The following is a 57,671-nucleotide window of genomic DNA, read 5'->3' on the forward strand; positions in this document are numbered from 1 at the left end:
TGGCGGCGTCGACGGTGGCGGCGGAATCGACGTCGGCAGCACCGTCGTCCGAGGCGGCATCGGCGTCGGGGGCGGGCCCCGCGTCGTCGCTGGCCGGATCCACCTCCGCGGGGCCGGCGGCGTCCTCGTCCAGATCGGAGGTGTCGGCGACCGCTGTGGTGTCGGCTTCGCCCTCGACCTCCCCGGCGGCGACGTCCGCGGCGGCGACGTCCTCGTCCTCGAGCAGCTCCCCGTCCCCGTCCTCGTCCTCGTCGCGGCGGCGCCCCCCGATGGAGACCACGAGCAGGACCAGGCCGATCACGGCGATGGCGGCTCCCCCGGCATAGGCGAAGGGAACCCATTCGTTCTCCTCGTCCACGGGCCAGGTGATCGAGACGGACTCGGCACCGGGCTCGGTGCCGTCGGTGACGATCAGCACGGAACGGTAGGCCTGCTTGTTCTCCCCGGTCTCGCCGGCGGCGAAGTCGGCGATGTCCAGCGTGTAGGGCGACGGCTTCGTCTCGACGGTGCGCCACAGGTCGGAGGAGGTGGGATCGCTCAGCTCGCTCGACCCGTCGGGGTGGACCTCCTGCGTGCTCAGCGTGGACCAGTCGCTCGCACCGGTGATGCGGGTGTACCGAGCGTCCTCGAGGTAGGCCTCGATGTCGCTGTTGTCGGCGGTGATCAGCGAGACGTCCGAGGCACCCTCGATGGTCACCTCGCCCTCCATCCCGCCGACGTACAGCACGCCGGGGTCGATGACCACGGCGGGGCCGGGATCGTCGAGCTCGACCGTGGCGGTGGTCTCGGTGGCAGGGGCCCAGGTGGTCTCGCCGAGGCGGCCCAGCACCAATCCGATCAGTCCGATCAGGACCAGGAGGACGGCGAGGAGTCGTTTCACGATGGGTTCTTCCTTCGAAGGGGCCCGGTCCGGGCCCGAGCGGATGACCTCCCCACGATAGGGCGGGGCCACATCGCGGAACAGAGGCGCGTGACCATGTGCACCCAGGTGAAGGGATTCTCATCCTCATCTCATGGGCGGACCGAGCCCGCTCGGTGCCGTACCCTGGCCGGGTGCGTCTCGTCGTTGCCCGTTGTTCCGTCGACTACACCGGTCGGCTCACCGCTCATCTCCCCCTGGCTCCGCGCCTGCTGATCGTCAAGGCCGACGGCAGCGTGCTGATCCACTCCGACGGCGGCAGCTACAAGCCGCTGAACTGGATGAGCCCGCCGTGCACCCTGCGCACCACCACCCGCAGCCCCGACGAGGCGGCCGATGATCCCGAGGGCGAGTGGATCGAGCAGTGGGACGTCGTCCACGACAAGTCCGGCGACCGCCTGCGAGTGCGGGTCCACGAGACCTTCGAGGACACCAGCCATGAGCTCGGCGTCGATCCCGGGCTGCAGAAGGACGGCATCGAGGCGCATCTGCAGGCCCTGCTCGCCCAGAACATCGAGACCCTGGGCGACGGCTGGTCGCTGGTGCGCCGCGAGTACGGCACCGCGATCGGCCCCGTGGACATCCTGGCCCGCGACGCCGACGGCGGCTCCGTGGCCATCGAGATCAAGCGGCGCGGCGAGATCGATGGTGTCGAGCAGCTGACCCGCTACCTCGAACTGCTCAATCGCGATCCCCTGCTCGCCCCGGTGCGCGGCATCTTCGCCGCTCAGGCGATCAAGCCGCAGGCCCGCGTGCTCGCCGGCGATCGCGGCATCGACTGCGTGACGCTGGACTACGACGCCCTGCGGGGGATCGACGACGTCGAATCCCGCCTGTTCTGATCCCTCTGCCAGGAGCTCCCATGCCCGCCGCCACGACCCCGGACCACCCCTCCGCCCCACTGCCCGTCGACCTCGCGCTGCGCGGGACCGCGGTGCTCGAGCAGGGGGTGGTGCCCGGGGCCCTGGTGCTCATCGCCGGCGGCCACGTGGTCTGGGCCGGGCCCGCCGCGGCGGCGCCCCCGCATACGGCCGCGCAGGCTCTGACCCACGACGGACTGATCCTGCCCGGGCTGGTGGACCTCCACTGCCACGGCGGCGGCGGAGTCTCCTTCCCGGACTCCCGCACGGCCGAGGAGATGCTGACCGCGGTGCATGAGCATCGCCGTCACGGCACCACCTCGCTGGTCGCCTCCCTGGTCACGGCCGACGCCGAGACGCTGCGGCGGCGCGTCGGCGAGCTCGTCCGGCTCTACGACGCCGACGAGATCGCCGCGATCCATCTCGAGGGTCCCTTCATCTCGCCGGCGCGCCGCGGCGCCCAGAACCCGGAGCACATCGTCGGCGGGGACGGGGATCTGGTCCGCGAGCTCGCCCTGCTCGCGCAGGGAGCGCTGGGGACGATGACGGTCGCCCCCGAGACCGACGACGCCGACGACGTGCTCCAGGCCCTCGCCGAGGCCGGCGCCGTGCCCTCGCTCGGCCACACCGACGCCTCCAGCACCCGGATGACCGAGGCGGTCGACCTGGCGCTGAGCCTGCTGCGACGGGAGCACGGCCGCTCCCCGCGCCCCACCGCCACGCACCTGTTCAACGGGATGCGGCCCATCCATCATCGCGACCCCGGCCCCGCCTTCGCTGCCCTGGACGCGGCCGCCCGCGGACAGCTCGTGGTCGAGGTGATCGCCGACGGGGTGCACCTGGATGCCCGGACCGTGGCACATGTCTTCTCGGTCGCCGCCGAGGACTCCGTGGTGCTGGTGACCGACGCGATGGCCGCCGCCGGGATGCCGGACGGCCAGTACCGGCTGGGGGCGCTGGACGTCACGGTCGACGACGGCGTCGCCACCCTCACCGGCGGCACCTCGATCGCCGGGGGCACGGCCCATCTGCTCGACGTGGTGCGCCATGCCGTGTGCGAAGCCGGCGTCGACCTGGTGCGGGCGGTGCGGGCCGCGTCGGCGGTGCCCGCCGCCGTGCTGGGGATGCAGGACCGGATCGGGGCTCTCGCCCCCGGATGCCGCGGTGACGCGGTGCTCGTGGACGATCGACTGCGCCCGGTCACGGTCCTGCGAGGCGGTCAGGTCCTCGGCAGCTGAGGCTCAGTCGGCGTCGCCCATGACCAGGCCGGTCGGCGCCGCCTCGATCCAGGAGTTCAGTGCTGCCCCGGAGACAAGGTCGACGGTGGCCAGGATGGTGCGGTCGCCCCGCAGGACGAATTCCACCAGATAGGAGTCCTCCTCCCCCACGATGCGGGCGGGGAGTCGACGGCGGGAGACGTCCAGGATCTGGGAGCGGCGGATGACGACCTCGGGACGCAGCCGCAGGGAGAAGGCACGGAACCAGCGCAGCCGGTCGGTGCCGAAGCGCATCTGCCCGTGCTGCCAGCTCGAGCCGCCCACCAGGCCGCGGCGCTGCAGCGAGCACTCGAAGGCGCCTTGCTGACGCGCCAGGACCACCTGACGGCCCACCACCAGCAGCGCCAGCACGAGAACGAGCATCCCGATCCCCAGGACGAGGATCGGGATGTTCAGGTGGGTCATGGACGGACCGTACTCGGCTCAGCGATCCGCGTCGAGCAGCTCGGCGTCGTCGACCCCGATGGTCACGGTGTTCGAGTCGACGGAGACGAAGCCGCCGTGGACGGTCCGCTCGGCGACGGAGCCGTCCTCGGAGATGATCCGCACCGGGCCGTCGCCGAGCACGGCGAGGGTCGGCTGCATCCGGGGCAGGATGCCCATCGAGCCGTCCGCCGCGGGCACGACGACCTGCGCCGCCTGCCCGGTCCAGACGGTGCGGTCGCTGGTGACGAAGGTGACCTCGAGGGTGCTCACGCCCCCAGCTCCTTCTGGATGCGGTGGTGGTTCTCCATCACCATGTCGATCCCGCCGACGTTGAAGAACGCCTGCTCGGTGATGTGGTCGAACTCGCCGTCGCAGATGCCCTTGAAGCCCTCGATCGTGTCGCGCAGCGAGACGTCCGAACCGTCGACGCCGGTGAACTGCTTGGCGAGGTGGGTGTTCTGCGAGAGGAACTGCTGGATGCGGCGCGCGCGGGCGACCGTGACCTTGTCCTCCTCGGAGAGCTCGTCGACGCCCAGCATCGCGATGATGTCCTGCAGCTCCTTGTTGCGCTGCAGGAGCTGCTTCACGCGCACTGCGGTGTCGTAGTGGTCCTGACCCACGTACTGCGGATCCAGGATCCGCGAGGTCGAGGACAGCGGGTCGATCGCCGGGTACAGGCCGCGCGAGGCGATCTCGCGGGAGAGCTCCGTGGTGGCGTCGAGGTGGGCGAAGGTGGTCGCCGGGGCCGGGTCGGTGTAGTCGTCCGCCGGCACGTAGATCGCCTGCATCGAGGTGATCGAGTGACCGCGGGTGGAGGTGATGCGCTCCTGGAGCACACCCATCTCGTCCGCCAGGTTCGGCTGGTAGCCCACTGCGGAGGGCATGCGGCCCAGCAGGGTGGAGACCTCCTGGCCGGCCTGGGTGAAGCGGAAGATGTTGTCGATGAACAGCAGCACGTCCTGGGACTGCACATCGCGGAAGTACTCCGCCATGGTCAGCGCGGACAGCGCCACGCGCAGACGGGTGCCCGGCGGCTCGTCCATCTGGCCGAAGACCAGCGCGGTCTTCTCGATGACGCCGGACTCGGTCATCTCCTCGATGAGGTCCCAGCCCTCACGGGTGCGCTCGCCGACGCCGGCGAACACGGACACGCCGTCGTGGTTGTTGGCCACGCGGTAGATCATCTCCTGGATGAGCACCGTCTTGCCGACGCCCGCGCCGCCGAACAGGCCGATCTTGCCGCCCTGGACGTACGGGGTCAGCAGGTCGATCGACTTGATGCCGGTCTCGAACATCTGGGTCTTGGCTTCCAGCTGGTCGAAGTTCGGCGCCTTGCGGTGGATGGGCCAGCGCTCGGAGACCTCGAGGGTCTCGCCCTCGGGGAGGTTCAGCGCGTTGCCGACCACGTCGAAGACGGTGCCGAGGGTGGCGTCGCCGACCGGGACCGAGATCGGCGCGCCGGTGTCGGTGACGTCCTGGCCGCGGACCAGGCCGTCGGTCGGCTTCAGCGCGATGGCGCGCACCATGCCGTCGCCGAGGTGCTGCGCCGTCTCCAGGGTGAGGACCGTCGACCCGAGGCCGCCGCTCATCTCGACCGACACGGTCAGGGCGTTGTACATCGCCGGGATGTCCCCGGGCGGGAACTCGATGTCGACGACGGCGCCGGTGACGCGCGCGATGCGACCGGTCGCGGTGGCAGGGGCGGGGGCTGTGGTGGTCATGTGCGTTCTCTCCAAGGGGTCGAGCCGGCGCGGCGAAGCGCGGGGCGAGGTCTCAGCGTTCGGTGCGGCCGGATCCGGACAGGGCGCCGGCACCGCCGACGATCTCCGAGATCTCCTGCGTGATCTCCGCCTGACGTGCGGCGTTCGCCAGGCGCGTGAACTTGTCGATCTGGGTCTGGGCGTTGTCGGTCGCGGTCTTCATGGCGCGCTGGGTGGCGGCGTGCTCCGAGGCCATCGACTGCATGAGCAGATTGACGATCCGGGACTCGACGTACCGGGGGATCAGCTCCTCCAGCACCGCGGCCGGGTCCGGAGTGAATTCGTACAGCGGGAACGCCGCGGCGTCCACGCCCTCGGAGTCCATCAGCTCCATCGGCACCAGGCGGCTCGCCCGGGCCTCCTGCCGGAAGCGGGTGAGGAAGCGGGTGCCGACGAGGTAGAGCTCGTCGAGGTGGACCTCCGGATCCTCGCTGAGCAGGTCCGCCGACAGGCTGTGGCCGATCTCCTGTCCCAGGGCGCCGAGCTGGGACTCGTGGTACGGGGACCAGGACCGGAACGGCGGACGGTTGCGGAAGCTGAAGTACGTCTCGCCCTTGCGGCCGATGACGTACAGCACCGGAGTCTTGCCCTCCTCGCGCAGCGTGTTGGCCAGCTCCTCCGCCGTGCGGATCGCATTGTGCGAATAGGAACCGGTCATCCCGCGGTCCGCGGTGATCAGCAGGATCCCCGCCCGGCCGGACTGCGTGCGGTCCTGCTCCAGGAACGGGTGCTCCGCGTCCTGCGTGTGGGTGGCGACCGAGCCGATCGCCTGCGTGATCGCGTCGGCGTACGGCGTCGTGGCGAGCACGCGCGCGTGCGCCTTGGAGATGCGCGAGGCCGCCACCATCTCCTTGGCCTTGAAGATCTTCTTCATGCCCTGGGCGGACCCGATCCGCTGCTTGTAGATCCTCTGCTGTGCTCCCATGTCTCTCCTCGTACGTGGCGTGAAACCGGCGTCCGCCGTGCCCGCTCATCAGGGCGGGCACGGTGATCGGATCAGCCGCGAACGATGGTCTCCTGGTCGATCTGCTCGTCCTCCAGGCTGTCGGCGACGTCGTTGATCGCCGTCTTGCCCTTGCCGGCGAGGAAGTCCTTCTTGACCTCGTCGAGGATGCCGCTCAGCTCCTCCTCCGTGGAGGACTCGAACTTGCCCGAGGTGCGGATCGCCTCGAGCACGCCGCCGTTGTGGCGCAGGTGCTCCAGCAGGTGCTCCTCGAAGTCGCGCACGTCCTCGACGTCGATGTCGTCGAACTTGCCCTTCGTGCCGCCCCAGATCGAGACGACCTCCTCCTCCATCGGGAAGGGAGAGGACTGACCCTGCTTGAGCAGCTCCATCAGGCGGGCACCGCGGTTGAGCTGCTGCTTGGACGCGGAGTCCAGGTCGGAGGCGAACATCGCGAAGGCCTCGAGGTCGCGGTACTGCGCGAGGTCGATCTTCAGCGTGCCCGAGACCGACTTCATGGCCTTCGTCTGCGCCGAGCCGCCCACGCGGGAGACCGAGACGCCGACGTCGACCGCCGGGCGCTGGTTCGCGTTGAACAGGTCCGACTGCAGGAAGCACTGGCCATCGGTGATGGAGATGACGTTGGTCGGGATGTAGGCCGAGACATCGTTGGCCTTGGTCTCGATGATCGGCAGGCCGGTCATCGAGCCGCCGCCCATCTCGTCCGAGAGCTTCGCGCAGCGCTCGAGCAGACGGGAGTGGAGGTAGAAGACGTCGCCCGGGTAGGCCTCGCGCCCCGGCGGACGGCGCAGCAGCAGCGACACGGCGCGGTAGGCCTCTGCCTGCTTGGACAGGTCGTCGAACACGATCAGGACGTGCTTGCCCTCGTACATCCAGTGCTGGCCGATGGCCGAGCCCGCGTAGGGGGCGATGTACTTGAAGCCGGCCGGGTCGGAGGCCGGGGCGGCGACGATGGTGGTGTACTCCAGGGCGCCCTCGGCCTCGAGGGTGGAGCGCACCGAGGCGATGGTCGAGCCCTTCTGGCCGACCGCCACATAGATGCAGCGCACCTGCTTGCTCGGGTCACCGCTGGCCCAGTTCGACTTCTGGTTCAAGATGGTGTCGATCGCGAGGGTGGTCTTGCCGGTCTGGCGGTCGCCGATGATCAGCTGGCGCTGGCCGCGGCCGATCGGGGTCATCGCGTCGATGGCCTTGATGCCGGTCTGCAGCGGCTCCTTGACGGACTTGCGCTGCATGACGCTGGGGGCCTGGAGCTCGAGGGCGCGACGGCCGACGGTCTCGATCGAGCCGAGGCCGTCGATGGCGGCGCCGGTGGGGTCCACCACGCGGCCCAGGTAGCCGTCGCCGACCGGAACGGAGAGGACCTCGCCGGTGCGGCGGACCTCCTGGCCCTCCTCGATGCCCGCGAACTCGCCGAGCACCACGACACCGATCTCGCGCAGCTCGAGGTTCAGCGCCAGGCCCAGCTCGCCGTTCTCGAAGCGGACCAGCTCGTTGGCCATGACGTTGGGCAGTCCCTCGACGCGGGCGATGCCGTCGGCCGACTCGGTGACCCGGCCGATCTCCTCGCGGTCGGTGTTCTCTGCCTGGTAGGTGGACACGGCGGTGTCCAGGGCGTGCCGGATGTCCTCCGGGCGGATCGTGAGCTCAGCCATCGCGGTGCTTCGCTTCCTCTCGTGGTCCCCGTCGCTGCGGGGCCTGATGTGTGGTGCTGGGGCGGGTGTCGCGGCCGGGGCCGTCAGGACACCAGGTGGTCGCGGGCCTGGGCCAGGCGCGCGAGGACGGTTGCGTCGTAGAGGTCGTCCCCGACGTGGATCTTCAATCCGCCCACGACGTCCGGTGCGACCTCGAGGTTCATCTGCACCTCACGGCCGTAGATGCGGGCGAGCACGGCGCCCAGACGGGACTGCTGGGCCTCGTCGAGGGGGCGGGAGCTCTCGACCACGGCCAGGAGTCGACGGCGCTGCTCGGAGGCGAAGTCCGCGAACTCCCGCACGCGGCGTGCGGGCTTGGCGTCCGTGGCGCGCGAGACCGCGCGAACCGCGAGCGCGACCGTGAGGGCGTCGGCCCGACCCTCCAGCAGCGAACGGACGACGGTGCCGCGGGCGGCGGGGTCCTGTCGCGGATCGTCGAAGCTCGAGGACAGCTCGGAGCTGTCGTCGATCAGGCGGGAGAACTGGAACAGCTCCTCCTCGACCCGCGCGAGGGAGCCCCCGCGCTCCGACTGCTCCAGCAGAGCGAGCACACCCAGCTGTTCGAGCGCATCGAGGATGTCCTCCTGCTCGGACCACCGACGGCGCACGACCTCGAGGGTGAGGCCGAGGGCGGCGTCGCTGACCTTTCCGGTCAGCAGCGTCCGGGCGGCCGTCTCCTTCATCTCGGCGTCGCGACCGGAGTCGCTGAGCAGACGCACGAGCTGATTGCTGGAGTCGATCGTGTCCGCGATCGCGAACAGCTCGTCCGCGGTGGCTTCCAGCGAGAGCCCGTCCGTGGCGAAGACGGAGCGGGCCTGCTGGGCGACCTCGGCGAACGAGGTGGAGGAAGTTCCTCGCATCACTGGTCCTTATCGGGTGGCGGTCTGGTTCGACTCGAGGTCGTCCAGGAACCGGTCGATCACACGGCGGGAGCGCTCGTCGTCGGTGAGGGACTCCCCGACGATCTTCGAGGCGAGGTCGCTGGCGAGCGATCCCACTTCGTTGTGCAGCTGGGCGGAGGCCGTCTGGCGCTCTGCGGACAGCTGCTGACGACCGGCCACGAGGACGCGCTCGGACTCGGACTCGGCGCGGGTCTTGGCGTCCTCGACGATGCGGGCACCGTCCTGGCGGGCCTTCTCGCGGATGCCGGCGGCCTCCTGACGGGCGGCGGCGAGCTCCTGCTCCTGCGTGGCGCGGAGGTCGTCGGCCTGCTGCTGGACCTCCTCGGCCTTCTTCAACCCGCCCTCGATCTTCTCGGAGCGCTCCTCCAGCACGGCGTTCAGCCGCGGAAGGATGAACTTCATGAAGACGACGGCGAAGATGATGAGGAAGATCAGCGTCCAGATGATCTCCGAGGTCTCAGGCAGCAGCAGTTTGTAGCCGGGAACTTCTGCTTCGGCGTTGAGCATCAGGGGTGCCTCAGGCCGTTCCGCCGAAGATGAGGCCGGTGACGATGGCGAGCAGCGTCAGGATCTCAGTGAAGGCGATGCCGATGAACATGGTCGACTGCAGGGCGCCGCGCAGCTCGGGCTGGCGAGCGGTGGCCTCGGCGGTCTTGCCGACGATGATGCCGATGCCGATGCCCGGACCGATGGCGGCGAGGCCGTAGCCGATCGACGCGACGTTGCCGTTGAGTTCAGAGAGGATCATCGGGTCCACGGGGGGTTTCCTTTCGTTGTGCCGACCGGGCGGACGGCAGACAGGGTCTTGCGGGAGGTGTGGTGCGGGGGCTCAGTGCTCGTCCGAGGTGGCCATCTGGATGTAGGCCGCGGCGAGCATGGTGAAGATGAAGGCCTGCAGGCCGGCCACGAAGATCTCGAAGCCGTAGATGCCGATCGCGAGCGCTCCGGAGAAGGGCGAGATCGCGATCAGCCAGGTGCCGGACAGCAGGAGCCCCTGGGTGATGCCGATGAAGACGACCATCATGATGTGCCCGGCCACCATGTTGGCCAGGAGTCGGATCGTCAGCGAGGCCCAGCGGATCAGGACGACCTGCAGGAACTCGATCGGGACCAGCAGGATGTAGATGGGCTTGGGGACGCCGGGGGGCATGGTCTCGTGCTTGAGGTAGCCGAGGAACCCGTGCTTCTTCACGCCGAAGATGACGTACACCGCGAAGGTCCACAGGGCCGCCAGCAGCGGCAGCCCGATGACGGACGTGCCGGCGAGGTTCAGGCCCGGGACCACTCCCGCGAGGTTCATCGTGAGGATGAGGAAGAACAGGGTGACCAGGAAGGGGGCGAAGCGTCGACCCTCCCGGATGCCCAGGGTGTTCTGGATGATCGTGGTGTGCACGAACTCGATGATCATCTCGACGATGCTCTGCGCCTTGCCGGGCACCAGCTTGGCGCGGGAGGCGATCACACACATCACGATCAGCACGACGGCGAGCACGACGAGGCGGACCAGCTGGACGCGGTTGAACTCGAACGGCGTGCCGGCGAACAGGATCGGGGGCGGGAAGAACACCCCGAGCGTCGGGATGTGGAAGAGCGATTCGCCCTCGGCGTGCAGCATGGGGCTGAGGTCTGCGGTGTTCAGCTCGATCTCCCGTGGTCGTGTGGCCGAGCGCAGCAGCGCCGACCGTAGCCGTCAACTCGATCGCGACCATTGCCGGGGCGGCCACCGTGCGTACGGCGATGGACGACGCCTGGGCGTTCCGGGTGGTCGATCAGTGGTCGTATCCCCTGCGGTATTGCACCGTGATCAGCGGTCGAGCACCTCCGGAAGCATAACAGAGAGTCACGATCCCAGCGGGTGCTCCGAGGGGTCCTCGGGGGGCTCCACCTCGAGGGGCTGACGGGACCGTGCCAGCAGCACGGCCTCCACGAACACGGCCGAGACCGCGCCGACCAGCAGTGCGAGTCCGATCCATCGGGTCGAGACCGCGTCGAGGTCTCGCACGGCGATCAGGACGAGGATCACAATGAGCATCTTGACGGCCCAGCTGCCGAGCACCGTGGCCGCCATCGACACCGGGCTCAGGTGCTTGCCGGCGAACGCGACCGCGACCGTCGGCAGCACGATGACGAGGGTGAGACCGGCGCCGATCAGCGCGCCGGAGAGCGCCGGCGGCTCCCCGATCATCGCCGCGAGCACGATCACGAGGACGTCGAGCACGATCCCGACGCCGAGGGCGATCAGCGTGGCACGCTGCATCGCACGGTCGCCGACGGCGCGGCGCCGCGGCCGGGCCGCGCTCGGGGAGGGTCGGTCAGGTCGAGGGGACATCGGAGTCCTTCCGATGGCGGCCGGGACGCCATCTCAGCGGGTCGAAGGTCAGCAGGAGGGCGAACAGCAGCCCGCACACCCAGAAGATCACGACGGCGCGGGTGCTCACCAGGATCGGCAGCAGCAGCCCCACCGAGACCACGACGGTCCACGTGTACATGATCAGCACCGCGGTGCGCTTGGAGTGGCCCAGGCGCAGCAGTCGGTGGTGCAGATGGGCCTTGTCGGCGTGGAAGGGCGACTTGCCCGAGCCGATCCGCCGCACCACCGCGAGCGCGAAGTCGAGGAAGGGGATCACCATCACGCCGATGGGCAGCAGGATCGGCAGGAACTGGCCGAAGATGTCCGCGCCCGAGAGGCGGGCGGGGTCGACCTGACCGGTGACCGCGATGGTGGAGGCGGCCAGCAGCAGCCCCAGGAGCATCGATCCGGAGTCGCCCATGAAGATCCTCGCCCGCGTCATGTTGTGCGGCAGGAACCCGGCGCACGCGCCGATCAGCACGGCGGTCAGCAGGGCGGCCAGCGAGGAGTAATCGGTGGTGGAGACGTTGCGGGTGAGCGTATAGGCGTACAGGAAGAAGGCGGAGCCGCCGATGGCCATCACCCCGGCGGCGAGCCCGTCGAGCCCGTCGACGAAGTTCACGGCATTCATGCTGACGACCACCACCAGCACGGTGAGGATCAGCGCGGAGCGCTCCGAGAGGATCGTGACGCCGCCGATCGGCAGCGACACCAGGGACACCCCCTGCCACGCCAGCAGCATGGCGGCCAGCACCTGTCCGGCGAGCTTGGCCCACCAGTCCAGGTCCCATTTGTCGTCGGCCGCCCCGAGCAGGCAGACCAGCGCGGCGGCCACGAGGATCGCCCAGGGCTGGCGGGTGTCGCGGAACAGCCCCTCGAGGAACGGGACGTTGCTGGCGATCAGCATCGCCACGACCACGCCGGCGAGCATCGCCAACCCGCCCAGACGCGGGGTCACCGCATCGTGCACATCGCGCTCGCGCACGGCCGTCATCGCCCCGGCGCGCCGGGCCAGCAGCCTGACCGCGGGAGTGATCAGGTACGTCACCGCCGCGGCGACCAGCAGGATGAAGAGATAGATCCTCACCCGGCGGTGCTCCCCCGTCCGGGCCCGTCCTCCTCCGAGGACGGAGCGGGGTCAGGGGTGACCTCCTCGACAGAGGTGGATTCGACAGGGGTGGAGGAGAGCTCGACGAGATCGGGCTCGGACGGGAGGTCCAGCACGCCGGGAGGCGCCGGGGGCGCTTCGGCAGCCGGTGCGGCGGAGGCGGTCGGGCCGTCGGAGTGTGCGACGGGGCCGTCGGGCTCCCCCGCCTCCTCCTCGGTCCCGGCACGCGCCGCGGGCTGTGCGCCGTCGGTCCCGGTCGCCTCGACGCCGTCGGTCCCGGTCGCCTCGGCCCCGTCGGCCGTCTCCTCCCCGGACGTCTGCTCGCCCCCTGCGCTCGTCTCGTCCGCGGTCGTCGCGTCCTGGTCGGCCCCGTCGGAGTCCTCGGGCTCCTCGGGCTCCGGGGCGGTGAAGATGTCGCCGACGACGGCGACGACGTCCTCCGCGCTCAGCGAGCCCTCCCGGACGATCTCGGCGGGCACGACGGTGGTGTCGATGATGGTCGAGCTCGTCCCGAGGCGGGCGGTGCCGCCGTCGAGGTACTCCTCGACGGCGTCGCCGAGCTGGGTGGCGGCGTCGAGGACCGTGAGCGCGGCGGCCTTCCCGTGGCGGTTCGCGCTGGACACCGCGAGGGGTCCGGTGCGACGCAGCAGGTCCAGGGCGATCTCGTCATCGGGCATGCGCAGGGCGACGGTGCCGCGGGTCTCCCCCAGGTCCCAGGTCAGGGACGGCTGGGCGTTCAGGATCAGGGTGAGGGGGCCGGGCCAGAACTCCTCGGCGAGGCGCTCGACGTACTCGGGGACGTCCAGGGCGAGGGCGAGCAGCACGGCGTGGTCGCCGATCAGCACCGGCGGCGGGACGTCGCGGCCGCGTCCCTTGGCCTCGAGCAGGTCCGCGACCGCGTCCGGGGTGAAGGCGTCGGCGCCGATGCCGTAGACGGTGTCGGTCGGCAGCACGATGAGCTTGCCGTCACGGACGGCCTGCGTCGCCGCCGTGAGGGCGGCCTCGCGGGATTCAGGATTCTGGGTGTCGTGGACGCTCACCGAGTCAGTCTCTCACTTCCAGGGGTCGGGTCCCCAGCGGCACGGCGTGCCACCAGGAAGCGGTCGCGGCCGGTCAGATCGACGGCGGTGCTCACCTGCTCGAAGCCGCCGATGCGGGCCGCGGCGTCCCGGGCGGCAGGGCCCTGGACGTCGGCGTGCTCCATGATCAGCACTCCTCCGGGCCGCAGCAGGCGGGCGGCCCAGGAGATCACGGCGCGGGGCACCGCGAGCCCGTCCTCGCCGCCGCCGAACAGGGCTCGGTGGGGATCGTGCTCGAGGACCTCGGCGTCCCGCGGCACGGCCTCGGGCGGGATGTAGGGCGGGTTGGACAGGATCGCGTCGACCGGGCCCGCCGCCGCGAGCTCGGCCAGGGCGGGCCCGGCGGGGTCGGCGGTGAGGTCGGCCCGCAGGACGCGCCCCCGGCCGGGGCCGGCGGCCTCGAGGTTCTCCACGGCGAGGTCTGCGGCGCGGGGGTCGATCTCGACGGCGAGCACGCGAGCGGCGGGGATCTCGTCGAGGGCGGAGGCGGCCAGGGCGCCGCTGCCGGTGCACAGGTCCACGAGGTTCTCGAGGGGACCCGAGGCGTGCTCGCGCAGCAGCTCCAGAGCGAGCTCGGTCTCCGGCCGGGGGATGAACACGCCCTCGCGCACGCGCAGCATCAGGCGGCGGAAGGGGGCGCGGCCGAGGATGAGTTGGAGGGGCTCGCGTCGCTCACGGCGCGCCGTGAGCTGCTCGAGCTGTGCCGCGAAGCCGTCCGGGAGGACATCGAGCAGGATCAGCGGCCGCGCGGTGCCGGCAGCTTCGGCGATCAGTGCTCTGGCATCGACGCTCGGCGAGGCGACGCCGGCCCGGCCGAGGCGCTGAGTGGTCACGGAGAGGGCCTCCCGCAGGACCACGCGGGTCTCGGTGCCGCTCACGGGGCGCCCTGCTGGGCCTCGGCCAGGCGGGCGGCCCGTTCTGCGTCGCGGCTGGAGGCGATGAGGTCCTCGAGGTCCCCGGCCAGGACCTGGGAGAGGTTGCCGGCCTTGTACCCGGTGCGGTGGTCCGCGACGCGGGACTCGGGGAAGTTGTAGGTGCGGATGCGCTCGCTGCGGTCGACCGTGCGCACCTGGGAGCGGCGGGTCGCGGAGGAGGCCTGCTCCTGTTCGAGGCGCCGGGCGTCCAGCAGACGCGTCCGCAGGATCCGCAGGGCCTGGTCCCGGTTCTGCAGCTGGCTCTTCTGGTCCTGGCAGGAGACGACGATGCCGGTGGGCAGGTGGGTGATGCGCACTGCGGAGTCGGTGGTGTTCACGCTCTGGCCGCCCGGGCCGCTGGAGCGGAACACGTCGATGCGCAGATTCGCGGGGGCCATCGCCTCGGCCAGCAGCTCGCCCTCGTCGGCCTCATCGGCCTCGGGCAGCACGAGGACGCCGACGGCGGAGGTGTGGATGCGGCCGGCGGACTCGGTGACCGGGACCCGCTGGACGCGATGGACGCCGGCCTCGTGCTTGAGGTGGGCGTAGACGCCGTCGGCCGGGGCTGCGGAGGAGCTGCCGCTGATGGCGGCGGTGACGTCCTTGAGACCACCCAGCTCCGTCTCGGCGGAGGTGAGCACCTCGACGCGCCAACCCCGGTGCTCGGCGTAGGAGCGGTACATGCGCAGCATCTCGCCGGCGAACAGGGCGGACTCCTCCCCGCCCGCGCCGGCCTTGATCTCGAGGATGACATCGCGGGCGTCGTCGGGATCGCGCGGGGCCAGGAGGTCCTCGAGGTGGTCGCGCTCGGTCTCCCAGCGCTCGGCGAGCTGCTCGGCCTCGGCGGCGAGCTCCGCGTCCCCCTCCCCCACCTCTGCGAGCTCGCGGGCGGTCTCGAGATCGGCGAGGGTGGCCTCGACCTGCGCGGCGGCGGCGAGCACGGTGTCGAGCTCGGCGTAGCGCCGAGCGACCCGACGGGCCCGTGCAGGGTCGTCGTGGAGTGCGGGATCGGCCATCGCGTCCTGCAGACGCGCATGCTCCTGCCGCAGCGGTGCGAGACGATCCCCGCCACCTGCTTCCATCCCGCTCCTCCGCTCGATCCCGGCCCCGCACGAGACGACGCCGGTGCACGCCCTGGGGCGCGCACCGGCGTCGGAGACCGGTTCGATCGGGCCGGGGCCTCGCCGCCCGATCTCCAGCTCTAGAAGGTCAGACTCAAGCCTTCGTCGCTCTTCCTGATCTCCTACCGCTCGTACCTCGCAGTACGTCGATCAGGCCCTCTTCGATCTTCCTGATCTCCTACCGCTCGTACCTCGCAGTACGTCGGTCAGGCCTTCTTCTTGCCGTAGCGAGCCTCGAAGCGGGCCACGCGGCCGCCGGTGTCGAGGATCTTCTGCTTGCCGGTGTAGAACGGGTGGCACGCGGAGCACACCTCGGCGCGGATGACGCCGTCGCCCTTGGTGCTGCGGGTGGTGAACGAGTTGCCGCAGGTGCAGGACACCTGGGTCTCGACGTACTGGGGGTGGATCTCAGCCTTCATGTCTCTCCTTCTCGGGGTCGCTGGGTCGGCGCCCGGCGGGCACCGTGAACCAGAACCGACGTCATAGTCTGCCATGTCCGGCCTCGCCCCGCGAGATCTCGGCGGGCGGCGTGCGCACCGTCACCCCTCTCAGGTCGAGGCGCGCACCTCGAGGCGGTACGGCACGACGCGGTGCGCGCCGCGGCCGCTCAGCGGGGCCTCCTCCTCGAGCATCTGGGCCACCAGTGCGACCGTCTCCCGGGCGACCGCCTCGATGTCCACGCTCAGGGTGGTCAGCTCCGGGGTGACGAGAGAGGCGATCTCCAGTCCGTCGACGCCGACCAGACGGACCTGCCCCGGCACGTCGACGCCCAGCAGCCGCAGGTCGCGCAGCAGACGCACCGCGAGCACGTCATTGAATGCGACGAGCGCGTCGGCACCGTCCTCGAGGACCGCCTCGAGCACGTCCCGACGCCCGGTGCGGCCATCGACCCCGTGGATCGGGACCTCGCCGTCCGGCGCCAGCGGAGCGAGGGCTGCGGCCAGCGCCAGTGCCCGGGAGCTGGGGGCCTCGCCGGCCAGGTCGAGCACGACGGGCCGGGCAACACCGGCGGCCTGCAGGTGCTCCGTGAGGTCGGTCATCGCCTCGGCAGTGGCCAGCTCGACCACACCGACCGCATCGATCTGCTCCGTGGAGTCGCCCAGCGCCACCACGGGCATGCCCCCGGCGCCCCGGATGCCCGCGGTCTGCACGCCGTAGCCGACGATCGCGTCGACCCGCCGGGCCAGCGCTCCGGCGACCTGTTCGGGATGCGGTGCGTTGTCCGCCTCGGCGAGCACCACGTTCCACCCATAGGGAGCGCAGGCCCTGACCACCGCGGCCCCGAGCTCCGCGAAGTACGCGTTGGACAGGTCCATCACCACGAGGCCGAGGGTGATCGGCCCCTGCTCGACCAGTCCGCGTCCGAAGCGGGAGGGCCGATAACTCAGCTCACGGGCCGCCTCGAGCACCCGCTCACGGGTGGCGGTGCTGATGCCGGCCATATCGTTCATCGCGCGCGAGACCGTCTGCCGGGAGACCCCGGCCCGCTCCGCGACGTCGATGATCGTCGACCGGCGCCCCGGCCAGCTCACCGGGTCTCTGCCTTGAGGTCCAGCCAGGCCAGGTCGCGCTCGGAGAGCTCGACCCCGAGACCCAGCGTCGAGGAGCGCATCTCGGCGATGCTGCGGGGGCCGAACAGAGCGAAGGTCGGGAACTTCTGGTGCAGCACGAAGGCCAGGGCGATCGCGGTGGCCGGGACACCGTGCTCCTGCCCCAGGGCCCGAGCTCGGGCCAGCCGCTCGAAATTCTCCTCGCTGTAGTAGCAGCGCACCAGCTCCGCGTCGGAGCGGTCCTCGGGGTGCGCACGACCGGTGAAGAAGCCGCGGGCCTGCGAGGACCAGGGCAGCAGGGCTATGCCTCGCTCCTCGAGCCAGGCCTTGGACTCGGGATCGGTGGCGTGGACGCAGCCGGCCCAGGGGACGTCCAGCGCCTCGGCCAGCCCGAAGTGATTGGACAGGATCGTGAAGCCCGTGCGGCCGTTCGCGCGGGCGTAGGCGTTGGCCTCGTCCACCCGCTGGGGTGTCCAGTTCGAGCCGCCGTAAGCACGGATCCGGCCGGCGCGCAGGTGCTCGTCCATGACGTCGACGAATTCGCCGACCGGGATCTCGGGGTTGTCGCGGTGCATCATGTACAGGTCCGCGTAGTCGGTGCCCTGCCGCTCGAGGGACTCCTCGAGCTGGCGGGTGATCGAATCCGGATCGCAGTGCGGGGTGTGCGCGCCCTTGGCGATCACCACGACGTCCTCTCGGACCCCGCAATTGCGCACCCACTGGCCGAACAGCTTCTCGGTGTAGCCGCCGCCGTAGATGTAGGCGGTGTCGAAGGTGGTGCCGCCGATCTCGTAGAACGCGTCGTACATGGCCGTGGCGTGCGCCAGGTTCATCTGGTTGTCGCACCCCATCACCAGGCGCGAGACCTTCTTGTCCAGACCCGCCAGGGTCCCGTAGGCCATGGCCGGGCCGGAGCGCACGCTGCCTGCCTCGAGCGGGCGACCGGTGAGGGTGGGGATGTCCGCATCATCGCGCTCGAAGGGGTAGCGGAGGCCGATCTGCTCACGCCAGAGGTCCAGGGCGCGGGCCTGACCGAGTGAGTTCTCGCCGGTCATCTCGGGGACGATGCCGTCTCCTCGGGCGGCGCGGGCAAGGGCATCGGCCTCCAGCGCGTAGGCCGACGCGGCGGCGACCGCGATCCGCTGGGGCTGCTGGCCGACCACGTCGAGCTCGATGGTCTGCTGCTCGCCGAGACCCCAGGGGTCGGACAGGCGGATCACGCCGCGCGAGCCGGTGATCGTGGCGCTCTGGGGGTCGGCCAGGCGGACTCCGGTGCGCAGGGTCGCGGTGATGTTCCCGGGCAGGGTGAGCTCGGCGCTCGCCCACTCGTCGACGCCGGTCTCCCCGATCGTCCCGCTGCCGTGGATGGAGGTCGGGTCGGCGAAGGCCTCGCCCCGGGCCGCGCCGGCGACGAAGCGCGCGAAGGACATCGGGTAGCAGCCGACGTCGAGGATCCCGCCCCCGGCGGTGGCGGTGTCGAACAGGCGTCCGCTGCGGCCGCCGGTGTCGAAGGCGAACGAGGCGTCGACATGGGTGACCTCGCCGATCGCGCCTTCGGCCACGAGCTGAAGCACTCTCTCGGTCTGCGGGTGGAAGCGGTACATGTACGCCTCGAGCAGCACGCTCCCGCTGCCGGCGGCGAGGTCCGTCAGCGCCATGGTGGTGCCCGAGTTCGGGGTCAGGGGCTTCTCGCACAGCACGTGCTTGCCGGCCTCGAGCGCGGCGGCGGCCAGACGCGCATGGCCGGTGTGGACTGTGGAGACGTAGACCGCGTCGACCTCGTCCGAGGCGAGGACCTCCTCATAGGTGCCCAGCAGCGCGGGCTCGGCGAGGGAGAACTCCTGGGCAAAGGTGCGGGCCCGATCGGGCGAGGAGCTGCCGACGGCGACCAGGACGCCGTCCTGGGAGTCCGGCAGCTGGGTGGCGAAGCGGCGGGCGATGGAGCCCGGGCCGAGTACGGCCCAGCGGAACGGGGTGGCGGTGATGCTCATGGAGACGTCGTCGTCCTTCGGTGTCGGTGACCCACGGTGTTCGTGAACGTTCACGAGACGGCTACGTTATCCCCTGTCACCACCGCCCCACAAGTTCTCCTGCCGCACGCGTGCAGGCCATCCCTCGACGCGACGACGACGGGGCGCCCTCACTCGTGGTGAGGACGCCCCGCGGCGCCGGTGCAGGTGGTCGTCGACCGTCAGTCGCTGCTGCGACCCCCCACGCTCGGAGCATTCTTCAGGACCGTCATCAGGAACTCGGAGTTCGACTGGGACTTCTTGGTGCGCTCCAGCAGGAGTTCGAGGGCCTGCTGCTGCTCGAGCGAGCCGAGCACGCGGCGGAGCTTCCACATGATCGCCAGCTCGTCCTTGCCCATGAGCTCCTCCTCGCGGCGGGTGCTCGAGGCGTTGACGTCCACGGCCGGGAAGATGCGCTTCTCGGCGAGGCTGCGTGCCAGCCGCAGCTCCATGTTGCCGGTGCCCTTGAACTCCTCGAAGATGACCTCGTCCATCTTGGAGCCGGTCTCGACCAGGGCGGAGGCGAGGATGGTCAGCGAACCGCCGTGCTCGATGTTCCGCGCCGCGCCGAAGAACCGCTTGGGCGGGTACAGCGCGGAGGCGTCGACACCGCCGGAGAGGATGCGACCGGAGGCCGGCGCGGCGAGGTTGTAGGCGCGCGAGAGGCGGGTCAGGGAGTCCAGCAGCACGACCACGTCGCGCCCCATCTCGACCAGGCGCTTGGCGCGCTCGATCGCGAGCTCGGCGACGATCGTGTGATCGGAGGCCGGGCGGTCGAAGGTCGAGGCGATGACCTCGCCCTTGACCGTGCGCTGCATGTCGGTGACCTCTTCGGGCCGCTCATCGACCAGCACCACCATGAGGTGGACCTCGGGATTGTTCGTGGTGATCGCATTGGCGATCTGCTGCATGATGATCGTCTTGCCGGCCTTCGGGGGCGAGACGATCAGGCCGCGCTGGCCCTTGCCGATCGGGGAGACGAGGTCGATCACCCGGGGGGCGACGGCGTTCGGAGCCGTCTCCAGGCGCAGGCGCTCATCGGGGTACAGCGGGGTGAGCTTGCCGAAGTCGACGCGCGAGCGCGAGCGATCCATGGGCAGGCCGTTGACGGAGTCGACCTGCACCAGCGCCGCGTACTTGCCCTGGTTGCCGCCGCCGCCCTTGCCGCGGCGGTTGCGGCCGCCGCCGTGGTGCTGCGGCTGCTCGACCCGGTGCTCCTCGCCCTCGCGGGGCGTCTTGACCTGGCCGGTGATGGCATCGCCCTTGCGCAGGCCGTGGCGCTTGACCTGGTTCATGGTCACGAAGACGTCGCTGGGGCCGGGCAGGTAGCCGGTGGTGCGCACATAGGCGTTGTTGTCGCGGATGTCGAGGATGCCGGCGATCGACATCAGCTCATCGCCCTCGCGCATCTCGGAATCATCCTGCTGATCGTTCCGGTTGCCCTGGTTACCACCCTGATTGCCACCCTGGTTCCCACCCTGATTGCCGCCCTGGTTCCCACCCTGGTCGTTCTGGCCGCCGCGCCCACGGCGCTTGCGGTCGCGGGACCGGTTGCGGTTCCGGTTGCGGCCCCGACGGTCGTCATCGCGGTCACCCGAGCGGTCATAGTCGTCGTCGTTCTCGCCGGAACGGTCGGGCAGCTCGATGTCCTCGAGGCGGCGGCGCTGATTGCCGCCCTGCTGGGTGCCGTCCTGCTGGTTCCCACCCTGCTGATTGCCGCGGCGGCTGCCGCGACCGTCGTCCTGGCGACCCGAGTCGCCGCGACGGGAATCGTCCTGGCGGGAATCGTCCCGGCGCGAGTCGTCGCGACCGGAATCCTCACGGCTCGAGTCCGGTCGGGAGCCCCGTGCGGAGTTCTGGTCACCCCGACGGTCGCCGCTGCGGTCGGGCAGCTCGAGGCCGAGCTCGGGGGCGTTGTCCCCGCTCTGATCCCGGCCGCCCTGGTCGCGGCGCGAGCGGGAGCGGCTCCGGGAGGGGCCGCCGTCGGCGTCGGCCTGCGGGGCAGCGGCCTCGACGGACGAGGTCGGCGCGGACTGTGCCGGGGCCGGATCCTGCTGCACAGCGGCGTCTGCACCCTGGGCGCTGTTCTGCTGCGGCGCGCTGGACGTGGCAGGCGCGCTGGAGGGGGCGGGGGCGCTGGAGGCGGCAGGCGCGCCGGAGGTGGCGGCGGTCGACGGCGTTCCGCCCCCGCGGATCGCCTCGATCAGCTCGCCCTTGCGCAGTCGACGGGCGCCCTTGATGCCGAGCCCGGCCGCAATGGCCTGCAGCTCGGGGAGCTTCTTGGCCGCGAGGTCCGCGCCGGAGGTGGTGTCGTTCACCCGGGTTCCTTCCTGTCGAACCGATCGGTGCCGGTTCTGTTCTGGTCTGGGTGCCGCTGCCGGGCAAGGGGACGGGGTCCGGGTGCAGCAACGGCTCATCCGAGCAGAGGTGTCGTCACGGTGCAGGGCACCGATGGTCGACCTGCTGGTGTGCTTCGGGGTGCGTCGGCGTCGCTGCACGGGCCTGCTCGGCACGGCGTGCGCGGAGCGCAGGGTCATGCGGGACGCTGATCAGGGAGATGCATCGGGACACGGAGCACTGCACGCACGAACTGCCACAGTGCTCGCCATCGGACGATGCCGCCTGGACGCAGGCTCAACCTACCACAGGGGCGCTGCCGGTCTCCCGCAGCGGCACCTGCGCGATCCGCCACGTCCCGGGGTCGGCCACCACACGACGCACCAGCGGCGCGATCTCGGCGCGCCGACCCGCCAGCACGAGCACCGAGGGGCCGGCCCCGGAGATCACCGCAGGGTGGCCCTCCTGGCGCAGCACCCGCATCAGCTCCACGCTCTGAGGCATGCCCGGAGCGCGCTGCTCCTGGTGCAGGCGGTCCTCGGTGGCCTCCATCAGCAGCCCGGGATCCCCGGCCAGCGCATGGACCAGCAGCGCGGCGCGGGAGGCGTTGAACACGGCATCGGCATGCGGGACCTCGCGGGGCAGCAGATCCCGGGCGCGCTCGGTGGACAGAGTGGTCGTCGGCAGCAGCACCAGCGGGTCGAGCATCGCCGGGGCATGGGCGAGCGGGACGGCATGGGCCTGCCCCGCGCTCATCCAGGACAGCGCCACGCCGCCCAGCAGCGCGGGGGCCGCATTGTCGGGATGACCCTCGAACTCGCAGGCCAGCTGGAGCACATCGGCGTCGTCCAGCGCCTCCGGCTCGGAGAGCAGTCCGCGGGCCAGCAGCAGGCCGGCCACCGTCGCGGCGGCGCTGGAGCCGAGCCCGCGCCCGTGCGGGATCCGGTTCGCCGTGCGCAGGCGCATCCCCACCTGCGGCGCCCCGGCGTGGTCGAGACCGCGGCGCAGGGCCCGCACCACCAGATGCTCCTCCCCCGTCGGGACCGATGCGGAGCCCTCCCCCTCGGCCCGCACCTCGATGCCGCCGGTGGTGGCCTCGAGCTCCAGGTCGTCGCACAGCCGAAGGGCGAGTCCGAGCGTGTCGTAGCCGGGGCCGAGGTTCGCCGAGGTCGCCGGGACGCTCACGGAGACGCGCGTGTGCTGGATCCTCACAGTCCGATGGCCTCCGCGGCGGCGGCGATGTCGACCGGGATCACGGTGGGGGCGAGGTCGCGCTGGGACAGGGCGGTGTCGATGTCCTTGAGCCCGTTGCCGGTCACGGTGATCGCGATCGTGGCCCCGGCCGGGACCTCGCCGCGCTCGGACTGCTGGAGCAGGCCGGCCACGCCGGCGGCGGAGGCGGGCTCGACGAAGATGCCGACCTCGGCGGCCAGCAGGCGCTGCGCATCGAGGATCTGCTGGTCCGTGACCGCGTCGATGAGTCCGCCGGACCCGTCGCGGGCCTCGACGGCGAGGCTCCAGGAGGCGGGGGCGCCGATCCGGATCGCGGTCGCGACGGTCTCGGGGTCGCTGATCGGATGACCGGCCACGAAGGGGGCGGCGCCACTGGCCTGGAAGCCCCACATGGCCGGCAGGGAATCAATGATGCCGGCCTCGTGGTACTCGCGGTAGCCCATCCAGTACGCGGAGATGTTGCCGGCATTGCCGACGGGCAGGACGTGGATGTCCGGGGCTCTGCCCAGGGCGTCGCTGACCTCGAAAGCGGCGGTCTTCTGTCCCTCCAGGCGGTAGGGGTTCACCGAGTTCACCAGCTCGACGGGATGCTCCGCATCGAGCTTGCGCGCGATCTCGAGGCAGTCGTCGAAGTTTCCCTCGACCTGGATCAGCTGGGCGCCGTGGACGACGGCCTGGGCCAGCTTGCCGGCGGCGATCCTGCCCTGCGGCAGCAGCACCGCGCAGGTGATCCCGGCGGCGGTCGCGTAGGCGGCGGCCGAGGCGCTGGTGTTGCCGGTGGAGGCGCAGACCACCGCGGTGGCCCCGTCGCTGACCGCCCGGGACATCGCCGAGACCATGCCGCGGTCCTTGAACGAACCGGTCGGGTTCTGCCCCTCGACCTTGACGTGGACCTCGGCACCGACGCGCCGGGACAGCGCCGGGGCCGGGACCAGCGGGGTCCCGCCCTCCCCCAGGCTCAGCAGGGTGTCGGTCTCGGCGAAGGGCAGGTGCTCGCGGTACTCGGCGAGGACGCCGCGCCACTGGTGTGCCATGGGGTCAGTCTCCTTCGATGCGCAGGACGGAATCGATGTTCAGCACCGTGGAGTTCGCGGAGAACACGTCCAGCGAAGCGGTCATCGCCGACTCCAGGGCGCGGTGTGTGCTGATGCCGATGTGGGCGAGGGCCTGCTGCCCTTCCCCCTCGGGCGTCTCGAGCAGCTCCTGGTGGATGGTCGAGATCGAGATCCCGTTGCCGGACAGGGTGCCGGCGATCTCGGCGAGCACGCCGGGGCGGTCCTGCACCGTCAGCGAGACGTAGAAGGCGTTGCGCAGATCCTCCAGCGGGATCTGCTCCAGCTCGGCGTAGTGCGACTCGCGGGGCCCGACCCCGCCGCGCACCCGCTGGCGAGCCGCGGAGACCACGTCGCCGAGGATCGCCGAGGCGGTCGGGGCGCCGCCCGCACCCTGGCCGTAGAACATCAGCGAGCCGGCGGCGTCGGCCTCGATGAACACGGCGTTGTAGGCCTCGGAGACCGAGGACAGCGGATGCTCCTCGGGCAGCAGCGCCGGGTAGACGCGGGCGGAGATCCGTTCCCCCGTCTCCTCCTCGACCCGTTCGACGATCGAGAGGAGCTTGATGGTCCGGCCCATGCGGCCGGCGGCGGCGATGTCCTGCGCCGACACCTCGGTGATGCCCTCGCAGTGCACGTCCGAGAGCCGCACCCGCGAGTGGAAGGCGAGGGAGGCCAGGATCGAGGCCTTGGCCGCGGCGTCGTGCCCCTGGATGTCGGCGGTGGGCTCGGCCTCGGCGTAGCCGAGCTCCTGCGCGTCGGCGAGCGCCTCGTCGAAGCTCACCCCGGTGCGGGTCATCGCGTCGAGGATGTAGTTGGTGGTGCCGTTGACGATCCCCAGCACGCGCTGGATGCGATCGCCCGCGAGGGATTCGCGCACGGGCCGGACCAGGGGGATGGCGCCGGCGACCGCGGCCTCGAAGTACAGGTCCACGCCGTGGATGTCGGCGGCCTCGTACAGGGAGGCGCCGTCCTGGGCGAGCAGGGCCTTGTTGGCGGTGACCACGCTCGCGCCGTGCGCCATGGCCTCCAGCAGCAGGGTGCGGGCCGGCTCGATCCCGCCCATCACCTCGATGACGAGGTCCGCCTCGCGCACCAGGACGGAGGCGTCCTCGGTGAGCAGCTCGGCGGGCACGTGCTCACCGCGGTCCCGCGTCAGGTCGCGCACGGCGATGCCGACCACTTCGAGGTGCGCACCGATGCGGTGGGCGAGGTCCTGGCGCTGCTGGGCGATCAGGCGCAGCACCTCGGTGCCGACGGTGCCGGCGCCGAGGACGGCGACGCGCAGCGCCGACGACTCCGCGGGCGCGGGGGACTCCGGCGACGAGGGGTGGCCGGGAGAGGTCTGTGACATGCGGCAGTGGTCCTTCCACACGGTCCGACGGGATGGCCGGGGCGGGCCCTCGCACTGTATCCGAGGGGGCCTGCGGCCCGTGACCGTCCATGAACGATTGCGACGAGCACGAGAGTTCGCGACGACGTCGCCGGGCGGTGCGGGATCTGGGGCGACGGCGAGGGCTTCGGCGCCGGAGCGCCGGGGGTCCCGGCCCGGATCGCGTCAGCCCTGATCCAGGCCCAGCAGATCCTCCTCCGTCTCGCGACGGAGCAGGGTGCGGATCTCGCCGTCGCGCACCGCGACCACGGGCGGCCGGGGCACGTGGTTGTAGTTGGAGGCCAGCGAGTAGCAGTACGCCCCGGTGACGGGCACGGAGAGCAGATCCCCGCGGCCGACGTCGGAGGGCAGGTACTCGTCCTTGACCACGATGTCACCGCTCTCGCAGTGCTTGCCGACCACGCGCACCACCTCGGGGGCGGCGTCGGAGACCCGGCCGGTCAGCAGGCAGGAGTAGTCCGCGTCGTACAGGGCGGTGCGCACGTTGTCGCTCATGCCGCCGTCGACGGAGACGTAGACGCGGTGGTGAGGGCCGCCCAGACGCACGTCCTTGACGGTGCCGACGGAGTACAGGGTCTGCGTGGACGGGCCGGCGATCGCGCGGCCGGGCTCGAAGGACAGGTGCGGGACGTCCAGCTCGAGGTCGCGGCATTCCTTGGCCACGATGTCGGCGATGCCGCGGGCGAGCTCCTCGGGAGTCGACGGGGTGTGCTGGGTGTTGTACATGACGCCGAAGCCGCCGCCGAGGTCGAGCTGGTCGATGGTGTGGTCGAGCTCGGCCCTGATCTGCGCGACCAGGTCCAGCACGCGGCGGGCCGCGACCTCGAAGCCGCCGGTGTCGAAGATCTGCGAGCCGATGTGGGAGTGCAGGCCCACCAGCTCCAGCGCATCGGCCGCGAGGGTGCGGCGCACGGCCTCCAGGGCGCCGCCGCCCGTGATCGAGAGCCCGAACTTCTGGTCCTCGTGCGCGGTGGCGATGAACTCGTGGGTGTGCGCCTCGACGCCGGTGGTCACCCGGAGCATGACCGCGGCCCGCACGCCGAGCTCGGCGGCGATGGACGCGACCTGGTCGATCTCGTCGAGGGAGTCGATCACCACTCGGCCGACGCCGGCCTCCAGGGCGCGGCGGATCTCGGCGTCGGACTTGTTGTTGCCGTGCAGGGCGATCCGCTCGGGCGGGAACCCGGCGCGCAGCGCCACCGCGAGCTCTCCCCCGGTGCACACATCCAGCCCCAGCCCGTCCTCGTCGACCCAGCGGGCGACCGCGCTGCACAGGAACGCCTTGCCAGCGTAGTAGACGTCGGCCCCGGCGTAGGGGCGCAGGGCCTCGGTGAAGGCGTCGCGGAAGGAACGGGCTCGACCGCGGAAGTCCTCCTCGTCCAGCACGAAGGCCGGGGTGCCGACCTCCTGGGCGATGCGATGGACGTCCACGCCGCCGACCGTGACCGTCCCCTCGGCGTCGCGGCGCGTGGTGGACGACCACAGTCCGGGGATCAGAGCGTTGACGTCAGCGGGATACGGGAGCCAGGTCGGGGCGGCGTCGTTGCCGTGGAGGGCTCCGGCCTCATGGGCGCGCATGTCTTGCTCCTGGGGTGGGGTCCGGCGGGAAGGCGGTGGCGGCGGGGCCTGGGGGCTCGCCGACGACCCTTGACTGTAGACGGCACGGCGACAGGGTCGCAGCGGCGTCCGATCCGCGACCGACGGATGCGGCCCTCCCGAGCGGTCAGCTCCCGTCACCACAGGTCAGAGAGCCTGGTGAGGCGGGCCCCTGACTGCTCGCACCCAGGTCGTGATCGATCGCACTTGGTAGCCTCGCAGCAGATCGGCACGGGAGCCGCCGCGGGCCTGTCCGGCACGGGTGCCGCTCCCGTCCGCCATCCGCCCGTCGTCAAGGAGTTCCCGTGCCCTCTTCCACCTCCCGTCCCGTCGACGATCCCGCCCGCCCCGGCCACGACCTCGTGGTGGTGGCCAACCGGCTGCCGGTGGACTCCCGCACCCTTCCCGACGGCGCCACCGAGTGGGTCACCAGCCCCGGCGGACTGGTGACCGCCATGGAATCGGTGATGCGCACCGTCGACTCCGGCGCCTGGGTCGGCTGGGCCGGCTCCCCCGGGCAGGAGCCCGATCCTTTCGACGCCGACGGGATGAGCCTGTACCCGGTCCGGCTCGACCAGGAGGACATCGAGCGCTACTACGAGGGCTTCTCCAACGCCACGCTGTGGCCGCTGTACCACGACGTCATCGTCGACCCGGAGTTCCACCGCACCTGGTGGGACTCCTACGTGGCCGCCAACCGCCGCTTCGCCCGCACCGCCGCCCCGGTCGCGAACGAGGGCGGCACCATCTGGGTCCACGACTACCAGCTGCAGCTGGTGCCGCGGCTGATCCGCGAGGAGCGGGCCGATGTGCGCATCGGCTTCTTCAACCACATCCCCTTCCCCTCCGTGGAGCTGTTCTCCCAGCTGCCCAAGCGCAACCAGATGCTGCGCGGCCTGCTGGGCGCCGACCTGATCGGCTTCCAGCGCGAGAGCGACACCCAGAACTTCCTGGCCGCGGTGCGCAAGCTGCTCGGCTACCACGTCGACGGGCAGACCATCTCGGTGCCGGGCCTCGGCGCGGCCCCGGTGCGCGAGGTCGTCGCCCAGACCTTCCCGATCTCCATCGACTCCAGCAAGGTCTCGGCGCTGACCGAGGACGAGGAGGTGCGCGCACGGGCCGAGCAGCTGCGGGAGGATCTCGGGCATCCTCGGACGATCGTGCTCGGGGTGGACAGGCTCGACTACACCAAGGGGATCCGCCACCGGCTCAAGGCCTGGGGGGAGCTGCTCGGGGACGGCTCGGTCGATCCCCGCGAGACGGTGATGGTCCAGGTCGCCACGCCCTCGCGGGAGCGGGTCGAGGCCTACCGGCAGCTGCGCGACGAGGTGGAGCTGACCGTCGGCCGCATCAACGGCGACCACTCCTCCATCGGCCGTCCGGCGGTCTCCTATCAGCATCGCTCCTTCGACCGCCGAGACATGACCGCCCTGTTCATGGCGGCCGACGTGGTGCTGGTGACCGCGCTGCGCGACGGGATGAACCTGGTCGCCAAGGAATACGTCGCCTCCCGCCCCGATCTGCACGGCGTCCTGGTGCTCAGCGAGTTCGCCGGCGCGGCCGACGAGCTGCGGGCCGCCGTCATGGTCAACCCTCATGACATCGACGAGCTCAAGGCCGCGATCCTGCGAGCGATGGCGATGCCTGCCGAGGAGCAGGAGGAGGCGATGCGCTCCCTGCGCCACCAGGTGATGGAGAACGATGTGCAGGCCTGGGCCCACAGCTTCCTGCAGCGCCTGGAGCACTCCGGGGCCGAGGTGCGCGAGCCGAAGCCGACGGTCCGGCTGACCGGCGAGGGCGCCACGGACCCGGCGGCGCTCGATGCCGCGATGGACACCTTCGCGGCGACTCCGCGGATCCTGATCGCCTCGGACTTCGACGGGGTGCTCGCCCCGATCGTCGCCGATCGCGACGCGGTCCAGCCCGATTCCGCCGCCCTGGCCGCCCTGCGCGACCTCTCGGAGATGCCCGGGGTGGCGACCGCCCTGATCTCCGGCCGCGCCCTCGGCGACCTGGACTCCCACGCCCGCATGCCGTCCTCGGTGGTGCTGGTGGGCTCCCACGGCGCCGAGGTGGGCGCTCTGCCGCCATGGATGCAGGCCGAGGTGCTCGACTCCGCGGCGCTGACGATGACCCCGGAGAAGGACGAGCTGCTCGCCTCGATCACCGAGAACCTGCAGCAGATCGCCCGGGCCCACCCGGGCGTCGAGGTCGAGACCAAGCCCTCGGCCGCGGTGCTGCACACCTGCAATGCCCGCGGCCGCGGCGGGCACAACGCGACGGAGTCGGCCCTCGAGTATGCGGTCAACCTCCCCGACGTGACGGTGACCCCCGGCAAGGAGGTCGTGGAGTTCTCGGTGGTGCACACGTCCAAGGGCGCCGCGATCGAGACCCTCGCCCGCGCCAGCGCGGCCGACGCCTGGTTCTACCTGGGCGACGACGTCACCGATGAGTCGGTCTTCGGCCGTCTCGGCGAGAACGACGTGGGCGTGAAGGTCGGCGGCGGCGACACGGCGGCGAACCACCGCATCGCCGGGACCGAGGACGTCGCCGCGGTGCTGACGCGTCTGGCGGGTCTGCGCCGGGAGGGCTGAGGCGACCGGCCCGGGAATCCCGGGAATGACGACACCCCGGCCGATGGTCGCCAGGACCATCGACCGGGGTGCTCACCGTGCCCGCGACAGGATTCGAACCTACGACCTTCTGCTCCGGAGGCAGACGCTCTATCCACTGAGCTACGCGGGCCGACCTCGGAAGTCTAGCAACTCGATGCGGGTGAGGTGTGCACAGGTGCCGCCGCACCGGCGTGGTGTGAGCGGGGCCTCACTGCGGCAGGGGCAGCTGGGCCCCGTGCAGGACCGCCGAGGGATCGGCGGCGATGCGCAGTCCGCTGGGCTCGACGTCGGAGCGCACCAGCAGGTCCCCGACGGCGGCGATCATGGCGCCGTTGTCGGTGCACAGGCGCGGCGGCGGGATCCGCAGCGTGATGCCCGCGGCGTCGCAGCGATCCTGGGCGACGGCGCGCAGGCGGGCGTTGGCGGCGACCCCGCCGACGATCACCAGCGTGTCGAGGGAGCGTTCGCGCACGGCCCGCAGCGCCTTGGTGACCAGCACGTCGACCACGGCCTGCTCGAAGGAGGCGGCGATGTCCGCCACGGGCACCGGCTCCCCCGCCCGCTCGAGCTTCTCGACGGTGCGGGCGACCGCCGTCTTCAGCCCGGAGAAGGAGAAGGTGAAGGGGGCATCCTTCGGGCGCAGCAGCGCCCGCGGGAAGGTGAAGGCCTGCGGATCGCCGTCCACCGCGGCCCGCGAGATCGCGGGGCCGCCCGGGTAGCCGAGGCCCAGCAGCCGGGAGACCTTGTCGAAGGCCTCGCCCGCGGCGTCGTCGAGGGTGTCGCCGAGGTGCTCGATGGGGTCGCGCACCAGGTCGCCGACCGCGAGGATGGAGGTATGGCCGCCGGAGACGATCAGCACGATGGAGCGCTCGGGCAGCGGACCGTGCTCGAGGGTGTCGGCGGCGGCGTGCCCGGCGAGGTGGTGGACGCCGTACAGCGGCACATCGAGCGCCCAGGCCACGGATTTGGCGGCGGCGAGGCCGACGTGGACGGCGGTGGCCAGCCCCGGTCCGGAAGTGGCGGCGACATGGGTGATGTCGCGGGCCTCGACCCCGGCGTCGGCCAGGGCGATCCGCAGGGTGGGCACGGCTGCCTCGAGGTGGGCGCGGGCGGCGATCTCGGGGACCACTCCCCCGAACTCGGCGTGCTGGGCGGCGCTGGAGGCCAACCCCTGACCGAGCAGCACCCCGTCGGAGACGATGCCGAAGCCGGTCTCGTCGCAGGAGGACTCGACCCCGAGGACGACCGGCGACCCGGAGGTGGTCACCGCAGGATCGACATCGGGTTGGAGTAGTTGCCAGCCTCGTCCATCTTGGCGAAGTGGAGGTGGCAGCCGGTGGAGCGACCGGTCGAGCCGACGTAACCGATGGTCTCGCCCTGCTCGACGGTCGATCCTACCGAGGTGTTGAAGCCCTGCAGGTGGAAGTAGCCGGTGACGACCCCGTTGCCATGGTCGACCTCTACCCGGTTGCCGGAGGCACCCTGGTATGAGGCGCTGACGACCTTCCCGGACCTCACGGCCTTGACCGGGGCGCCGCAGGAGGCGCCGAAGTCCACGCCGTCATGGCCCTTGAAGTATCCCAGGACGGGGTGCATGCGGCCGCCGAATCCGGAGGTGATCGGGGCGTTGACCGGGTCGATGTACCCGCCGCTGCTGGCGGGGGCGGATTCACCGGAGGCGGCGGTCTGCGCGGTTTCGACGGGCTCGGGCTCGGGCAGCTCGACCTCGATGTCGAGAGCCGCGTCCTTCTTCGTCTTGCCCTCGGCCGCGTCCTTCGTCTCGGAGGGAGCGGTGCGCTCCTGCGAGCGGCTGGCGTCCTCATCCGACTCGCGCGTGTCGGCGGCCGCCTGCGTGACGCTCGCGGAGGCCCCTGCTTCGGGCAGGGCGACGGGGGCGCTGGAGGGATCGGCGCCCGGTGCGGCCTGATCGCTCTGGGGCTGCTGCGCGGCGGTGACGTCGCCGGGGGCGACGGTCTCGTCGATCCCGGCCGCGGCGGCGGCCAGCGGAGCTGCGATGGTGGCGGTCGCGAGGACTCCCAGCACACCGGCCTTCACGGCGCCGGCGGGGAGGGCTCCGTCGCGATGCGAGCCCGGGTTGGCCCGGAGCGTGCGCACCGTGGCGCGTCCGTCGGCGCGATGATTCGCCACGTGATCGACCTGCTTCCGCTTCGACTGCGTTTCCGTACTGTCCGTGAGTCGCGACGCCGGACAGGGGAAGGACGCGTCGCCGAACAACCTGGAACAACCTACGGGCGCGCCCCGGCAGAGGACCAGCAGGTCACTCGGGTCATTGCCAAGTTTTTGCCAAGAAGGCACTAAGTGTGGCCCTCTCTTGACGACCCAGCCCGTCGAGCGTGCGTCGGACCACCCCCGCGCACGCTCCCATGGGATGGCTGTCACTCGCGCGGGCCTCACGCGCGGGCCCTCAGGGGCACTCGCGGGTGGTCTGCCGCGGGCTCGCGAGGCGCTCCGCCCCGCGGACGTCCAGGGATCACGGCAGCGATGATCACCGAGGATGCAGGCGCTGCGGTCTACAGTGGCGCCATGTCGACCCCGGACCAGGCAGCTTCGTCCCCGCCCGTGCGCGTCGTGGTGATCGAGGACGAGCCGACGATCACCCGCGCCATCGCCGACCGGCTCACCGCGGAGGGATGGGAGGTCACCACCGCCCTCGACGGCCCCTCCGGTGTGCGCACCGTCGCCGAGGTGCGTCCGGACGTGGTGGTCCTCGACGTCATGCTGCCCGGCTTCGACGGACTCGAGGTGTGTCGGCGGATCCAGGCGGACGAGCCGGTGCCCGTCCTCATGCTCACCGCCCGGGACGACGAGACCGACATGCTGGTCGGCCTCGGCGTCGGCGCCGACGACTACATGACCAAGCCCTTCTCCATGCGCGAGCTCGCCGCACGCCTCAAGGCGCTGCTGCGGCGGGTGCGCCGGGCCGGTCCGCCCGCTGTCGCGGAGTCCGAGCAGAACGTCGCGATGGAGTTCGGGGACCTGGTGATCGACCGGGCCGGCCGCCGGGTCATGCGGGCCGGGGTGCCCGCGCACCTGACGCCCACCGAGTTCGATCTGCTGCTGTGCCTGGCGAACGCCCCCGGCACCGTGCTGACCCGCGAGCAGCTGCTCGCCGACGTCTGGGACTGGATCGACGCCACCGGCACCCGCACGGTCGATTCCCACGTCAAGGCTCTGCGCCGCAAGCTCGGGGCCGACCTCGTGCGCACCGTCCACGGCGTCGGGTACGCCCTGGAGATCCCGGAGGAGGACGACTCGACAGGGGGCGTCGCCGGGGGCCGGGAGAGCCCGGACACCCCGCTGGACATCTCCTCGATGCCCACACCGAACGAGCCCACCACCGACTCGTGAGCTCCCAGCCGCCCGCCCCGGAGCTGCCGCCGGCCCCGCACACCGCGCGCCGCCGCGTCCCCGACCGACTGGACGTGCGCCCCCTGGACAGCTTCCGCTCGTTCAAGGTCAAGCTCGGGATCCTGGTCGGCGCCGTGGTCTCGGTCGCCGCGCTCCTGACCCAGGTGAGCATCCGGGCCGGGGTGCAGCCGTGGCTGGCGATCCCCCTGGTGGTCGTGATCGCCCTGGTGTTCACCCAGCTGCTGGCCCGCGGGATGACCTCGCCGCTGCGGGAGATGACCGGCGCCGCCCAGGCCATGGCACGCGGCGACTACACCCAGCGGATCCGGGCCACCAGCCGCGACGAGGTCGGGCAGCTGGCCGCGGCCTTCTCCACCATGGCCTCCGAGCTCGAGCAGACTGACGAGATGCGTCGGGACCTGGTCGCCAACGTCTCCCACGAGCTGCGCACCCCGGTCGCGGGGCTGCGGGCACAGCTGGAGAACCTGGTCGACGGGGTGACCGATCCGGATCCGGCGGCTCTGGAGGTGGCGCTGGCGGAGACCGAGCGTCTCTCCCTGCTGGTCAACCACCTGCTGGATCTGTCCCGGCTGGACGCGGGAGTGGTCGAGCTCGATCTCGAGGCCATCGAGATGACGCCGTTCCTCCACGAGGTGGTCGACGCGGCGACGCTCGCCGCCGGCGGGCGCGACGTGCGCTGGATCGTCGACGTCGACCCCGCCGATCTGACGGTGACCGCGGATGCGGCGCGGATCCATCAGGTGATCCACAACCTGCTGGAGAACGCGGCCCGTCATTCCCCCGCCGGCGGACGGATCCACGTCCGCGCCGCCCGCACCGCCGACGGCGAGGGCGTGTGGATCGACGTGCACGACGAGGGGCCGGGCATCGCTCGCGAGGACCGCTCCCGCGTGTTCGAGCGCTTCCAGCGCGGGGGCTATGCGGACAGCTCCGGAGGGACCGGCCTGGGCCTGGCGATCGCTCGCTGGGCGGTGGGTCTGCACGGCGGGACCATCGAGGTGCTCGACGACCCGCGCACCGAGCTGGCCCGCGACGGCCGCTCCTCCCTGATCCGAGTCGTCCTGCCGGATGCCGCGACCTCGACGTGATGTCCCGCACCACCGTGCCGACAATCACCGTCGCAGACGCCGTCCACCGCGTTCTTGCCGGTCCGCTCCGTTAGGCTGGAGACATCCGTACCACTCGACCGTGAGAAGGCTGGCGATCTCAGAGTGTCACAGCAGACACAGGGCTCCGGGACCTCGGAGTTCGGCCCCAACCAATGGCTCGTGGACGCACTCCGCGAGCAGTGGCAGGAGGATCCCTCCAGCGTCGACCCCAGCTGGGCGGAGTACTTCTCCTCCCACGCCGGGGTGACGACCGAGTCTCCCGCTGCCCAGGAGCGCACCCAGGGCACCTCCCCCGCTGCGACGGAGCAGGCGGAGGAACCCCCGCAGAAGACCCCTCCTCAGTCCTCCGGCGCCCGGAGCAGATCGGCCGCCCCGGCCGCCGCCGCGGAACCCTCCCCGCAGGACGCGGGCCCCGCCCGGAAGAAGGCCGCGGGCCCCTCCTCGAAGGACGCCGCCGCCCCCGCGGCGTCCGCTCCTCAGGCCGCCTCCGCCGCGGCTCCCTCTCAGCCCACGAAGGAACCCGCTCCCGTGAACGACGAGTCCGCGAAGGCCGAATCGACCAAGCCCTCCGTATCGACCACTTCGGACCGACCGGCCAAGATCCCCACGATCACCTCGCAGATCCCGGCGGTCGAGCTCAGCGAGCCGGAGCCCGTCAAGCTCCGCGGCCCGGCGGCGGCCGTGGTGCGGAACATGGACGAGTCGCTGCACGTGCCCACCGCCACGTCGGTGCGCGATGTGCCCGTGAAGCTGTTGTTCGACAACCGCGTCGTCATCAACAACCACCTCAAGCGCAATCGCGCCGGCAAGGTGTCCTTCACCCACCTGATCGGCTGGGCGATGATCGAGGCGATCGGTGAGGTCACCGATATGAACAACGGCTTCGACGTCGACGAGAAGGGCAAGCCGCTCCTGCTGAAGCGGGAGGACATCAACTTCGGTCTCGCCATCGACATGCCGCGGCCCGACGGCTCGCGCGGTCTCGTGGTGCCCAGCATCAAGGGCGCCCAGCGCTTCGACTTCCTCGGCTTCTGGCGCGCCTACGAGGAGGTCGTCAAGAAGGCCCGCAACGGCAAGCTGACGATGGACGACTTCTCCGGCACCACCGTGTCGCTGACCAACCCCGGCGGCATCGGCACCGTCCATTCCATCCCGCGCCTGATGCAGGGACAGGGAACCATCGTCGGCGTCGGCGCGATGGACTATCCCGCGCAGTTCCAGGGCGCCAGCCCGGCGACGCTCGCGGACCTGGCCGTCTCGAAGGTCATGACGCTGACCTCGACCTACGACCACCGGATCATCCAGGGCGCCGCCTCCGGCGAGTTCCTCAAGGCGATCGGCGACAAGCTCCTGGGCAAGGACGGCTTCTACGACCGCGTCTTCGCCGCGCTGCGGCTTCCGTACCAGCCGATCCGCTGGGTGCCGGACAACCCCTTCAAGGATTCGAAGTCCGAGCGCCTCGCCCGCGTGATGGACCTCATCCACTCCTACCGCGTGCGCGGGCACCTGATGGCGGACACCGATCCGCTGCAGTACCGGGTGCGCACCCATCCCGACCTCGATGTCGAGACCTACGGTCTGACGCTGTGGGACCTCGACCGGATCTTCCCCACCCGGGGTCTGGGCGGCAAGGACGAGATGACGCTGCGCGACATCCTCGGGGTGCTGCGCGACGCCTACTGCCGCACCATCGGTGTGGAGTACATGCACATCTCCGATCCCGAGGAGCGCTCCTGGCTCCAGGAGCAGATGGAGACCCCGCGTCGGCCCTTCGACAAGGCCGAGCACACCCACATCATGGACCGCCTCAACGCCGCCGAGGCGTTCGAGACCTTCCTGCAGACCAAGTTCGTGGGCCAGAAGCGCTTCTCCCTCGAGGGCGGCGAGTCCGTCATCCCGATGCTCGACACGGTGCTCCACGGCGCCGCGCACGACGGCGTCGACGAGGTCTGCATCGGCATGTCCCACCGCGGGCGGCTGAACGTGCTCTCGAACCTGGCGGGCAAGAGCTACGCCCAGATCTTCCAGGAGTTCGAGGGCAACTACGGGTCCAACCTGGGCTCGGGCGACGTGAAGTACCACCTGGGCACCGAGGGGCACTACTCCTCCCACGACGGGGAGTCCACCAAGGTCTATCTCGCCGCGAACCCCTCGCACCTGGAGGCGGTCAACCCGGTCCTCGAGGGCATCGCCCGCGCCAAGCAGGACCGCCTCGAGCGGCCCGAGGAGTTCCCGGTGCTGCCGGTGCTCGTCCACGGAGATGCGGCGTTCGCGGGCCAGGGCGTGGTCACCGAGACGCTGAACCTCTCGGAGCTGCGCGGCTACCGCACCGGCGGCACTGTCCACGTGGTCATCAACAACCAGATCGGCTTCACCACGCTGCCGGACTCCTCGCGCTCGTCGTTCTACTCGACCGACGTCGCCAAGTCGACCCAGCTGCCGATCTTCCACGTCAACGGGGACGACCCCGAGGCCTGCGTGCGGGTGGCCGAGATCGCCTTCCGCTACCGCCAGAAGTTCCACCGCGACGTGGTCATCGACATGCAGTGCTACCGCCGCCGCGGCCACAACGAGGGCGACGATCCGTGGATGACGCAGCCGCAGATGTATCGGCTGATCGAGAACCTGCCCAGCACCCGCAAGCAGTACATGGAGACGCTCATCGAGCGCGGCGACCTCACCGAGGACGAGACCGAGGCGCTGGTGCGCAACTTCCAGGAGCACCTGGACGAAGCCTTCGCGGCCACGCGGACGGATGCCTCCGACGCGGACCCCGACTCCAGCGTGCAGGGCCTCGAACTGCCGAGCTCGCAGCGCCCGCCGGCGAGCCGCCGCGCCGGGACGGACACCGCCGTCCAGGCCGGGACGCTCGAGCACATCGGTGAGGCGCACGGCGCCGTCCCGAACTCCTTCACCGTCCACCCCAAGCTCGCCGGCGTCCTCAAGCGTCGCCAGCAGATGTCGACCGAGGGCAAGATCGACTGGGCCTACGGCGAGCTGCTGGCCTTCGGGACGCTGCTGATGGAGGGACGCCGCGTGCGTCTGTCCGGCCAGGACACGCGGCGCGGCACCTTCGTGCAGCGCCACAGCGTCCTGATCGACCACGAGAACGGCGACACCTGGACCCCGCTGTCCTACCTGTCCGAGGACCAGGCGCGGTTCAACGTCTACGACTCCTCCCTCTCGGAGTTCGCGGCGCTGGGCTTCGAGTACGGCTACTCCGTGGAGAACCCCGAGTCGCTGGTGCTGTGGGAGGCGCAGTTCGGCGACTTCGTCAACGGCGCGCAGACCATCATCGACGAGTTCATCTCCGCCTCCGAGCAGAAGTGGGGCCAGAACTCCTCGGTGGTGCTCCTGCTCCCCCACGGCTATGAGGGCCAGGGGCCGGACCACTCCTCCGCCCGCATCGAACGCTTCCTGCAGCTGTGCGCGGAGGAGAACATGCGGGTGGCGGTGCCGTCGACCCCGGCCAGCTATTTCCATCTGCTGCGCAAGCAGGCGCTGACCGAGCCGAAGAAGCCGCTGATCGTCTTCACCCCGAAGTCGATGCTGCGCAACAAGGCCGCGGTCAGCCCGGTCGAGGCCTTCACCGAGGGCACCTTCGAGCCGGTCATCACGGATACCACCGTGGACCCCGCGAAGGTCACGAGCGTGGTGCTGGCCTCCGGCAAGGTCTACTGGGACCTGGTGGCCCGGCGCGAGAAGCTCGAGGCCGAGCACGTGGCCATTCTGCGCCTGGAGCAGCTGTACCCGCTGCCCACGGCCGAGCTCACGGCCGCGCTGGAGTCCTACCCGGACGCCGGCCTCACCTGGGTCCAGGAGGAGCCTCAGAACCAGGGAGCCTGGAGCTTCATGGCCATGAACTTCGCGGTCGAGGTCGGGCGCACGCTGAAGGTCGTGGCCCGTCCGGCCTCGGCCTCCCCGGCGACCGGTTCGAACGCCGCCCACAAGGCCGAGCAGGAGGACCTGCTCACCCGCGCCTTCGAGTCCTGATCGGCCCCGGAGGGCCGCGGGTTCGCCCCGGCCCTCCCCCGCCGATACAGTTGACATCCCCCGTCCCCGCCCAGGAGGTCCCGGTGCAGCCTGTGTCCACTTCGTCCGCCTCGGATCCGGCACCTCGGATCCGCATCATCGCGCTCGGCGACGAGCTCCTCGCCGGGATCGGTGATGCTCGGGCGCTGGGATGGCTCGGACGAGCCGTGGCCAGTGAGCAGGGGGCGGCCAGCCGGGTCGACCTCTTCCCCTCGGCGCTGCCCGGGGAGACGTCCGCCTCGCTCTCCCAGCGCTGGGACGCGGAGGTGGAGCGCCGCATGGATCGCAGCGCCCAGGCCGACGGCAGCGTCGACCATCGCGTGGTGCTGGCCATGGGCCGGGCCGACGTCGCCGCCGGGAACTCCCTGGCCCGCTCCCGCCTCAACCTCGCCAAGGTCCTCGACGGTCTCGAGCGGCTGCGCATCCCGGCCTTCGTCGTCGGTCCCCCGCCGAGCCGGGACCCGGGTATCACCCAGGGTGTCCGGGAGCTGTCCGGGGCGTTCGAGGACGTCTGCTCGCGCCGGAGGATCCCGTATGTCGACACCGTCGGCGGACTGATCGGTCATGAGCAGTGGGAATCGGACCTGAGCCGCTCCCCCGGCGATCACCCGGGCCAGACCGGCTACGGCCTGATGGCCTGGTTGGTGCTGCACGGCGGCTTCGGCAGCTGGCTGGGCACCTCGTCCTGAACGGACTCGTGGGCCCGCCGCGCGGTCGGAGTGACCTCCGCCTCAGCGGGTCCCGGGACGGTCGGGCGGCGGGACCGTGAGCTCCGCCTGTGGCACAATCGTCAGGTCATCCGGGCGAAGGAAGGAGATCGTGATGAGCAAGCGAGGACGCAAGCGCAAGGCGCGTCGCAAGAACAACGCGAATCACGGTAAGCGCCCCGGCGCGTGACCGTGACGTCGCAGTCAGCGACATGAGTGAGGGCCCCTTCCCGCGTGGAAGGGGCCCTCACTCATGTCCGGGAGCCCGTGTTCCCGGGGGTCGGGACGGCGACTCGCCGAGACCTCAGGTGCCCGGGATCTCCCGCCGCGCGCTGCGGGAGGAGATGCGCACGCTGGTGGATCCGTCGGCGTCGGTGGTGCGGGTGACGGAGACGCTGCGGTACTGCACCGCGATGCGCTCGCGGAGGCCCGACGGGGCCTGGTCGGCGCAGCTGCGGCGCACGAGCTCCTTGATGCGGCGCACCCGTTCCCACTCCTCGGCGCACTCCGGGCAGTCCGCGGTATGGCGCTGCATCCGCTCCACGGTCTCCTGCGGCAGCTCGCCGTCGAGCGCCTCCTCGAGGCCGTAGCGCGGGTCGCGCTCGGGGATCTGTTCCTGGGTCATCGTTCCTCCTCCCGGTCCGTCGATCGGGTCTCGTGCGGGGCGCTGTCGGCGGTCGCTGCGGGGTCCGCACGCAGGAAGCCGCTGCGGTAGGCGTAGTCGGAGAGCTTCTCGCGCAGCTGGCGCCGCCCGCGGTGCAGACGGGACATCACGGTGCCGATGGGGGTGTCCATGATCTCCGCGATCTCCTTGTACGCGAAGCCCTCCACGTCGGCGAGGTACACCGCCATCCGGTAGTCCTCGCGCAGCTCGCCCAGCGCGTCCTTGACCGCGGAGTCCGGCAGATGGTCCAGCGCCTCGGTCTCCGCCGAGCGCAGGCCGCTGCTGGTGTGCGAGCCGACCTCCGCCAGCTGCCAGTCCTCGACCGTGTCGGTCCAGGCCTCCTTCGGCCGACGCTGCTTCTTGCGGTACGTGGTGATGAATGCATTGGTCATGATCCGATACAGCCAGGCGCGCATGTTCGTGCCGGGCGTGAAGCGGTCCCGGGCCCGGAAGGCCTTCATGAAGGTCTCCTGGACCAGGTCCTCCGCATCATGCGGATTGCGGGTCATGCGGAGCGCGCCGCCGTAGAGGGAGTCCAGGTGGGACAGGGCCTCGGTCTCGAAGTCGAAGTCCTCGGCACCGGGGCTGCCTTGGTCCGGGAGGCCCGCGTCGGGGCTCGGGGCGGAATCTGTCTGCGTCATCGCGCTCCAACCTACGCCAGGCACGCTGCCGACGGGGCGCGCGAGCGTCGCTGTGGTCATCCGTCCTCCGTCCGTGCTCGTCGAATCGATCAGTCGGTCCGTCCCTGCCGAAGGCCTCGTCCGTGACGATGCACCGCGGGCCGACCGGAACGGATCCGTCTTGTGCAACGACCACGGCGGCCCCGTTGTTCCCTGCGCGGTAGTCTGGGCGCCGGTGATCTGCCGCAGAGGGCAGCACCGCAGACTCGCACCCGTTCAGAACGTGAGGACACCATGGCCCTGGTCCGACGCATCGCCCGACCCCTGCTCGCCGCCCCCTTCGTCGTCGAAGGCGTGCGCACCGCACTGCGCCCCGAGCGCGAGATCGACGTCTACCCCCAGGCGTTCGACGCGGCCGACTCCACCCTCGCGAAGTCATCCGCCCCCGGCTTCCTCGACGCGCGCACCATCATCCGCGCCACGGGCGCCGTCGCCGCCGGTGCCGGCGTGCTGTACGCCACGGGTCGCTGCCCCCGCGCCGCCGCGGTCGCGCTGCTGGCCACCACGTCCGTCGGCTGGGCGGGCCGCAAGAAGGTCTGGGAGCTGCGCGGCGAGGAGCGCACCCAGGAGATCGTCGCCATCCTCACCGACGCCGGCCTGCTCGGCGGGATGCTGCTGGCCGTGGTCGACCACGACGGCAAGCCCTCGCTCGGCTATCAGGTCAACCAGTTCGTCGAGCGCAGCCAGAAGAAGGCCGCCGCCAAGCAGCGGGAGCTGGAGAAGAAGGCCGACAAGCTCGAGAAGAAGACCAAGGGCGCCGTCGGCAGCGCGCAGAAGCAGATCGCCGCGAAGGCAGGTTGACGCCTGGTGGTCTCCGAGGTGCTGTGGACCGCGCCGGTCGCCGACAAGCCCGTCGACGCACTGGTGCGGGTCCCGGGATCGAAGTCCCTGACCGCTCGATGGATGCTCCTGGCCGCCGCCGCGGACGAATCCTCCGAGCTGCGCGGGGCCCTGATCTCCCGCGACACCCGGCTGATGCGGGACGCGCTCGAGCGTCTCGGCGCCTCCCTGCAGGTGCACGAGGATTCGCTGCGGGTCACGCCGCTGCCACCTCCGACGGAGCACCCGTCGGACCCGATCGAGATCCACACAGGCCTGGCCGGCACCGTGATGCGCTTCGTGCCGATGCTCGCTGCCCTGCACCACGGTGAGGTGCGCTTCACCGGGGACGAAGCCGCCCTCGCCCGCCCCATGGGGCCGGTCATCGAGGTGCTGCGCAGCCAGGGCGTGGTAGTCACCGAGCACGGGGAGGCGGGACGTCTCCCGCTGACCGTGCACGGGACCGGGCAGCTCCGCGGCGGACGGGTCGAGGTCGATGCCTCTGCCTCCAGCCAGTTCGTCTCCAACGCGCTGCTGGTGGCCGCCCGCGGCGACGCCGACCTCGAGCTGGTGCACACCGGCACCGTCCTGCCCTCGCTGCCGCACATCGACATGACGCTGGCGACGCTGCGGCAGGTGGGCATCGAGGGCACGCATCACGTCGACGCCGGCGGCCACCACAGCTGGACCGTACCCCGCGGACCGATCTCCGCGACGCACATGGTGATCGAACCGGATCTGTCCAATGCCGGTCCCTTCCTGGCCGCCGCGATGGCCACCGGTGGCACCATCGCCGTGGACGACTGGCCCGAGGAGACCACCCAGCCCGGGGACGCCTACCGGGAGCTGCTGGCCCGCATGGGCGGGGAGGTCTGGCGCGAGGAGGGCTCGCTGTGCGTGCGCGGGACCGGCGCGCTGCACGGCATCGACGCCGACCTCTCGGCGGTCGGCGAGCTGACTCCCACGATCGCGGCACTCGCGGCGCTGGCCGATTCACCCTCCCGCCTGCGCGGGGTGGGACACCTTCGCGGTCATGAGACCGACCGTCTGAAGGCTCTGGCCACGGAGCTGACCAAGATCGGTGCCCGCACCCTGGAGCACGAGGACGGTCTGGAGATCCACCCCGGTCCGCTGCACGGCGGGGTCTTCGAGACCTATGAGGACCACCGTCTGGCCACGGCTGCGGCCGTGATCGGGCTGCGGGTGCCGGATCTGCGCGTGGTCAACATCGCCACCACGCAGAAGACCCTGCCGGACTTCGTGGGGATGTGGCTGTCGATGCTGCACACCGAACCGCCGGAGGGCGGCCAGGCGTGAGACGGTCCGCCCGCGACTACGACGAGTCCGACGTCCGCGTGCGGCCGAATCGTCGCGGGTCCCGGCCGCGGACGAAGGACCGCCCCCGGCACGACGACGCGATCACCGCACGGGTGGTCTCGGTCGACCGCGGCCGCTGGCACACCGTGGTGGCCCCCGGGACGGACGAGGAGCGCACCGTCATCGCGATGCGCGCGCGGGAGCTCGGGCGCTCGCCCGTCGTCCCCGGCGATCTGGTGGGCCTGGTGGGCGACACCTCCGGGCGCGACGGCTCGCTCGCGCGCATCGTGCGGATCCGCGAACGCAGCTCGTTCCTGCGCCGCAGCGCCGATGACGACGACGCCACCGAACGGCCGCTGGTCGCCAACGTCGACCTGATGGTGATGGTCACGGCGGTCGCGGACCCGGAACCGCGCGGCGGCATGATCGACCGTTGCCTGGTGGCGGCCTACGTGGCCGGCGTCGATACCCTGCTCGTGCTGACCAAGGCCGATCTCCGCTCCCCCGAGCAGTTCCTGCGCGCCTATGCCCCGCTGGGTCTTCAGCACATGGTCACCGCGGTCGACCACGACGGTGGCATCGCCGGGCTCGAGGAGCTGCGGCGGCGCCTGGCAGGACATGTCAGCGTGCTGGTGGGCCATTCCGGCGTCGGCAAGTCCACGCTGCTGAACGCACTGGTGCCGGGCACCGATCGCGCCACCGGGGTGGTCAACGACGTCACCGGCCGGGGGCGGCACACCTCCTCCTCGGCCCTGGCGATGCAGCTGCCGGACGGGGATGGCGAGAACGGCTGGGTCATCGACACCCCCGGGGTGAGGTCGTTCGGACTGGGGCACGTCGACCCCGAGGAGCTGCTGGAGGCCTTCACCGATCTCGCCACACTGGCCGAGTCCTGCCCGCGGGGCTGCACCCATCTCGAGACCGCCCCGGACTGCGCGCTGGACGCGCTGGTGGAGGCCGGGGAGGCCGGCAGCGCGGGCCCCGTGCGCCTGGCGTCCTACCGTCGACTCGCCGTGACGCTGCGGCGGAACGATCCCTGGGAGCCGTGAGCGAGGCCCGCGTCGCTGCCCGTCCGCGTCCCCGGATCACTCTAGGGTGGGCCCATGTCCAGTCGCTATGCCGATGATCTGCGCTTGGCCCATGTGCTTGCCGATGCCGTGGACCAGCTGACCATGTCCCGCTTCAAGGCGCAGGACCTCGAGGTCTCCACCAAACCCGACCTGACCGAGGTCACCGACGCCGACACCGCCGCTGAGCAGCTCGTGCGCACGCAGCTGGCCCGGTCCCGGTCGCGGGACCAGGTGATCGGCGAGGAGTTCGGGTCCACGGGCGCATCCCCGCGGCAGTGGGTGATCGACCCGATCGACGGCACCAGCAACTTCGTCCGCGGCGTGCCGGTGTGGGGCACCCTCATCGGACTGATCGAGGACGGCCGCCCCGTCGTCGGCCTGGTCTCCGCCCCCGCGCTCTCGCGGCGCTGGTGGGGCGGCGAGGGCGTCGGCTCCTGGACCGGCTCCCGCATCAACAGCGCCTCCCGTCTCTCGGTCTCCCAGGTCCAGGAGCTGGATCAGGCCTCGCTGTCCTACTCCTCGCTGCACGGCTGGGCGGATCACGACCGCCTCCCCCAGATGCTGAACCTCATGCAGCGCTTCTGGCGCACCCGTGCCTACGGCGACTTCTGGTCCTACATGCTGGTGGCCGAGGGCGCCGTGGACGCGGCCTGCGAGCCCGAGCTGGCGCTGCACGACATGGTCGCTCTCGTCCCCATCGTCACCGAGGCCGGGGGCCGCTTCACCTCCCTGGACGGCGAGGAGGGCCCCTTCGGTGGCAGCGCGGTGGCCACCAACGGTCCCCTGCACGAGGAGATCCTCGAGGCGCTGGCCCCGCGGGAGTCCTGAGCGGGACCGCCGAGCGGGAGGGCTGAGCGCGAGGACCGGTCCGCGGGGCCGGGCCCGGCCCCGCGGACCCTGGATCAGGGCGTGCCACCAGGTCGGTAGACTCGAGGCATCGCAACCCCGAACCGTGAAGGGAATCCCCTCCTCATGACCGTCAAGCGCGTCGCCCTGCTGACCGCGGGTGGCTATGCCCCCTGCCTGTCCTCCGCCGTCGGCGGACTCATCGAGCGGTACACCGAGCTGGTGCCCGATGTCGAGATCATCGCGTACAAGCACGGCTACTGGGGCCTGCTCTCGGGCGAGAAGATCGTCGTCGACGACGAGGTGCGCGCCAAGGCCGGGGTGCTGCACGACTACGGCGGCTCCCCCATCGGCAACTCCCGCGTGAAGCTGACCAACACCGCGGACCTGGTCGAGCGCGGCCTGATCGCCGAGGGTCAGAACGCGCTCGAGGTCGCCGCGGAGAAGCTCATCGCCGACGGCGTCGACGTCCTGCACACCATCGGCGGGGACGACACCAACACCACTGCGGCGGACCTGGCGAAGTATGTCCACGAGAACGACTACGACCTGCAGGTCGTCGGCCTGCCGAAGACGATCGACAACGACATCGTGCCGATCCGCCAGTCCCTCGGGGCGCAGAGCGCCGCGGAGCAGACCAGCATCTTCGCGCAGAACATCATCGCCGAGCACGGCTCGAACCCGCGCATGCTGATCATCCACGAGATCATGGGCCGCGCCTGCGGCTACCTCACCGCGCAGGCGGCCGAGTACTACCAGCAGTGGCACGACCAGCAGGAATGGCTGCCCGGGATCGGCCACACCCCGGAGGGCTGGGACGTCCACGCCGTGTTCCTGCCGGAGCTGGCCCTGGACATCGACGCCGAGGCCGAGCGGCTGAAGAAGGTCATGGACGAGGTGGGCTGCGTGAACATCTTCCTGTCCGAGGGCGCCGGCATCCCGGAGATCGTCGCCGAGATGCAGGCCCGCGGCGAGGAGCCCGAGAAGGACCCCTTCGGCCACGTCAAGATCGACACGATCAACCCCGGCAAGTGGTTCGCCGACCAGTTCTCCGCCAAGCTCGGTGCCGAGAAGTCCATGGTCCAGAAGTCCGGCTACTTCTCGCGCTCGGCGAAGGCCAACGCCCAGGATCTGCGTCTGATCAAGTCGATGACCGACCTCGCCGTGCAGGTCGCCCTCGAGGGCGGCTCGGGCGTCATCGGCCACGACGAGGGCAACGGCGACGTGCTGCGTGCCATCGAGTTCGAGCGGATCGCCGGCCACAAGGCCTTCGACATCTCCCAGCCCTGGTTCCACGAGGTCATGGAGCGCACCGGCCAGAAGATCGTGCCCGCCCCGGCCCACTGATCGACCGCCGCCCGCCCCGCGACCCGCCGCGCCGATGACCACCGAGCGTCAGCCCCGGGTACGGACCTGGCGCCGTTCGCTGCGCGCGCTCGCCCCCTCCGGGCGGGCGCGCGCAGCATCTGTCGGGGCAGAAGCGCCTGTCGGGGCGGAAGCGCCCCTCGGGGCGGCGAAGGACGCGCCCGTCCGCGTGCTGTCCTCCCCCGGACCTGCGGCCACCGGATGGCGGCTCGACACCGGGCCGCTGACCCCGCCTCGCCCGCTGCGGCCTCGGCAGGGCCGGGTCGGGGACTGCTGGGTGATCGCCCCGATGCTCGCGATCCACGAGACCGACCCCCGGCGACTGCCGAGCCTGCTGAGCGCCGAGGACGACGGCACGGTCACGGTGCGCCTGCCCGCCGTGGACGCTGCGATCCGGGTGGATCGGCAGATGCCGGTGGTCGCCTCCGGCGCCTTCGTCGCGGCCCGCCGGGACGGCGCGAACCCCGGGTGGGTCGGCGTGCTCGAGAAGGCGGTGGCCGCCCATGTCGCCGGCGGCTACACCGTTCTGCAGCGCGGCGTGGCCCGCTTCGGGCTCGAGCTGCTGCTGGGGCTGCGCGTGCGTACGCTGCTGCGCCTCCCCTCCGCCGCGCAGATCCTCGCCTGGCGTCAGGAGGGCCGAGCGATCACGGCCTCCACGCATCCGCTGAGCAGCCTGCTGCCCACCGCGCACGGCCCGCTGCCGCGATCCCATGTGTACGCGGTGGTCGGGGCCGACGTCGTCAGCGGTCACGTGCAGCTGCGCGACCCCACCCGCCCGGGGCGGGTTCTGGCGGTCGATGCGCGCACGTTCGGCCGCGGGTTCCTGTCCGTCGACGTCACGCCGCCGCTGCGCTGATCCCCCGGTCGGTCCGGTCTCCGCCGCGGCCGTGCTCAGCGATCGGTCCGCGCTCCGCGTCTCCGGCTGCTCAGCGAGCGGCCGGGTCCACTCCGGTGAACGTCGCCAGCCACGCATCGGCGATCAGTCGGTGCCCGGCGATGGTCGGATGCACGCCGTCCTCGGCGATCGACGGCGGCGTGTGGCCCACGGTCCAGGCGCGCTGGAGCACCGCCTCGAGATCGACCACCGGGTGCTGGAACTCCCGGGCGAGGTCCCGGATGATCCGGACCTTCTCGTCGAGGTCCTCGTGGATGCGGGCGATCTCCTCGCTGACGTCGACCGCGAACGGGAGCACCATGAGCACAGGGGCGGCCGGCCGGGTGGCGGAGAGCTGATCGAGCAGGAAGCGGTAGCCCTCCTCGAACTCCTGCGGGCTCACCCGCTGCTCCTCGCCCTGGGTGAAGCGGTGCCAGGAGCCGTTGACCCCGACGTAGATCGTGACCACCTGGGGGTCGTGCTCGAGGCAGTCCGGGGTGAAGCGGGCGACGAGATCGGCGATCTTGTTCCCGCTGATCCCCCGGTTGATCACGCGGGCGGTGGGCTCGTGAGCGGCGAAGTGCTCGGCCAGCAGACGCACGTAGCCGTAGCCCAGGCCGTCGGGATCCTCGGTGCGCGAGCAGTCGGTGATGGAGTCGCCGATGAACAGCAGCGTCCGAGGCGCGGGAAGCGAGGTCGCCGTCATGCGGCAATCCTGCCAGAGGACAAGGGCCGGACATGACGAAGGCCCGGACAGATCCCTGTCCGGGCCTTCTCTTCGTAGCGGGGGCAGGATTTGAACCTACGACCTCCGGGTTATGAGCCCGGCGAGCTACCGAACTGCTCCACCCCGCGGCGACATGAACTACTTTACGGCCCTGCCCCTCCCTCGTCCAACCGGCGGGGCCCGAACGTGCGCCATGCCACGTTCAAGCCCTGTTCACCTGCGGTAGCGTGCCTGGAACGACGGCACGCCCGACCCTCCGCGGTCGGTGACCGGGACGATCGGGCGTGCGCGAGCGGGTTGGGCCGGACTCAGCAGCCGGCGGGGATCAGCCCTCTCCGCCGTCGGACGGCGCCGGTGTGCCGGTCCCCCCGAGCTCCTGGTTCGCGGCCACGGCGCGGTCCAGGGCATCGGCGAGACGATCCTGGGCCTCGCCGTAGGCGGCCCAGTCCCCGGCCTCCATGGCTTCCTGGGAGTCTGCCACTGCGGCATCCATGTCTGCGATCGCAGTATCGAGCCGTTCCTGGGCGGTGCCGGAGTCGCCGGCCGGCGCCTCCTCCTCGGTCGACTCGTCGCCTGCGGACGCGTCCTCCTCGCCCTCGGGCGTCTCGACCGATCCCTCACCGGTCTCCGCATCGACCGCGCCGGAAGCGCCGTCGGGATCGGAGACCGATGCGTCACCGGCGGTCGCCCCGGAATCACCGCCGAAGACCAGGTCGAGGGCCTCGTCGAGCGTCGGCGCGAAGCCGATCTTGTCGCCGAAGGAGACCAGCACCATCTGCAGCAGCGGGTACTGCGTACCGCCGCCGGAGGCGGAGGACTGCAGGTACACCGGCTGGACGTAGAGCAGACCGCCGCCGACGGGCAGCGTGAGCAGGTTGCCGTTGATGACCTCGGAGTTGCCCGACTGCAACAGGTTCAGCGCCTGGGAGACGTTCGGCTCCGAGTTGAAGGTCGCCTGCACCTGGCCGGGTCCGTTGACCGGATTGGTCGGCGGCAGCACCAGCAGCTTCATGTCGCCGTAGCTGTCGGCCGGGTTGCCGGCGGTGTCCCCGGTCTCGGAGTCGACGGCCAGGTAGCCGGTCAGCACGTTCTGCCCCTGGGCCGGGATGTAGCTCGAGGAGAGCGTGAAGCGCGGAGTGTCCGTGCCCGGCATCTGCATCGTGAGGTACATCGGCGGCTGCGCGGCCTGCTCGCCGGTGGAGCCGTCGGCGTTGGTCGGCGCCGGCTGCGTCGGATCCGGCGGGACCTGCCAGAAGTCCTGGGCACCGAAGAAGTCGTCCGCCTGCTTGACGTGGTACGTGCCCAGCAGCTCGCGCTGGACCTTGAAGTAGTCCGCGGGATAGCGCAGATGGCTCATCAGCTCACCGCTGATGTCGTCGGCGGACTCCAGAGCCCCCGGGAACACCTCCTCCCAGGCCTTCAGGATCGGGTCCTCGGTATCCCAGGAGTACAGCGTCACGGAGCCGTCGGAGGCGTTGACGGTGGCCTTGACGCCGTTGCGCATGTAGTTCGCGGACCGGTCCCGGTTCTCCGCGCCGTTCGCGGGATCGGTCTGCGAATCGTTGATCGCGGTGTCGAGGTCGACTGTCCGCGAGTAGGGATACTGATCGGTCGAGGTGTACCCGTCGACCACCCACACCAGTTCGTCGTCGACGACCGCCGGGTACATCTGGGAGTCCAGCGACAGGAAGGGCGCGACCTCCTTCACCCGGTCCTGCGGGGCGCGGTCGTAGAGGATCTGCGACTCCTCGTTGAGGTAGTCGGAGATCAGGATGTTCGGATCGCGGAACTTGATCGAGTACAGCAGCTGGTTGAGGAAGCCGCCGACCGACGGTCCGCCGTCACCCTGGAAGGTGTTGTTGACCTGCTCGCCCGCGTTCTCGCCGTCGGTGCCGGACTGGTAGTCGAACTCCTCGGGTTCGTGACCCTCGGGGGCGCCGACGATCGAGTAGTCCGGGGAATGGCGACCGAAGTACACCCGCTCCTGGTAGTCGCCGAAGGCCCCCTCGCCGGGGACGCCGGACTGCAGGAAGCTGGGTTCGCCGTCCGCATTGCGGCGATTGCCGTAGGCGGCGGCGGTGCCGTACCCATGGGTGTAGATGATGTGCTGGTCGACCCAGGAGCGGGAGGCCAGGTCGAACTTGTCCGGGCGCAGCTCACGGACGCCGATGACGGTGTCCTGCAGCTCCCCGTCGATCTCGTAGCGATCGACGCTGAGCACGTCCTCGAAGCCCCAGTAGCGACGGTTCGCCTCGCGCTGCTCGAAGGTGGGCGAGATGATGTTGGGGTCCATCAGGCGGATCTGCGCGGTGGTCGAGGCATCCTCGCGCAGCGCCCCGGGCTCGGCGTCGGTGGTCGCCGTGTAGGAGACCTCCTCGACGTCATCGATGTCGAAGGCGGCGCGGGTCGCGTCGATGTTGCGCTGGATGTACGGCTGCTCGAGGGTGCGCTCGTTGGGCTGGACCTGGAACTGCTGGATCGCCCACGGGTAGAGGTTGCCGACCGCCAGGGTCGACAGGATCATCAGACCGGCGCCGATGGCGGGGATGCGCCAGTCGGAGCGGAAGATCCACAGCACGAACAGGGCGGCCACGACGATCGCGGAGATCGCGAGGATCGTCTGGGCCGGGAGGATCGCGTGGACGTCCGTGTAGGAGGCGCCGTGGAAGCGGTCGTGCTGGTTGACCAGCATGTCGTAGCGCTGGAACCAGTGCCCGGCTCCCAGCAGCAGCACGTAGATCGCGGCCAGCACGCCGAGGTGGCGGCGGGCGGAGCGGGTGACCTCGAGCCCGCTCTCCTGGCCCCAGGCGACGCCCCCGTAGATGAAGTGGCCGATGAGGGCGCCGACGATCGCCACCAGCAGCACGAACTGGCCGAAGGAGACGATCAGGTCGATCACGGGCAGGGTGAACACGTAGAACCCGACGTCGTTGCCGAAGACCGGGTCGGTCTCCCCGAAGCTCTGCGGGTGCATGAACAGCTGCACGTCCTGCCAGCTGCGGGACGCCGCCAGGCCGCCGAAGGCACCGATGATCAGCGGAGCCGCGATGGTCAGGCCGCGGCGCAGCGGGTCCACCGCCGAGCGGAACTGCTCCAGAGCTTCCTGCTCACGGGTCACCGGGGGGTAGACGGGACGCTTGACATAGGCGATGCGCAGGCTGAAGAACAGTGGGATCGCGAAGAGGAGGAAGCCGAGGAAGAACAGGACCGCCTGCGTGATCCAGCGGACGACGAGCACGTCGCTGAAATCGAGCTGGTCCATCCACAGGTACTTCGTCCACACCTCGGAGGCCACGACCAGCAGGATGACCAGTGCCGCGACGACGATCGCGGCAATGGCCAGCGGAGAGATCCTCCGGGGTGTCGAAGAGCTGGAGTCAGGGGCCGGTCGCGGGCGCGGCCGGGGTGTGTCGCCGAAGGGGGCGGAGAAACTCACGGATAACCTCGGGTGCCTCGGTGTCGGAGACGCGGCGGTCCCTGCGGCCTCGCAGGGGTCGCACCGCTCTCCGGGTACAGTGTGGTGCCGCCGTGCCCAGCACGGCGACCCCTCCATTCTGTCAGGTCAACCTGTAAGGGACCTCTCGATCCGATGACGACTCCCGATACGGACCCGCTCGACGCCCCGACCGCCGCTCTCGCCGCCGCCGTGCTCGAGGTGGCGCGGCACCTCGAGGGTGAGGCGCTCGACGCTCCTCGACTGTTCGCCCTGGCCCGCAGCGCCGAGCTGATGGCCACCTCGCCGTCGCTGGCGGCCCTGCTGGGCACCGACGGCTCCGGGGACCGGGACGTCGATGATCTGCATCTGACGCCGATCGATCTCGACGACGGGTCCGATGCCGACGGTTCGGTCGGCGGGGATGACCCGCTGGATGCGCTGCAGCGCGTGCAGTGGCCGGATCTGGCCGCCGGCGGGGCGATCGCCTGCGATCTGGCCCCGACCTCGTGGAGCGTGCGCGCCGAGGACGGCAGCTCGGAGCCGGCCGACGGCTCGGCACTGCCGGAGGGGCGAGCGCTGCGGGTCGTCGTCGCCGCCCTCGCCGACGGCACCACCTGGTCGGCAGTGCACCGCGGCACCGAGCACGGGTACGTCCTCGGCGCCGCGCTGCTGCCCGACATCTCCGCGGCCCTGCTGGAGACGCTGCAGTCCGCGGACTGACCGGTCAGAACGCCGGCGCCAGCTCGTCGTCCTCACTCTGCTCGTCCGTCAGCGGCGAGACGGAGTCCTCCTCCTCGTCCGGGGAGAGGATCTCTCCGGACTGCGGGTCGTGCTCGGGGACGTCCTCGGCCTTCAGGGGGCGCGCGAAGGACGCGGCCCCGAAGGTGAGGTCGTGGCCGAGCGCCTCGGCCTGCAGAGTCAGCGAGTGGCGTGACGTGCCGTCGTCGGCCACCCATTCGGAGAGCCCGAGCCGGCCCGTGACCACCAGCGGGTTCCCCTTCTTCACCGAGGTCAGCAGGTTGCGGGCCAGGGCCCTCCGGGTGAAGACCGTGATGAATTCGGTCTTGCGATCGGCGAAGCCGCTGGTGGAGGAGTCGTAGTAGCGCGAGGTGACGGCGACCCGCACGCTCGCGGAGGTGGTGCCGTCATCATGCTGTCGCGGCGTGGGGTCCGCAGTGGCGTTGCCCATCAAGGTCGTGTGGATGTCCCGCATGGCGGTGTCCTTCCTGGGGTGCCGGGGTGTCCGGCCTCGGCGCCGTGCCGAGGAATCCCACCGTCCTCGCACGTCTCCCCCGGAAGCCAGGGCAGGGCCGCGATTGTGGACGAGGGGGCCGTGGGGAGGATGGTCCACCGGTGGTCCGGGCCGGTCCCCGGACGCGACGAACGGCCGGCCCCGTTCGGGGACCGGCCGTTCGGACGTTCGCAGCCGGCACGAGCCGGCCACGCAGCACGCGGGCCTCAGGCGGTGGGGGCCACCAGCGAGGCGCCGACCTTCCGGGCGTTCTCGAACCGCTTCTGGACGTCGGCCCAGTTCACGATGTTCCAGATCGCCTTGACGTAATCCGCCTTCACGTTCTGGTAATCCAGGTAGAAGGCGTGCTCCCACATGTCCAGCTGGAACAGCGGGATCGTCGCCACCGGCACACCGTTCTGCTGATCGTAGAACTGCTCGATCACCAGGTTCCCGCCGATCGGCTCATAGGCCAGGATCGCCCAGCCCGATCCCTGGATCCCCAGCGCCGCCGCCGTGAAGTGGGCGCGGAAGGCATCGAAGGACCCGAAGAACTCATCGATCGCGGCCGCCAGCTCACCGGTGGGCTTGTCCCCACCTTCCGGGGAGAGGTTCTTCCAGAAGATCGAGTGGTTCGTGTGCCCCCCGAGGTTGAACGCCAGATCCTTCGAGAACTGGTTGATCGCCCCGAAATCCTCGGACTCCCTAGCCGCCGCCAGCTTCTCCAGCGCCGTGTTCGCACCCTTGACGTAGGTCGCATGGTGCTTGTCGTGATGCAGCTCCATGATCTTCCCCGAGATCGAAGGAGCCAGCGCCCCGTAGTCGTAATCGAGATCCGGAAGCGTGTAATCCGCCATGGCAGTCCCTTTCGATAGACGGTCGGTCGTGCTCGCGCGCTCCGTCGGCGAAGCGCAGCGTCTCCATCCTTCCACCTTTCGCTGCTCCTGGCAGGGGGTGCATCGTCCCTGTCGCGGGACGGCCGCGTCCCGGGCGGGGGTCATCCTGCGCGATCCGCCCCGCGCGTGCCCTGCGCGCGGGATGATGGTCGGGTGAGCACATCTCCCGCTCCTGCGCTGCCGACGAGCCTGCACCCGGCGACCCGGGACTGGTTCTCGCGCGAGCTGGGCCTGCCGACGCCGGTCCAGCTGGGGGCGTGGGAGGCGATCTCCGACGGCGAGGACGCCCTGGTGATCGCGCCGACGGGCTCGGGCAAGACCCTCGCGGCATTCCTGCGGGCGCTGGATGATCTGATGTTCGCCCCTGAGACCACGGGCATCTCCGACTCCCCCGTCGCCGCGAGCTCCTCCGCGGCCGCCGATGCCCGGGACGATGCGCGGCCGGAGCAGCGCCCCGGCGAGCGCACGCGGGTCCTGTACATATCCCCCATGAAGGCTCTCGGGGTCGACGTCGAGCGGAACCTGCGTCGGCCACTGGCAGGGATCCCCGATCGCGCCGCGGCGCGCGGCGACGAGGCGGCGCCGGTGCGGGTGGGCGTGCGCTCCGGGGACACCACGCCGGCGGAGCGCCGCCGGCTGATCTCCCATCCCCCGGACATCCTGATCACCACCCCCGAGTCCCTGTTCCTGATGCTCACCTCGGCCGCACGGGAGACCCTCGTCGACGTCGAGACGGTGATCGTCGACGAGGTCCACGCCATCGCGGGCGGCAAGCGGGGCGTGCACCTGGCGCTGTCGCTGGCCCGGCTGGATGCGCTGATCACCGGGGCGGGACGGACCCCGACGCGGCGCCGTCCGCAGCGGCTGGGGCTGTCGGCGACGGTGGAACCTCCCGAGGAGGTCGCGCGGTTCCTCTCCCCCACCGGCGACCCGGCCCGGGTGGTCGCCCCGGCCGGTACGAAGCAGTGGGACCTCGGGGTGACGGTGCCGGTGCCGGACATGGACGACGTCGTCCCCCCGTCGGACGCGATCGACGACGAGGACGTGGAGGGCACGCTGTGGCCGCACGTCGAGCGGGCCGTGCTCGCCGAGGTCGAGGCGCACCGCTCGACCATCGTCTTCTCGAACTCTCGACGGCAGGCGGAACGCCTCACGGACCGGCTGAACGCGCTGCACCGGCGGCGCAGCCCCGCACCCGCCCCGGCCCCCGAGGAGGTCGGCGAGGACACCGCGGTCGTCGCGGACACGGACGAGGACTCCGCCGTCGAGACCGAGAGCTCCGCCGTCGAGGCCGGGGCCGCGGAGATCGCCCGGGTCCACCACGGCTCGATGTCCAAGGAGGCGCGGCGCCGGACGGAGGACCTGCTCAAGGCCGGGGTGCTGCGCTGCGTGGTCGCGACCTCGACCCTCGAGCTGGGGATCGACATGGGAGCGGTCGACGCCGTCGTGCAGGTCTCCTCCCCTTTCGACGTCGCCTCGCTGCTGCAGCGGGTGGGCCGGGCCGGGCACGGGGTCGGGGATGTCTCCCGCGGTCGGCTGCATCCGCTGCATCCGCTGGACGTCGTCCACAGCGCGCTGCTGGTGCGCGAGGCGCTGGCGGGCCGGCTGGAGCCGCTCGAGGTGCCGCGCAATGCCCTGGACGTGCTGGCCCAGCACACCCTCTCGGCCGCCGCGCTCGAGGAGCTCGAGGTCGAGGGGTGGCTGGAGGTGGTGCGCTCGGCGGCGCCCTATGCCGAGCTGCCGCGCAGCGCGTTCGACGCCGTGGTCGACATGCTCAGCGGCCGCTACCCTTCCACGGCGTTCTCCGAGCTGCGCCCGCGGCTGGTCCATGACCGCGCCCGCGGGGTGCTCAGCGCGCGGCCCGGCGTGCAGCGCCTGGTCGTCACCAATGCCGGCACCATCCCGGACCGCGGACTGTTCCCGGTGTTCCTGGCCGCCGGGGCGGAGCAGGCCCGGCGAGTCGGCGAGCTCGATGAAGAGATGGTCTACGAGTCCCGGCGCGGGGACGTGATCACGCTGGGCACCTCCAGCTGGCGGATCGAGGAGATCACCCATGAACGGGTGACGGTCTCCCCCGCGCCCGGGTTCTCCGGGCGGATCCCCTTCTGGCACGGTGACGGGGCGATGCGCCCGGCGACGCTGGGGCGGGCCATCGGCGCCTATCTCGACCAGATCGCCGGCCAGGACGCTCCCGAGCGCGAGCGGGATCTGGTCGAGCTCGGCCTGGACGAGGACGCCCGTGCGCAGGTGCACCTGCTGCTGGAGCGGCAGCTGCAGTCCGCCGGGGTGGTGCCCGGCGGATCCCGCCTGGTGCTCGAGCGCTTCGTCGACGACCTCGGGGACTGGCGCATCGTGGTGCACTGCCCGCTGGGTCGGCGGGTGACGGCCCCGTGGGCGCTGGCGATCAGCGACCGGCTGCAGGAGGCGGGCACCACGCAGGTCCAGGTCGTCGCCTCGGACGACGGGATCGTGCTGCGTCTGCCGCAGGGCTCCGCGGCGCCGACGGCTCAGCTGGTGCTGTTCTCCTCCGAGGTCATCGAGCAGACCGTCCAGCATCTGGTGGGCTCCTCCGCCCTGTTCGCGGCGCGCTTCCGGGAGTGCTCGGCCCGTGCCCTGCTGCTGCCTCGACGGGTGCCCACCTCGCGGGCGCCGCTGTGGCAGCAGCGCCAACGGTCCGCGACCCTGCTCGATGCCGCCCGGGATCACGCGGACTTCCCCATGATGCTCGAGGCGGCCCGGGAGTGCCTGCTGGACGAGTACGACCTGCCGGCCCTGACCCGCCTGCTGTCCGAGCTGGAGACCGGGCGCGTCGAGGTCGTCGAGGTCGACGTCGACCAGCCCAGCCCCATCGCCCGCGCGGTCATGTTCGGCTACGAGGGCCAGTTCATCTACGACGCCGACGCGCCACTGGCCGAACGGCGCACCGCGGCGCTGACCCTCGATCAGTCGGTGCTCGCCGAGCTGCTGGGAACCGTCTCGCTGCGCGAGCTGCTGATGCCGGCGGCGATCGCTCAGGTGAGCGCGGATGCGCAGCTGCTGAGCCCCGAGCGCGCGATCCGCGACGGCGAGGATCTCGCGGACGCGCTGCGCCGTCTGGGCCCGTTGACTTCCGCCCAGGTGCTGGCCCGCTTCGGCCCGGCCGACGGGGCGGTGGACCCCGACGCCGCTCGGAGGGCCATCGCCCGGCTCACGGACTCCGGGCGCGTGCTGCCGCTGCGCTGGCACGAGGAGGACCATCTCGCGCTGGTCGAGGAGGTGGGGCTGTGGCGCGACGCCGCCGGCGACCAGGTGCTGCCGCACGGGGCGGAGGCGTCGCTCGATCCGGCGGTCCTGGGGCAGGTCCCGGATGCTGCGGAGCAGGTGGTGGCCCGCTGGGCCCGCTGCCGCGGCCCCTTCACCGTCGAGGACATGATCGAGGATCTGCCGCTGCCCCCGGCGACGGCGCGCGCGGCCCTCGCGGAGCTCTCGGCCCGCCGGGTGCTGGCCAAGGGTGCCTTCCTGCCGGGTCGGGAGAGCGAGGAATGGGTCGATGCCGGGATCCTGCGGCGCATCCGCCGGGTCTCGCTCGCCGCCGCCCGACAGGACATCGCGCCGGTGACCCCGGAGGCGTTCACCGCCTTCACCCTGGACTGGCACGGGATCGGCGGGGTGACCGATGGATCTGGATCAGCCGACGGACCTGGGGCGCGCGACGGGCGCGAAGCAGCTGACGGACGTGGCGCGGCCGACGAGCGCGCCGCCGCGCCGCACGGGATCGCCGGCGCCGAGGACCCCGACGAGGCGGCCGAGGCGCTGGCCGACGTCGTCGATCAGCTCACCGGGGTCGAGGCGCCGCTGGATGTGTGGCGCGAGGATCTGCTGCCGGTGCGCCTGGGCCCGTCGGCCCCGCGTCTGCTCGAGGACGCGCTGGGCCGCGGCGAGGTGCTCGTGACCGCCCGCGGCAGCGGGTCCACGGAACCGATGGTCCGCCTGCACCTGGCCGATGCTCTGGCCCTCGGGCTCGACCGCGAACAGCTCGAGGGCACCCGTTCGGCGCTCGCTGCGGACTCGCTGGCCCACGAGGTGCTCGAGGCGCTCGAGGACGCGGTGGGGCCGGTGCGCTTGCAGGACCTGGCCGCCGCCGTGCGACGACGCCGCGAGGAGGAGTCGCTCTCGCTCGCCCAGGTCGCCGACGCCCTCCAGCAGCTCGCCCTGGCCGGACTCGCCGGCCCCGATTCCCTCGCCGCGCTGCCGGGACGCTCCCCCTCGACGCGTTCCACCCCCGCTCCGCGCCGGCGCGGAGGCTCGGCGTCCCGCCGCGGTCGCCGCGGCGCGGCCCGCCTGTCGGCCTCTCTGCTGCGGGCGGAGACCGAGGACTCGGCGCTGGCGTCGCTGACCGGTCCGGCGGCGCTCGGGCGGTGGAGCGCGGTGCGGGTGCCCACGGTGGATCCGTCGGCCCGTCGCGCGGCGCGGGTCGCCCTGCTGGTGGACCGCCACGGTCTGCTCACCCGCGGGGCAGTGGCGAGCGAGGGCGTGCCCGGCGGCTGGTCCTCGGTGTTCCGGGAGCTCGCCGATCTCGAGGACTCCGGCGCGGTCCGCCGCGGCTATTTCGTCGAGGGTCTCGGGGCCGCCCAGTTCGCCCAGACCGCCGCCGTCGACCGCCTGCGGACCGCGCCGGGACAGGACCGGGCCGTCGTGCTCTCCGTGATCGATCCGGCCTCACCCTTCGGGACCGTCCTGCCGTGGCCGGAGACGGACAGCGGCAGCCGGCCGCAGCGCCGAGCAGGTGCCCACGTCGTCGTCACCGGGGGCAGGGCGGCCGCCTACCTCGAGTCGGGCGGGAAATCCTTGCTGTGGTGGTCGCCGACGGAGGTCGACGTCGAGGACGAGGTCGCCTCCGCTCTGGCCTCGGCCGCAGCGGCAGGGCGGCTCGGTCGCGTCTCCCTCGAACGGATCGACGGCCTCGCGCTGACCACTGCCGAGGCGAAGCAGCCCCCGTCGATGCGACGGGCCGTCCAGGCGCTGCAGCGGGCCGGGTTCACCCGTTCCCCGCGGAGCCTGCGCTTCCACGGACGCTGAGGGCCCGGCGGCGGTGCGGCCCGCCACAGATCCTCGGTAGACTCGTGGGTCGTCCGCCCCCATAGCTCAGCGGATAGAGCAACGGTCTTCTAAACCGTCGGTCGCAGGTTCGAGTCCTGCTGGGGGCACCTGACCTGCGTCTTTGATTGCAGAAGCCCTCGGGGGACGAGTAAACGACGACTTTTTCGAGTGAGAGTCTGCATGTAGAGCCGACGCAACGCAGCATCCGACGACAGAGCGCCGCGTTGGGCGGGCGCAGAACGGCGCCGAGGCCGTGGCCGCGACCCTGCG

Annotated in this window: 47 protein-coding genes, 3 tRNA genes and 1 pseudogene (2 of these 51 running past the window's edge); 18 read left to right on the plus strand and 33 right to left on the minus strand. The window is 71.2% G+C overall.

The features are described from left to right. Positions 1-880, minus strand: partial view of a hypothetical protein gene (locus JOF44_RS04710; RefSeq protein WP_209887930.1) — the 5' portion only. The gene continues 122 nt to the left of window position 1, outside the view; 880 of the gene's 1,002 nt are visible here — the first part of the coding sequence; the start codon lies at positions 878-880; its stop codon lies off the left edge, out of view. 173 nt (positions 881-1,053) lie between these two features. Here JOF44_RS04710 and nucS point away from each other — a divergent pair, with 173 nt between their 5' ends. After that, complete coding sequence (gene nucS, locus JOF44_RS04715) at positions 1,054-1,761, plus strand: endonuclease NucS (protein WP_209887933.1); 708 nt, start codon at positions 1,054-1,056, stop codon at positions 1,759-1,761. A 20-nt stretch (positions 1,762-1,781) separates the two neighbouring features. Continuing rightward, on the plus strand, positions 1,782-3,017 hold the full coding sequence (locus JOF44_RS04720; protein ID WP_209887936.1) for an N-acetylglucosamine-6-phosphate deacetylase: 1,236 nt from the start codon (positions 1,782-1,784) through the stop codon (positions 3,015-3,017). A gap of 3 nt (positions 3,018-3,020) precedes the next feature. On the opposite strand, the gene JOF44_RS04725 is transcribed toward JOF44_RS04720, so the two are convergent. The 22 genes from JOF44_RS04725 to lysA all read right to left on the minus strand — a co-directional run bounded on the left by JOF44_RS04725 (position 3,021) and on the right by lysA (position 26,526). Next, positions 3,021-3,461 (minus strand): DUF2550 family protein, encoded by a 441-nt coding sequence (locus JOF44_RS04725; protein ID WP_209887939.1) that lies wholly within the window; start codon positions 3,459-3,461, stop codon positions 3,021-3,023. 18 nt (positions 3,462-3,479) lie between these two features. Next, entirely contained in the window at positions 3,480-3,752 is a 273-nt protein-coding gene (locus JOF44_RS04730; RefSeq protein WP_209887942.1) for a F0F1 ATP synthase subunit epsilon, read from the minus strand. Then, positions 3,749-5,203, minus strand: coding sequence for a F0F1 ATP synthase subunit beta (gene atpD, locus JOF44_RS04735; protein WP_209887945.1), 1,455 nt, complete (start codon positions 5,201-5,203; stop codon positions 3,749-3,751). Before atpD ends, JOF44_RS04730 begins: the two co-directional genes overlap by 4 nt. A gap of 52 nt (positions 5,204-5,255) precedes the next feature. Then, positions 5,256-6,167: a F0F1 ATP synthase subunit gamma gene (locus JOF44_RS04740; RefSeq protein ID WP_209887948.1), complete on the minus strand. Its 912-nt coding sequence runs from the start codon at positions 6,165-6,167 to the stop codon at positions 5,256-5,258. Positions 6,168-6,238: 71 nt separating this feature from the next. Then, the gene (gene atpA, locus JOF44_RS04745) at positions 6,239-7,861 is read right to left on the minus strand and encodes a F0F1 ATP synthase subunit alpha (RefSeq protein WP_209887950.1); all 1,623 of its coding nucleotides are present in this window, start codon (positions 7,859-7,861) and stop codon (positions 6,239-6,241) included. A gap of 83 nt (positions 7,862-7,944) precedes the next feature. Further along, on the minus strand, positions 7,945-8,760 hold the full coding sequence (locus JOF44_RS04750; RefSeq protein ID WP_209887953.1) for a F0F1 ATP synthase subunit delta: 816 nt from the start codon (positions 8,758-8,760) through the stop codon (positions 7,945-7,947). A 9-nt stretch (positions 8,761-8,769) separates the two neighbouring features. Then, entirely contained in the window at positions 8,770-9,309 is a 540-nt protein-coding gene (locus JOF44_RS04755; protein WP_209887956.1) for a F0F1 ATP synthase subunit B, read from the minus strand. Positions 9,310-9,319: 10 nt separating this feature from the next. Next, complete coding sequence (gene atpE / locus JOF44_RS04760) at positions 9,320-9,559, minus strand: ATP synthase F0 subunit C (RefSeq protein ID WP_076807282.1); 240 nt, start codon at positions 9,557-9,559, stop codon at positions 9,320-9,322. A gap of 72 nt (positions 9,560-9,631) precedes the next feature. Beyond that, positions 9,632-10,417 (minus strand): F0F1 ATP synthase subunit A, encoded by a 786-nt coding sequence (atpB, locus tag JOF44_RS04765; RefSeq protein WP_209887958.1) that lies wholly within the window; start codon positions 10,415-10,417, stop codon positions 9,632-9,634. A gap of 225 nt (positions 10,418-10,642) precedes the next feature. Continuing rightward, positions 10,643-11,131: a Cg1360 family ATP-synthase-associated protein gene (locus tag JOF44_RS04770; RefSeq protein ID WP_209887961.1), complete on the minus strand. Its 489-nt coding sequence runs from the start codon at positions 11,129-11,131 to the stop codon at positions 10,643-10,645. Next, positions 11,115-12,239, minus strand: coding sequence for a glycosyltransferase family 4 protein (locus JOF44_RS04775; RefSeq protein WP_209887963.1), 1,125 nt, complete (start codon positions 12,237-12,239; stop codon positions 11,115-11,117). The genes JOF44_RS04770 and JOF44_RS04775 overlap by 17 nt, the downstream gene beginning before the upstream one ends. Next, the gene (locus JOF44_RS04780) at positions 12,236-13,300 is read right to left on the minus strand and encodes an L-threonylcarbamoyladenylate synthase (protein WP_209887966.1); all 1,065 of its coding nucleotides are present in this window, start codon (positions 13,298-13,300) and stop codon (positions 12,236-12,238) included. Before JOF44_RS04780 ends, JOF44_RS04775 begins: the two co-directional genes overlap by 4 nt. Then, positions 13,297-14,217 carry a peptide chain release factor N(5)-glutamine methyltransferase gene (gene prmC / locus JOF44_RS04785; protein WP_209887969.1) on the minus strand — a complete coding sequence of 307 codons (921 nt, stop codon included), beginning with the start codon at positions 14,215-14,217 and terminating at the stop codon, positions 13,297-13,299. Before prmC ends, JOF44_RS04780 begins: the two co-directional genes overlap by 4 nt. Beyond that, positions 14,214-15,335 carry a peptide chain release factor 1 gene (gene prfA, locus JOF44_RS04790; protein ID WP_209887972.1) on the minus strand — a complete coding sequence of 374 codons (1,122 nt, stop codon included), beginning with the start codon at positions 15,333-15,335 and terminating at the stop codon, positions 14,214-14,216. The genes prmC and prfA overlap by 4 nt, the downstream gene beginning before the upstream one ends. 245 nt (positions 15,336-15,580) lie before the next feature. After that, a complete protein-coding gene (gene rpmE / locus JOF44_RS04795; protein WP_076807294.1) occupies positions 15,581-15,793 on the minus strand; it encodes a 50S ribosomal protein L31 in 213 nt (70 codons plus the stop codon). Positions 15,794-15,922: 129 nt separating this feature from the next. After that, a complete protein-coding gene (locus tag JOF44_RS04800) occupies positions 15,923-16,906 on the minus strand; it encodes a LacI family DNA-binding transcriptional regulator (protein ID WP_209887974.1) in 984 nt (327 codons plus the stop codon). Then, entirely contained in the window at positions 16,903-18,915 is a 2,013-nt protein-coding gene (locus tag JOF44_RS04805; RefSeq protein WP_209887977.1) for an aldo/keto reductase, read from the minus strand. Before JOF44_RS04805 ends, JOF44_RS04800 begins: the two co-directional genes overlap by 4 nt. Positions 18,916-19,115: 200 nt before the next feature. Then, the gene (rho, locus tag JOF44_RS04810) at positions 19,116-21,251 is read right to left on the minus strand and encodes a transcription termination factor Rho (protein WP_342591664.1); all 2,136 of its coding nucleotides are present in this window, start codon (positions 21,249-21,251) and stop codon (positions 19,116-19,118) included. Between the two features lie 316 nt (positions 21,252-21,567). Further along, positions 21,568-22,482, minus strand: a complete 915-nt coding sequence (thrB, locus tag JOF44_RS04815; RefSeq protein ID WP_209887980.1) for a homoserine kinase — start codon at positions 22,480-22,482, stop codon at positions 21,568-21,570. Continuing rightward, positions 22,479-23,537: a threonine synthase gene (thrC, locus tag JOF44_RS04820; RefSeq protein ID WP_209887983.1), complete on the minus strand. Its 1,059-nt coding sequence runs from the start codon at positions 23,535-23,537 to the stop codon at positions 22,479-22,481. Before thrC ends, thrB begins: the two co-directional genes overlap by 4 nt. A gap of 4 nt (positions 23,538-23,541) precedes the next feature. Next, a complete protein-coding gene (locus tag JOF44_RS04825; RefSeq protein ID WP_209887986.1) occupies positions 23,542-24,909 on the minus strand; it encodes a homoserine dehydrogenase in 1,368 nt (455 codons plus the stop codon). Between the two features lie 204 nt (positions 24,910-25,113). Continuing rightward, complete coding sequence (gene lysA / locus JOF44_RS04830; protein ID WP_209887989.1) at positions 25,114-26,526, minus strand: diaminopimelate decarboxylase; 1,413 nt, start codon at positions 26,524-26,526, stop codon at positions 25,114-25,116. A gap of 323 nt (positions 26,527-26,849) precedes the next feature. On the opposite strand from lysA, the gene JOF44_RS04835 reads away from it, so the two are divergent. Next, positions 26,850-29,138, plus strand: coding sequence for a bifunctional alpha,alpha-trehalose-phosphate synthase (UDP-forming)/trehalose-phosphatase (locus JOF44_RS04835; protein WP_209887992.1), 2,289 nt, complete (start codon positions 26,850-26,852; stop codon positions 29,136-29,138). 78 nt (positions 29,139-29,216) lie between these two features. Here JOF44_RS04835 and JOF44_RS04840 read toward each other — a convergent pair. The 3 genes from JOF44_RS04840 to JOF44_RS21080 form a co-directional block, all read right to left on the minus strand. Beyond that, positions 29,217-29,289: transfer RNA gene (locus tag JOF44_RS04840), tRNA-Arg, on the minus strand. Positions 29,290-29,367: 78 nt separating this feature from the next. Continuing rightward, positions 29,368-30,426: a tRNA (adenosine(37)-N6)-threonylcarbamoyltransferase complex transferase subunit TsaD gene (gene tsaD, locus JOF44_RS04845; RefSeq protein WP_209887996.1), complete on the minus strand. Its 1,059-nt coding sequence runs from the start codon at positions 30,424-30,426 to the stop codon at positions 29,368-29,370. Then, complete coding sequence (locus tag JOF44_RS21080; protein WP_342591665.1) at positions 30,423-31,307, minus strand: M23 family metallopeptidase; 885 nt, start codon at positions 31,305-31,307, stop codon at positions 30,423-30,425. Before JOF44_RS21080 ends, tsaD begins: the two co-directional genes overlap by 4 nt. Before the next feature lie 396 nt (positions 31,308-31,703). Here JOF44_RS21080 and JOF44_RS04855 point away from each other — a divergent pair, with 396 nt between their 5' ends. The 5 genes from JOF44_RS04855 (at position 31,704) to JOF44_RS21240 (ending at position 38,587) form a co-directional block, all read left to right on the plus strand. Beyond that, on the plus strand, positions 31,704-32,528 hold the full coding sequence (locus JOF44_RS04855) for a response regulator transcription factor (RefSeq protein WP_209888000.1): 825 nt from the start codon (positions 31,704-31,706) through the stop codon (positions 32,526-32,528). Further along, a complete protein-coding gene (locus tag JOF44_RS04860) occupies positions 32,525-33,637 on the plus strand; it encodes a sensor histidine kinase (protein ID WP_342591666.1) in 1,113 nt (370 codons plus the stop codon). The genes JOF44_RS04855 and JOF44_RS04860 overlap by 4 nt, the downstream gene beginning before the upstream one ends. A gap of 123 nt (positions 33,638-33,760) precedes the next feature. Continuing rightward, complete coding sequence (locus JOF44_RS04865) at positions 33,761-37,651, plus strand: multifunctional oxoglutarate decarboxylase/oxoglutarate dehydrogenase thiamine pyrophosphate-binding subunit/dihydrolipoyllysine-residue succinyltransferase subunit (protein WP_209888002.1); 3,891 nt, start codon at positions 33,761-33,763, stop codon at positions 37,649-37,651. Between the two features lie 83 nt (positions 37,652-37,734). Beyond that, a complete protein-coding gene (locus tag JOF44_RS04870; protein ID WP_377785271.1) occupies positions 37,735-38,379 on the plus strand; it encodes a GDSL-type esterase/lipase family protein in 645 nt (214 codons plus the stop codon). 133 nt (positions 38,380-38,512) lie between these two features. Then, positions 38,513-38,587 carry a 50S ribosomal protein bL37 gene (locus JOF44_RS21240; protein ID WP_377785275.1) on the plus strand — a complete coding sequence of 25 codons (75 nt, stop codon included), beginning with the start codon at positions 38,513-38,515 and terminating at the stop codon, positions 38,585-38,587. Between the two features lie 114 nt (positions 38,588-38,701). On the opposite strand, the gene rsrA is transcribed toward JOF44_RS21240, so the two are convergent. After that, entirely contained in the window at positions 38,702-39,022 is a 321-nt protein-coding gene (rsrA, locus tag JOF44_RS04875; protein ID WP_209888007.1) for a mycothiol system anti-sigma-R factor, read from the minus strand. Beyond that, the gene (locus JOF44_RS04880; protein WP_209888010.1) at positions 39,019-39,702 is read right to left on the minus strand and encodes a sigma-70 family RNA polymerase sigma factor; all 684 of its coding nucleotides are present in this window, start codon (positions 39,700-39,702) and stop codon (positions 39,019-39,021) included. Before JOF44_RS04880 ends, rsrA begins: the two co-directional genes overlap by 4 nt. Before the next feature lie 273 nt (positions 39,703-39,975). Between JOF44_RS04880 and JOF44_RS04885 the strand changes: the two genes are divergently transcribed. The 6 genes from JOF44_RS04885 (at position 39,976) to JOF44_RS04910 (ending at position 46,014) form a co-directional block, all read left to right on the plus strand. Beyond that, the gene (locus JOF44_RS04885) at positions 39,976-40,542 is read left to right on the plus strand and encodes a DoxX family membrane protein (protein WP_209888013.1); all 567 of its coding nucleotides are present in this window, start codon (positions 39,976-39,978) and stop codon (positions 40,540-40,542) included. A 6-nt stretch (positions 40,543-40,548) separates the two neighbouring features. Then, on the plus strand, positions 40,549-41,877 hold the full coding sequence (gene aroA, locus JOF44_RS04890; RefSeq protein ID WP_209888016.1) for a 3-phosphoshikimate 1-carboxyvinyltransferase: 1,329 nt from the start codon (positions 40,549-40,551) through the stop codon (positions 41,875-41,877). Continuing rightward, positions 41,874-42,926, plus strand: a complete 1,053-nt coding sequence (rsgA, locus tag JOF44_RS04895) for a ribosome small subunit-dependent GTPase A (RefSeq protein ID WP_209888019.1) — start codon at positions 41,874-41,876, stop codon at positions 42,924-42,926. Before aroA ends, rsgA begins: the two co-directional genes overlap by 4 nt. A 54-nt stretch (positions 42,927-42,980) precedes the next feature. Then, positions 42,981-43,775: an inositol monophosphatase family protein gene (locus JOF44_RS04900; protein WP_209888022.1), complete on the plus strand. Its 795-nt coding sequence runs from the start codon at positions 42,981-42,983 to the stop codon at positions 43,773-43,775. Between the two features lie 144 nt (positions 43,776-43,919). Next, positions 43,920-45,140: a pyrophosphate--fructose-6-phosphate 1-phosphotransferase gene (locus JOF44_RS04905; protein ID WP_209888025.1), complete on the plus strand. Its 1,221-nt coding sequence runs from the start codon at positions 43,920-43,922 to the stop codon at positions 45,138-45,140. Between the two features lie 187 nt (positions 45,141-45,327). Continuing rightward, positions 45,328-46,014: a C2 family cysteine protease gene (locus tag JOF44_RS04910; protein ID WP_342591668.1), complete on the plus strand. Its 687-nt coding sequence runs from the start codon at positions 45,328-45,330 to the stop codon at positions 46,012-46,014. A 70-nt stretch (positions 46,015-46,084) separates the two neighbouring features. On the opposite strand, the gene JOF44_RS04915 is transcribed toward JOF44_RS04910, so the two are convergent. The 3 genes from JOF44_RS04915 to JOF44_RS04925 all read right to left on the minus strand — a co-directional run bounded on the left by JOF44_RS04915 (position 46,085) and on the right by JOF44_RS04925 (position 50,195). Then, positions 46,085-46,738, minus strand: a complete 654-nt coding sequence (locus JOF44_RS04915; protein ID WP_209888031.1) for an SGNH/GDSL hydrolase family protein — start codon at positions 46,736-46,738, stop codon at positions 46,085-46,087. 75 nt (positions 46,739-46,813) lie between these two features. Then, positions 46,814-46,887 (minus strand) — tRNA-Met (locus JOF44_RS04920). 197 nt (positions 46,888-47,084) lie between these two features. Next, the gene (locus JOF44_RS04925) at positions 47,085-50,195 is read right to left on the minus strand and encodes a UPF0182 family membrane protein (RefSeq protein ID WP_209888034.1); all 3,111 of its coding nucleotides are present in this window, start codon (positions 50,193-50,195) and stop codon (positions 47,085-47,087) included. A gap of 153 nt (positions 50,196-50,348) precedes the next feature. Here JOF44_RS04925 and JOF44_RS04930 point away from each other — a divergent pair, with 153 nt between their 5' ends. Then, on the plus strand, positions 50,349-50,915 hold the full coding sequence (locus JOF44_RS04930) for a PPA1309 family protein (RefSeq protein ID WP_209888037.1): 567 nt from the start codon (positions 50,349-50,351) through the stop codon (positions 50,913-50,915). 4 nt (positions 50,916-50,919) lie between these two features. Here the strand turns inward: JOF44_RS04930 and JOF44_RS04935 are convergent, their stop codons facing one another. Next, positions 50,920-51,408: a single-stranded DNA-binding protein gene (locus tag JOF44_RS04935; protein WP_209888040.1), complete on the minus strand. Its 489-nt coding sequence runs from the start codon at positions 51,406-51,408 to the stop codon at positions 50,920-50,922. 245 nt (positions 51,409-51,653) lie between these two features. Continuing rightward, positions 51,654-52,283 (minus strand): superoxide dismutase, encoded by a 630-nt coding sequence (locus JOF44_RS04940; RefSeq protein ID WP_209888043.1) that lies wholly within the window; start codon positions 52,281-52,283, stop codon positions 51,654-51,656. 192 nt (positions 52,284-52,475) lie between these two features. On the opposite strand from JOF44_RS04940, the gene JOF44_RS04945 reads away from it, so the two are divergent. From JOF44_RS04945 to JOF44_RS20610, 3 genes and pseudogenes are all read left to right on the plus strand, one after another. Next, a complete protein-coding gene (locus tag JOF44_RS04945; RefSeq protein ID WP_209888045.1) occupies positions 52,476-57,380 on the plus strand; it encodes an Lhr family helicase in 4,905 nt (1,634 codons plus the stop codon). Between the two features lie 55 nt (positions 57,381-57,435). Further along, positions 57,436-57,508: transfer RNA gene (locus tag JOF44_RS04950), tRNA-Arg, on the plus strand. 125 nt (positions 57,509-57,633) lie between these two features. Continuing rightward, positions 57,634-57,671 (plus strand): annotated as a pseudogene (locus JOF44_RS20610) (response regulator) (its annotated part continues 298 nt past the right edge of the window); the annotation flags it as partial.

The sequence above is a fragment of the Brachybacterium fresconis genome (genome assembly GCF_017876515.1).
GTDB lineage: Bacteria > Actinomycetota > Actinomycetes > Actinomycetales > Dermabacteraceae > Brachybacterium > Brachybacterium fresconis.

Excerpts from the sequence above, each read along its gene's own strand:
- thrC (WP_209887983.1), bottom strand. The coding sequence starts at position 23,537 with ATGGCACACCAGTGGCGCGGCGTCCTCGCCGAGTACCGCGAGCACCTG.
- rpmE (WP_076807294.1), bottom strand. The coding sequence starts at position 15,793 with ATGAAGGCTGAGATCCACCCCCAGTACGTCGAGACCCAGGTGTCCTGC.
- JOF44_RS04935 (WP_209888040.1), bottom strand. The coding sequence starts at position 51,408 with ATGCGGGACATCCACACGACCTTGATGGGCAACGCCACTGCGGACCCC.
- JOF44_RS04930 (WP_209888037.1), top strand. The coding sequence starts at position 50,349 with ATGACGACTCCCGATACGGACCCGCTCGACGCCCCGACCGCCGCTCTC.
- JOF44_RS04755 (WP_209887956.1), bottom strand. The coding sequence starts at position 9,309 with ATGCTCAACGCCGAAGCAGAAGTTCCCGGCTACAAACTGCTGCTGCCT.
- atpB (WP_209887958.1), bottom strand. The coding sequence starts at position 10,417 with ATGCTGCACGCCGAGGGCGAATCGCTCTTCCACATCCCGACGCTCGGG.
- prfA (WP_209887972.1), bottom strand. The coding sequence starts at position 15,335 with ATGGAAGCAGGTGGCGGGGATCGTCTCGCACCGCTGCGGCAGGAGCAT.
- JOF44_RS04900 (WP_209888022.1), top strand. The coding sequence starts at position 42,981 with ATGTCCAGTCGCTATGCCGATGATCTGCGCTTGGCCCATGTGCTTGCC.
- JOF44_RS04805 (WP_209887977.1), bottom strand. The coding sequence starts at position 18,915 with ATGAGCATCACCGCCACCCCGTTCCGCTGGGCCGTACTCGGCCCGGGC.
- JOF44_RS04940 (WP_209888043.1), bottom strand. The coding sequence starts at position 52,283 with ATGGCGGATTACACGCTTCCGGATCTCGATTACGACTACGGGGCGCTG.
- atpD (WP_209887945.1), bottom strand. The coding sequence starts at position 5,203 with ATGACCACCACAGCCCCCGCCCCTGCCACCGCGACCGGTCGCATCGCG.
- atpA (WP_209887950.1), bottom strand. The coding sequence starts at position 7,861 with ATGGCTGAGCTCACGATCCGCCCGGAGGACATCCGGCACGCCCTGGAC.
- lysA (WP_209887989.1), bottom strand. The coding sequence starts at position 26,526 with ATGCGCGCCCATGAGGCCGGAGCCCTCCACGGCAACGACGCCGCCCCG.
- JOF44_RS04855 (WP_209888000.1), top strand. The coding sequence starts at position 31,704 with ATGTCGACCCCGGACCAGGCAGCTTCGTCCCCGCCCGTGCGCGTCGTG.
- JOF44_RS04720 (WP_209887936.1), top strand. The coding sequence starts at position 1,782 with ATGCCCGCCGCCACGACCCCGGACCACCCCTCCGCCCCACTGCCCGTC.
- JOF44_RS04885 (WP_209888013.1), top strand. The coding sequence starts at position 39,976 with ATGGCCCTGGTCCGACGCATCGCCCGACCCCTGCTCGCCGCCCCCTTC.
- rsrA (WP_209888007.1), bottom strand. The coding sequence starts at position 39,022 with ATGACCCAGGAACAGATCCCCGAGCGCGACCCGCGCTACGGCCTCGAG.
- JOF44_RS04905 (WP_209888025.1), top strand. The coding sequence starts at position 43,920 with ATGACCGTCAAGCGCGTCGCCCTGCTGACCGCGGGTGGCTATGCCCCC.
- JOF44_RS04750 (WP_209887953.1), bottom strand. The coding sequence starts at position 8,760 with ATGCGAGGAACTTCCTCCACCTCGTTCGCCGAGGTCGCCCAGCAGGCC.
- JOF44_RS04725 (WP_209887939.1), bottom strand. The coding sequence starts at position 3,461 with ATGACCCACCTGAACATCCCGATCCTCGTCCTGGGGATCGGGATGCTC.
- JOF44_RS04825 (WP_209887986.1), bottom strand. The coding sequence starts at position 24,909 with ATGTCACAGACCTCTCCCGGCCACCCCTCGTCGCCGGAGTCCCCCGCG.
- JOF44_RS04915 (WP_209888031.1), bottom strand. The coding sequence starts at position 46,738 with ATGACGGCGACCTCGCTTCCCGCGCCTCGGACGCTGCTGTTCATCGGC.
- JOF44_RS04740 (WP_209887948.1), bottom strand. The coding sequence starts at position 6,167 with ATGGGAGCACAGCAGAGGATCTACAAGCAGCGGATCGGGTCCGCCCAG.
- JOF44_RS04770 (WP_209887961.1), bottom strand. The coding sequence starts at position 11,131 with ATGTCCCCTCGACCTGACCGACCCTCCCCGAGCGCGGCCCGGCCGCGG.
- JOF44_RS04880 (WP_209888010.1), bottom strand. The coding sequence starts at position 39,702 with ATGACGCAGACAGATTCCGCCCCGAGCCCCGACGCGGGCCTCCCGGAC.